This is a genomic window from Mesorhizobium sp. B2-5-11 (genome assembly GCF_006440835.1).
GTDB lineage: Bacteria > Pseudomonadota > Alphaproteobacteria > Rhizobiales > Rhizobiaceae > Mesorhizobium.
This window is the reverse complement of record NZ_VFUK01000005.1, coordinates 1-57293: the sequence shown is the minus strand read 5'-3', so window position 1 is coordinate 57293 and position 57293 is coordinate 1. Positions and strand designations below refer to the sequence as shown.

Here is a 57293-nt window from a genome sequence, read left to right as displayed (position 1 = left end):
ATTCCAGACCGACGTCCCGGCGGTGTCAAAGGCGCTTTTCCTGACCCTTGCGACGCGCTTCATTGGCGCGTTCTTCTTCGGCACGTTGGCAGACAAATTCGGGCGCAAGCCCATCCTGATGCTCAACATCGTCAGTTATTCCGTGATCGGCGCTTTGGCCGCCTTCTCGCCCAATCTCGGCATATTCCTGGCGCTGCGCGCACTGTTCGGCATCGCCATGGGCGGCGAATGGGGACTTGGCTCCTCGCTTGCCATGGAATCCATCCCGCCCAGCGCCCGCGGCATGGTCTCGGGCATCCTGCAATGCGGCTATCCGGCCGGCTACCTCCTAGCGGCGGTCGTCTATGGCCTGCTCTATCACCAGACGATCGGCGGCTACACGATCGGCTGGCGCGCCATGTTCCTGCTCAGTTTCATCCCGGCCCTGATCGTCCTTTTCATCCGCTCACATGTTCCGGAATCGCCGGCCTTCGTCGAGGCGCGGAAGACCGCAAGGCCCGGCATGCTGGAGACACTGCAAAAGCACTGGGGCGTCGCCCTCTATGCGGTCGTGCTGATGATGTTCTTCAACTTCTTCAGCCACGGCACGCAGGATCTCTACCCGACATTCCTGAAGAAGCAGCATGGTTTCGACCCGCACACGGTGAGCTGGATCACCATCGTCGCCAACATTGGCGCCATCGTCGGCGGTCTGGCGTTCGGCGCGCTGTCCGAGAAGATCGGCCGCGTCAATGCGATCACGCTCGCCTGCCTGATTGCCTTGCCGTCCATCCCGCTATGGGCCTACAGCTCGACGCCCTTCATGCTGGCCATCGGCGCCTTCGTCATGCAGGTCGCGGTCCAGGGCGCCTGGGGCGTCATTCCGGTGCACCTCAACGAGCTCTCGCCCGGCGCGGTGCGCGCGACCCTGCCCGGCTTCATCTACCAGGCCGGCAATCTCGCAGCCTCCTATGGCGGTCCCTATCAGGCGGGCATAGCCGAGGCTCCCGGAGGCAGCTATGGCTACGCGTTGGCGCTATTCGCCGGCGTGGTCGCCGTCTGCATCATCATCGTCATCCGCTTCAGTCCGGAACGGCGCGGCCAGGTGATGACCGTGCTGGACCACGACGTCAGCCGAGTCTGAGCGCCACGACGCCGGCGACGATGCTGAGCGCGGCGGCGCCGCGCCAGCCTGTCATCTTCTCGCCGAGCGCGAACACCGAGATCACCATGGCGAACAGGATGGAGGTCTCGCGCAGCGATGCCACCGAGGCGATCGGCGCCTTGGTCATCGCCCACATGACGATCCAGTAGGCAGCGCCGCTCAGCACGCCGGTGAACAGCCCCGCTTTCCAGTCCCGCGCCAGCACCGGCAAGGCCCGCGGTCCACGGAAGATCAGGCACAGCACCAGCGCTCCAAGCGCATCGCACACGAACAGCCAGGCGGCATAGCTCTGCGCCGTGGCCGCCAGCCGCGCCCCGCTGCCGTCGGACAGTGTGTAGCTGGCGATGAAGATCGAGGTCCCCAGCGCAAAGCCCACCGCGCGCAGGTTCAATCGTTCCAGATGCGCGCCGCCGCGAAACGACATCACCAGCGTGCCGGCCGACAGCAAAAGAATACCCAGAATGGCGAGCGGCGCCGGCACTTCGGCGACCACGAACATACCGCCAAGCGCCGCCAGCAAGGGCGCGGTGCCGCGCGCCAGAGGATAGGTCTGGGCGAAGTCGCCGGCCTGGTAAGCGCCGATCAGGAAGGTCCGGTAGCCCATGTGGAAGACGACGGAGGCAATGATATAGAGCCAGACTTCCGCCCTCGGCACCTCGACGAAGGGAAGTGCGAAAAGCGCGGCAAATCCCATGCCAAGCGTCATCAGGGTGATCGACAGGAAGCGGTCGAGATGGACCTTGACCAGCGCATTCCAGATCGCGTGCATGGCGGCCGCCGCAAGCACCGCGAAGAAGACGAAAAGCGTCATTTGGGCCTCATCCGCCTCCGGGGCCGGCGGGCGTTTCGAGATCGATGTCGATCCTGACCGGAAAATGATCGGAAGCCACTTCGCCAATGTCCGAGCTGACCGAGCGCACACGACCGGCAAACAGGCCGCCGACGAAGCAATGATCGAGCCGGCGCTTTGCCAGCCCGCCGTCGATGATCTTCTCATGCGTGTGGAAGTCATCCGCCGGTTCAATCGCCACGGCAGCGGCATCGACGAACCCATCCAGATAGGCGGCACCGCGATGATAGGGCGTGCCGCCGACGATGCGGCGGTATTCGGCGCTGCCCGGCTCCATGTTGAAATCGCCCATCCAGATCGCCGCCAGCGGGTTCTCCGGCTCTGGCTCGCCATTGCTCCAATTGCGCGCCGGCTCGTCGTCGGCGCCGCTCCACGGCCCCCCATCGGAGGGCGCCCGGCGATGCTCGGCAAGCAGATAGTCGATCTGCTCGAGCCGTTCTTCAGCCGCGACATGGGCGAGATGCAATGAAAGCACCCGCACCGGACCCGCCGGCGTGCGGATCATGCATTCGAGCGCCGCGTTGCGGGTGTTGAGCGGCCGCAGTGTGCGGCGCATCGGCAGCGCATGCAGCCGCGACCAGACGATCGGCAGCTTCGACAGCACCATGGTGCCGAACTGCCGGCGCCGGTTGACGATGCGGCCGTCGCGCTGTTCGCTGGCGTCCATGTCGAAGGCCGGGCCGTAGACCCAGTGATAGTCCGGCAGCAGCCGCGAAAGCAGCTCTGGCTGGTCGTCGAAATTGCTGCGCTGCCAGTGCCGCTCGACCTCCTGCAAGGCGATGACATCGGCGCCGGCAACAATGCGCGCGGCGCGCGCCGGATCGTAGAGGCCGTCGCTGCCGAACCCGTATTGGATATTGTAGCTGACCAGCTTCATTGCTCATCCGGCTCAGTTTGGTGACGGCAGTACCGTTTCGACGGCGACCTTGCAATGGACCGCCGCGGCGGCCCGGCTGGGCCACGACGCAAAAGCCCCTCGCCTCGCCTAGGTCGTCAGCGGCTGGAACCGTCCCGCCGGGGAAGCCGCCAGCTCCGACCAGTCGATTTCTTCCTCCAGCCGGTGATAGGCCTCGTCACCGATCGTCCCGTTGCGGCGAAGTTCTTCCAGCGCGTCGCGCTGGCGCTTGATGGCATAGAGCCGCAGCCGGTCGTACTCGGTTGCTGCCTGGGCGTCGTCGGGGTTCTTGGCGACCTTGCGCTGTGCGGCATACTGCTCGCGCACCGCCGCCGCCGCGGTCGAGGTCTTGCCGCTCAATATGTCGAGGGCCGCCTGCATGATGGCGACACGGGCCTGCGCGACCTCGCGGTCTATGGTCTCGTCCGGTTCGAGACGAAGCAGGCGCAGCAACGGCTTCAGGCTCATGCCTTGCAGGACAAGCGTGCCCAGCACCACGCAAAAGGCGGTGAGCACGATCGGATCGCGGCCGGGGAAGTTCGCCGGCAATGCGAAGGCAGCCGCCAGCGTCACCAGGCCGCGCATGCCGCACCAGCCGATCAGCACCCCGCCGCGAAACGACGGCACCTCTTGCCGCTGCTCCGCATTGCCGAAGCGGGCAAGCCCTCGGATCACGGCGCCGCAGCCCAGCACCCAGGCAAGGCGGGAAACGATGACGACGGCCAGGATCGTCCCTGCAAACAGGAACGCCTCGGACTGTCCCTGCTCGGCCAGGCGACCGACGATCAGCCGCGCCTGCAGGCCCATCAGCACGAAAGCCAGCACGTTGAGCACGAACACCGCCGTCTCCCAGACGGAATAGGAGCTGACGCGCTTTCTGGCCGACATGCGCCGCGGTGCGGTGCGCGCGATAGTCATGGCATAGACGACGATGGTGATGATGGCCGAGAGCCCCAGCCTGTCAGCCAGGATCCAGACGCCGAACGTCCCGGCGAACTGCACGACGGTGCCGCTCGCCGCATCTTCGATGCGTCCAAGCATCGCCTGGGACAGGCGGCCGAGCAGATAGCCCGCGGCCAGGCTGCCGATGGTCGACAGCAGGACCATCGGAACGGCACTGCCCAAAAGAACGGGACCGGCGGCGGCAGTGATCGCGATGCGATAGATCAAAAGCGCGGTGGCGTCATTGAGCAGGCTTTCGCCCTGAAGGATGGCCGTGATGCGGTGCGGCACTTTGAACTGCCCGAGCACGGCGCTCGCGGCAACCGCGTCCGGCGGCGCCACGATGGCGCCGAGGGCTATGGCGGCGGCGATCGGCAGGCCGGCCATTTTCCAGCCGACCAGGGCCACGACGGCGGTCGTGAAAACGACCGCGCCAAGCGCCAACAGCACAAGCGGCAGCCTGTAGCGGTTAAGATCGCGCAGCGATGTGTCGTAGGCCGCGTCGAGCAGCACCGGCGCAATGAACAGCGCAAGCGCCAGTTCCGGATCGATCTCGATCGTCGGCGCGCCGGGCAGGAAGCCAAGGCCGGCACCCGCCAGCGCCAGCAAGGCGGGGTAAGGAACCTGCAGGCGCCGCGACAGCGCCGTCAGCGCAACGGCGATCAGCAGGAGGACAAGGGTGAGCTCAAATAGCGCCATGGCTCATCGTAGCGGCGAAGCAGAGCTCTTGGCAGTGGCAAAGCGGCAAGATGCTGTTGATTGTCCAGCAGGGGAGGATCGTCCGGCAACTGGACCGGTGACCGGATCGGCAGGGCGCTCCGGCCGCGTCAGTGCAGCACCAGCAGGTCGCCCGACGAGAAGGAAATCTCCGCCTTCTCGCCGACGGCCGGCGGTGGCGTCGTCGAACTGTTGAACGTGTCGAGCGAGACGGTGTTGCCGCCGATGCCGACCCGGACCCGGATCACCGAGCCGAGAAAGTGCACTTCGGAAATCTCGCCGGACAGGCTTGAATCGCGACCGGGCTGGCGGCCGAGCGAAATGGCTTCCGGCCGCAGCGCCAATGACAGCGTATCGCCGGACTTCGAGCCGTTGAGCCTGCCCTTGAGCGAGACTTCCTCGGTGTTGACACGAACCTTGCCCGACGCCGCGTCGGTGACGGTGCCTTCCAGCACGTTCAGCGTGCCGACGAAATTGGCGACGAACTTGGTTGCCGGCCGGTTGTAGATCTCGAACGGCGTGCCGACCTGCTCGGCCTTGCCGCCATACATCACCGCGATGCGGTCGGAGATCGACAGCGCCTCTTCCTGGTCATGGGTGACGAAGATGGTGGTGATGCCGAGCTTCTTCTGGATCGAGCGGATTTCCTCGCGCAGCGAGACGCGCACCTTGGCATCAAGCGCCGACAGCGGCTCGTCGAGCAGCAAGAGCTTCGGCTTCGGTGCGATGGCGCGGGCCAGCGCGATGCGCTGCTGCTGGCCGCCCGAGAGCTGATAAGGATAGCGGTCGGCCATCTGCGGCAGCTTGATGATGCCCAGCATTTCGGCGACACGGGCATCGATATCCGCCCTGGACATGCCGGCGACTTTCAGTCCGAAGCCGATGTTCTGCGCCACGGTCAGGTTCGGGAACAGCGCATAGGCCTGGAACACCATGCCGACATTGCGCTGGTTCGGCTTCAACCTGGTGATGTCCTTGCTGCCGACGACGATCTTGCCGGCCGACGGCTCCTCGAAGCCGGCGACCATGCGCAGCACCGTCGTCTTGCCGCAGCCTGACGGGCCGAGGAATGAGACGAACTCGCCCGGTTCGACGTCGAGATTGAAATCCTCGACAACGGTGGTGGCGCCGAAGGATTTTCGCACATGCTGGATGGAGAGGAATGGCTCGGCCATGGCTTTTTCTTTCGGGTCAGTTCGGACGATTAGCCGATTTCGGCGCGAAGCGCGACAGGATCTGGATCAGCGACATGCAGCCCCAGGTGATGACGAAGGCGATGATGGCAAGGGCCGCCGGCTCATAGGCGCGGTTGGCCCCGACATTCTGCAGGTACGGGCCGAAAGCCGGCCGGTTCAGCAAGCTCGCCATCGTGAACTCGCCGATGACGATGGCGAATGTCAGGAAGGCGCCGGACAACACCGCAATCAGCACATTGGGAAGGATGACGCGGGTGATGATCGTGCCCCAGCCGGCCCCGAGGATCTGGGCCGCTTCCGTCAACGTCCGCACGTCGATGGTTCTGAGCCCCGTATCGACGGCACGATACATATAGGGCAGCGCCAAGGTCGCATAGCCGATGACCAGCAAGGCATTGGTTCCCATATCGGACCCGAGGAACGGCAAGGGTGAATTCGAGCCGTACATCCTGATATAGCCGAAGACGATGACGATGGCCGGAATGACCAACGGCAAAAGCGTGATGAACTCGACGATCGGCCTGAGCTGCGGCAGCCGCAATCGGATCCAGTAGGCTGCCGGCACCACGATCAGCACACCCAGAATGATGGTGAAGATGGCGGCGACCACCGAATACAGGAAGGTCGCCTGGAAACGCGCGTCGCCGAGCACGATCCGGTAGGCGTCGAAGGAATAGGCGCCGCGCCGCATGCGCATGGAAAATTCCACCGTCGCGATCAACGGGATGAAGAAATAGGCCGCGCCGAGGATGAAGACCACCCAGGCCCAGAATCTGCCCGACTTCATTTCAGCCACCTCTCGGAACGGGTCCGGAACCAGATGTAGAAGACATTGGCCAGGCCGGTGATGACGATCATGCCGAAGGCGATCGCGTAGCCGAGATGGGCATTGTGCAGCACGTCGCCGCGGATTTGCGCGTAGAGCAGGATCGGCACGATGTTGAGCGACGAGCCGGTCAGCGCATAGGCGGTGGCGATCGCCCCGAAGGCGTTGGCGAAAAGCAGGATCACGGTGCCGAGAAAACTCGGCCAGATCACAGGGATGACCACGATGCGCCAATATTGCGCGGTGGTCGCGCCAAGCGTGGCGGCAGCTTCACCCCATTCCTTCTTCAAGCCATCGATTGCCGGCGTGATGATGACCACCATCAGCGGTATCTGGAAATAGACATAGGTCAGCGTCAGGCCCCAGAAGGACAGGATGTTGAAGCCGTGGGCATAGATGTTGAGGCCGAACACGGTGTTCAGGATCACCGTGGCAAGACCGAGCCGGCCGAGCGTGGCGAGGAAGGCGAAGGCCAGCGGCACGCCGGCGAAATTGGAGGCGACGCCGGAAAAAGTCAGGGTGGCCGAGCGTATCCAGTCCGGCAGCCCGCCGCGCACGATGGCGATGGCGATGGCCAGGCCCGCGAAAGCGCCGATCAGCGCCGAGGCCAGGCTTACCTTGATCGATATCCAGTAAGCGGCAACGATCGACGGCTGCGCCAGAGCGACAATGTTCTCGAGCGTGAACTCGCCGGCATCATTCTGGAATGCGCCCAGCATCAGATAAAGCGTGGGCAAAATCAGGAACATGATGGCGAAGATGAAGAACGGAGCGACGCCTAGCCATTGCGTCGGCAATCGCAACGCGCGTGCCTCCGCGGGCGGCGCGGTCTTGCCTGCGGTATCGTGACTGGAAAGCGAGAGATCGGTCATGCGCCGGCTACCGTCTTCGAGGGGGAACCGGGCGGCCGCGAAGCCGCCCGGTGGATTCAACTGTTACTTGACGTTGGCACCGACAACGGAGTCCCAGTTCTTGGTGACGGCTTCCTTGGCCTTGCCCTGCTCGTCCAGCGTCGGGAACACCGCCGAAGCATAGGCTTCCGCCGGCGGCAGCTTGGCCAGGACGTCCGCCGGGATCTTGCCGTTCTTGGCGAGATCGTTGAAGCGGATCGGGTGGCAATAGCCCTTGAGCCAGCCGATCTGGCCTTCGTCTGAATAGAGGTATTCCATCCAGAGCTTGGCTGCGTTCGGATGCGGCGCATAGGCGCTGATCGCCTGCACGTAGACGCCGGCGACGACGCCGGTCTTCGGCACGACGACGTCGACCGGCGGGTTGCCCTTCAGCGTGTCGCGGCCGGCGAGCGCGTTGTAGTCCCAGTTGATCAGGATCGGGGTCTGGCCCTGGGCGAGTGTCGCCGGCTTGCCGATGACCGGTACGAAGTTGCCGGCGGCATTGAGCTTCTTGAAGAAGTCGAGGCCGGCGGTGCCCGCGGCTTCGCCAGCCGCGGCTCCACTCGAAAGGCCAGCGGCATAGACCGCCTGGATGGCCTGGTTCGAAGCGCGCGGATCACCGGCGAGAGCCACCGAATTGGCGAATTCCGGCTTCAGCAGATCGGCCCAGTCCTTCGGCGATTCCTTGACCAGATCCTTGTTCACCATCATCGCCAGAACGCCGTAGTAATCACCGTACCAGGCGCCGTCGGCATCCTTGGCGCTGTCGGGGATCGAGTCCCAGGTCGACACCTTGTAGGGCATCAGCAGGCCGTCGGCCTTGGCGGTCGGGCCGAAGGACAGGCCGACGTCGATGACGTCGGGCGCCTGCGGGCCCTTATTGTCCTTGTTGGCCTTGATCGCCTCGACCTCGTCGCCCGAGCCGGCGTCGGGGTTGAGCTCGTTGATGGTGATTTCCGGATATTTCGCCTTGAACCCGGCGATGACGTCGCCGTAACCGCACCAGTCATGCGGCAAAGCGATGGTGGTGAGCTGGCCTTCCGTCTTCGCGGCCTTGACCAGATCGTCCAGCGGAGCCGCGGACGAAATCACCGTCGACGCAAACAGCGCCGCGGCCGAAAGGGAAAGCACTTTCCCCGTGAATTTGAACATGTGTTCTCTCCGTTGAACTGACGCCGTTGGACGCCTGCGATGCGGTATCGTTTTCGTGTGACAGCCAGATGAAAGCTTTATGAAACCCCACCGCTGGCAGCACGAAAGTTAACTCCTTTTAATCGACTGTAGCAATTAGCCACCACTTAATTTTCCGGCTAATTACTTTTGCCTTGCACTTCACCCCTTTCCCCTTGGTTGCCCCTGATTTTCCAGATCAACTTTACCCTGAAAGCGGTATCACACCGTCCCAGCGATTGCATTTTCGAGCAGCGTCAGCGCTGCTTTCTTGGTCAGCTTGACCGGGTTGCCGCCGGCTGTCGGATCGACCACCGCCATATCGGCGATCAAGGCCTTGCGCTTCTTGTCCATGTCGAGCCCCTTGATCAGGCCTGGCAGCGCATGCGGCACCTTCAATTCCTTGCGAAGCTTGATGACAGCCTTGGCGAAGCCGTCGAAGCCGCCTCTTATGCCGCAATAGGCGGCGAGCCGCGCGATGCGGTCCTCGATCGCCTCGCGATTGAAGGCGAGCACATAGGGCATGAAAACCGCATTGGTCATGCCGTGATGGGTGTCGTAGAGCGCCCCGATGGGATGCGACAGCGAATGGATCGCCCCCAGCCCCTTCTGGAAGGCTGCCGCGCCCATCGCCGCGGCGCTCATCATGTTGGCGCGGGCGACCAGATCCCTGCCGTTGGCATAGGCCTTTGGCAGGTTCTCGAAAACAAGCCTGATGCCTTCCACGGCGATGCCGTCGGCCATCGGATGGTAGCCCGGCGCGCAATAAGCCTCGAGGCAATGGGCCAGCGCGTCCATGCCGGTGCCGGCGGTGATGAAGCCCGGCATGCCGACCGACAGCTCCGGATCGGCAATGACGATCGCCGGCAGCAGCTTCGGATGGAAGATGACCTTCTTGGTGTGGGTCGCCTCATTGGTGATGACGCCGGCGCGGCCGACTTCGGAGCCGGTGCCGGCGGTGGTCGGCACCGCTATGATCGGCGCGATCGCGTCCGAGTTGGCGCGTGTCCACCAGTCGCCGATGTCCTCGAAATCCCAGACCGGGCGCGTCTGTCCCGCCTGGAAGGCGATCAGCTTGCCGAGGTCGAGCGCCGAGCCGCCGCCAAAGGCGATGACGCCGTCATGCTTGCCCTTCTTGAACACCGCGATGCCGGCGGTGAGATTGGACTCGACCGGATTCGGCTTCACTTCGGAGAAAACGCCGTAGGGCACTTTTGCGTCATCGAGGATTTTCAGCGTCGAAGCGACGACCGGCAGTTTCGCCAGCCCCGGATCGGTGACGAAGAGCGGCCGCTTGATGCCGGTGGCGGCGAGCACCTCGGGCAATTCCTTGATGCGCCCGGCGCCGAAGCGAACGGTGGTGGGGTAGTTCCATTTGGAGATCAGCTTGGACATGTTTGTCTTTCAAAAAATCAGATGGCTTCGCGCAGGTGGAAGGATTTCGGCCGGGTCAGGTTGTCATAGCCGATGGCGGACAAGCCGGCCCCCTTGCCGGTGTCCTTGACGCCGGTCCAGACCAGCGCCGGGTCGAGGTAGTCGCAGCGGTTCATGAACACCGTGCCGGTCTCGACGCGGTCGCCGATCGCCACCGCATGCTCGGTGTCGCGCGTCCAGATCGAGGCGGTCAGGCCGTAGGGGCTGTCGTTCATCAGCGCGATCGCCTCCTCGTCGTTGCGCACCTTCATGATGCCGACGATCGGGCCAAAACTTTCCTCGCGCATGACGCTCATCTGGTGGTCGACGCCGGTCAGTACCTCCGGCGCCAGATAGGGCGAGCCGGCCTTGTCCTGAGCCACCTTCATGTTGATATGCGCCTTGGCGCCCTTGCGCAGCGCCTCGGCCTTCTGCTCGCGGATCAAGTCGGCGAAACGGGCCTGCGCCATCGGCCCCATCGTCGTCGCCTGTTCGAGCGGGTTGCCGACGACATAGTGTTTCGTCTCGGCGATGAAGCCTGCGACGAATTCGTCATAGACCTTCTCATGCACATAGACGCGCTCGATGCCGCAGCAGCACTGGCCGGAATTGTAGAAGGCGCCATCGACCAGATTGGCGACTGCATGGTCAATCTTGGCGTCGGGCAGCACATAGGCAGGATCCTTGCCGCCAAGCTCCAACCCGAGCGTCATGAAGGTGCCGGCCGCTGCCTTTTCGATGGCGCGGCCGCCGGCGACCGAGCCGGTGAAATTGACGTGGTCGATCTTGCCCGAGCCAAGCAATTTTTCTGTCTGCGCGTGGTTCAGCACGATGTTCTGGAACACGCCCTTGGGCAGGCCGGCTTTGTCGAAAGCCTGCTGGAAACGCTCGCCGACAAGCAGCGTCTGCGCGGCGTGTTTGAGGATGACGGTGTTGCCGGCCATCAGCGCCGGCACGATCGTGTTGACCGCGGTGAGGTAAGGATAGTTCCACGGCGCGATCACCATGACCACGCCGAGCGGATCCTTCTTCACATAGCGGCGGAACCCGTCCTTCGGATTGGAAGCCGGGACCGATTTCAGCGCCGCCTCGGCGATCTCGACCATATAGCTGGTGCGTTCCTTGACGCCGCCGAACTCGCCGCCATAGCGCACCGGACGCCCCATCTGCCAGGCAATCTCGGGCACGATCTCGTCGGTCATGGCGACCAGCGCGTCGAGCATCGCCAGCATGTACTTGCCGCGCTCGATGATCGAAGTCTGCGCCCACTTTTCCTGCGCTGCCTTGGCGCGCTCGATGGCGGCATTGACCGCCTGGTCAGAGGTGACAGGCCGCTCGGCATAGATCGAGCCGTCTATGGGGGATTTGAGTTTTACGACTTCCAAGAAGATGTCTCCATATCGAAAGGCAAAGCGTCAGCAGGCAAGGGCGCGAACATGCCCCGCTCTCGCATAATCCAGTATCGACTGATCGCGCGTCACGAGCGTCAGATCGAACGCCCGTGCCGTCGCGATCAATATTCTATCTGCCGGATCGCCGTGAAGCGATCCGGGCAAGAAGGACGATTCAATCAACAAGCCCGGCGAAAGAGCCTCCACCTTGATGCCTGGCGTGGCGATCACTTCCCCAAAAATGCTTGTTGGCGACTTTGCTGCCGCCAATCGGCCGTTGGCGCTCAGCAGGCCCAATTCCCAGGCCGATATGGGGGAAACCCGGATCTTCTCGTCAACAGCCGCGGCGGTATTGATCGCAGTCTTGGCTTCCGGCCTGATCGGCTCGTTCAGCGCTATCCATATGATCGCGCACGTGTCGAGCAGCAGCCTATGCGTCACGGCTGCACATCAGGCTCAAAAGCCGGCCTGGTGTAATCATGCCCTGGGCAAAGCGTAACCTTGCCTGTCCATATGCCGAAAAGCGGATGGTCGATATTTTCCCGTGGAAGTTCGTAGCTGGCCTGCGCTGGCTCCGCCATTTCCGGAGGAGTCTTGTCCATGGTAGCCATGTTCGGCTTTCGATAGCCCTCGGGCCATCCCTCCAGTTTAAAATCCACGCGTTCGTTCGCAAGGTCGACATGGGACGCCCGATAGTTTGCGCGCAACCAGGCGCGCGCCTGGCTGTGCCCGCTCGGGCTGTTCGCCCACCATTCCTGCCGCTGTCGCGCCGACGGTGGCAAGCGGCCGCCTATTACTTGCTCGATCTCCGCGAAGCTCATGGACATACGGCCTTGGCCCGAGAACAGAAGATGCTCGAAAAGCGGATGGTATTTGGTTCCGTCTGTCATTGTACAAATTTAGTCCAATCCGCGTTTCCGATCAAGGTAAGGATAGTAATATACTATCTTCTAGTATCGCTCGAACCCACGATGCAGTTCCCAATCCGTAATGCGGCGGTCGTATTCGAACTGCTCCCATTTAGCGGTGTGGACGTAGTGTTCGAGCACGTCCTCGCCGAGCGCCTGTTTCAGCATCTTGGACTTGGCCAGCGTGTCGGTGGCGTCGCGCAGCGTCTTCGGGATCTCCGGCAGGCGCGAGGCCTGATAGGCGTCGCCGACGAAGGGCTTTTGCAGCTCCAGCTTCTCGTCGATGCCGGCAAGGCCGGCGGCGATCAACGCCGCGAAGGCGAGATAGGGGTTCAAGTCGGCGCCGCCGATGCGGCATTCCATCCGGATGCCCTTGGTGCCTTCGCCGCACAGGCGGAAGCCGGCGGTGCGATTGTCTTCGCTCCACATGATCTTGGTCGGCGCGAACGTTCCGGCCTGGAAGCGCTTATAGGAATTGATGTAGGGCGCCAGGAACCAGGTGAACTCCTTGGCGTATTTAAGTTGGCCCGCCGCCCATTGCTGGCCGAGGCTCGACAGCGTCCAGTCGGCTTGTCTGTCGAAGAAAAGCGGCGTCTTGCCGTCGGCGCTCCAGAGCGAATTGTGGATGTGGCTGGAATTGCCGGCGAGCCCGTAATTGTACTTGGCCATGAAGGAAATCGCCTTGCCTTCGGATTCGGCGATCTCCTTGGCGCCATTCTTCAGGATGACGTGGCGATCGGCCATGTCGAGGGCCTCGGCATAGCGCACATTGATCTCTTCCTGACCCGGCCCCCACTCGCCCTTCGAGTTCTCGATCGGGATGCCTGCCGCTTCCATTTCGTTGCGAAGCCGTCGCATGACGCCTTCTTCCTTGGTGGTGATGCCGATCTGATAGTCGCCGATATAGGGCGAGGCGGTGTCGAGGCCCTGCCAGTGCTTCTTGCGGGCGGAATCGTAGGTCTCGCTGAAGAGGTAGAATTCGAGCTCGGAGGCGAAATAGCCGATATAACCGCGCTCCGTCAGCCGCTTGACCTGCTTCTTCAGGATGGCGCGCGGGGAATGCGGCAGGTCGTCATGGGTGTGGTGATCGAGCACGTCGCAGATCACGAGCGCTGTCTTTTCCAGCCACGGAATGCGCCGCAGCGTCGCGAGGTCGGGCTTCATGACGAAATCGCCATAGCCCTTCGACCAGCTTGCCGCCTTATAGCCGGGCACCGGCTCCATATCGATGTCGGCGGCCAGGAGATAGTTGCAGCCATGCGTCTCGTCATGCGCGGAATCGACGAAGTACTGGGCCAGGAACCGTTTTCCCGCCAGCCGTCCCTGCATATCGACGATGCAGGCCAGCACCGTGTCGATCTCCCCGCCGGAAACCGCTTTCTTCAACTGATCGAACGAGAAATTTCCGGCCATTCCTTTGGCGCTCCAGTGCTTGTCATTTTGGGCTTGTCGATTTCGAAGGGTCGAAGCCATGGCCGGCGATGCGCGGGCCATGGCTGTGAGATGCTGGCCTCAGTGGCCGGTTTCGCCGACGGCCTGCTCAGCCGCCTTGATCGCCGCTTGGCGCGCCGCGATGATGTCGCCGAGCGGCGGACCCTGGAAGCGGTTGCGCTCGAAGGCAAACCAGACGATCGCGGTCAGGATGAAGAAGCCGACGGTGATGTAGAGCGCCCAGTCGTTCGGCGGCTGGATGCCAATGACGAAGATCAGGATCATCGACACGATCGACAGGACCGCAAACAGCATGAACACGCCGCGCCCCATGTTCCACGGTCCCATCTTGTCCCATTTGGGCGTGCCCCAGGCCAGCATGCCGAGCACGATCGGCACGGTGAAGGACAGGAACAGGAAGATGACGGTGCAGGACACCACGATGGTGTAGGCCGAGGTGCCGGCGACCGAAACCAGCGTCGAACCCCAGACGAACAGCACCGACAGGATCGATGCCGTCCAGATCGCGGCCACCGGCGTGCGGTAGGTCGGGCTGACCTTGGCCAGTGCCGACGAACCCGGCAGGCCGCCGTCACGCGAGAAGGCGAAGATCATGCGCGAGGCTGAGGTGACGGTGGCGAGGCCGCACAGCAGCTGAGCGATGAACACGACGAGATAGACGAACTCCTTGAGGCCAGGGCTGACGCGCTGGTCGAAGGCCCAGAAGAACACGTTCCAACCTTGCTTGGCGGCATCGTCCATGTTCGGGATCATCAGCACGAAGGCGGCCAGGAACAGATAGCCGAAGACCGCCGACCAGATCACCGACATGACCATGGCGCGCGGCACCGAGCTGGCCGCCTTGATGGTCTCCTCGGAGGTATGCGCCGAGGCGTCGTAACCGGTGATGGTATAGATCGGCAGCAGGAGGCCGAGCGCGAACACCCAGGCATTCGAAACCGACGGCCAGACGCCGCCTCCGGCATCGCCGGAGTAGTTATGGAAGGTGAACAGCCGGCTGAAATCCCAGGTTTCGGCGGAAAGCAGGCAGACCACTGCGATCAGGATCGAGCCGAAGAAGATGAGGTAGCCCGAGAAGTCGGTGAGCTTGGCCGTCAGCTTGATGCCGAGATGGTTGATGAGCGCCTGGGCGCCGGTGATGATGACCAGAAAGATCATCTGGTTGGTCAGCGTGCCTTCGATGCCGAGCGCCGGTCCGAAGGCACCGATGAAGAATGTCCAGGTGCCGACATTGATGGCGCCGAGCACGGTGATCAGGCCGAGCAGGTTGAGCCAGGCCGTGACCCAGCCGGTGCCGCGGTTGCCCAGGATCGAGCCCCAATGATAGAGCCCGCCTGCCGTCGGATAGGCCGAGCTGATCTGCGACATGGCGACGGCGAACGTCAACGAGACGAAGCAGCCGACCAGCCAGCCGATGCCGATGCCGATGCCGCCGGCGCCCGACGTTGCCTGCGCCAGCGAATTGATGCCGCCCGACAGGATGCAGATGATGGAGAAGGAAACGGCGAAGTTCGAAAAGCGGCTGAGGCGCCGCTCCAGTTCCTGGGCGTAGCCCATGCTGTGGAGGACCTTGACGTCCTCCGCCTTGTCAACTTCGGTATATCCAGGTGCTGCCATTTTTAGTCCCCTTGCGTTCTCAGCTAGCCGATTGAACTGACTTTCCCGTTGCGTGTTCCCTGGCGCCTCTGGTCTCCTCGGGCTCCAGATCCGAAAAGATGCCTGTGAGCAAATCCGCCCATTTCCGCTGCCCGGTCTCGCCGGAGATTTCATCGTTGCGGATTTCGATCATCGCGCAGGGCAGCCCGCGCGGGCGCGCATGGCGTTCCAGCGTGAAATAGACGCGGTCGGCCGGCGAATAGGGTTCGTTGACGCCGACGGTGATGCCGGCAAGGTGCCGCAGCGCCGATATCAGCGGCGCTGCCAGCCGGCGGTCGTCATCGTGGATGATGCCGATATGCCAGGGCCGGTCTCGGCCTTTGTAGACCGGCGTGAAGGAATGCACCGATACCAGCCGCGTCTCCTGGCCGCGCGCCAGCCTGTCTTCGACAATATGCTCGATGGCGTTATGAAACGGCTGCCAGGACAGGGCGACCCGCGCCGCGCGCTGCTTTTCCGACAGGCCGGTGTTGCCCGGTATGGCTGTGGTTTCGCTGACCGGCGGCACCAGGTCCGGCGCGTCAAGCGGCCGGTTGCAGTCGATGACGAGACGCGAAATGCAGGTTTCGACCAGCGTCGCATCGAGCGACTGCGCCATGCGCAGCGCAACGGGCAGCGCGCCCGGGTCCCAGGCGATGTGACGCGACAGGTCCTCGGCGGTGAGGCCGAGCGTGCCGAATTCGGCGGGCAGGAAATTGGAGGCGTGGTCGCAGGTGAGCACGAAGGGACTCGATCCGCCCGGGTTGGTCACCCTTACGGCATCAGGCGATGCAAGGCTGGCGGGCCGTGCTTTCTCCATAGTCTGCGGTCCCCGGGGAGCGCTGTATCGTATGTTACGTATTTTGCCTCATTGCGTCCCTATGGATGATTTCATACAGTTTGCCCGGCTTTGTCAAATGCGATTTGGGGAAAACACCGTCGGCCGGGCCATGGATGGGAAAGATGATTTCCAGTATTGCCGAATTGATCGCCGACCGCATCGGCACAATGCCGGCCGGCGAGCGGCGCGCGGCCCAGACGCTGATAGCGAGCTATCCGATGATCGGTCTGAAGACTGTCGCCGAATTCTCGTCCGCGGCCGGCGTGTCCTCGCCGACGATCCTGCGTTTCGTCGCCAGGCTCGGCTTCCAGAACTATCCGGAGTTCCAGTCGAGCCTGCAGGACGAACTGGCGGCGCAATTGCAGTCCCCCGCGACCCGCACGCTCAATCCGCCCTTGCCCGGCGGCACGGCGTCGCCGATGCTGGAGGCAACGCTCGACAATATGCGCGAGACGTTCCGGCACCTGTCCGACAAGCAGCTTGCCGACATCGCGTCCCGCCTCGCAGAGCGTCGCGGCAAGACATTCCTGATCGGCGGCCGCTTCACCGATCCGCTGGCGCGCTACATGGCCGCCCACCTTGCCATCATCCAGCCTGACGTCATTCACCTCGCCGGTCAGGAAAGCATGTGGCGCGACAGGCTGATCGACATGGGCAAGCGCGACGTGCTGGTCATTTTCGACATCAGGCGCTACCAGGACAGCCTCATCCGCTTCGCCGAGAAGGCGCATCAGCGTGGCGTGCAGATCGTGTTGTTCACCGACCAGTGGCTGTCGCCGATCGCCCGCTTCGCCCGTCACGTCATCGCCGGGCGAACCGCCGTGCCTTCGGCGTGGGACTCCTCGGCGGCGCTCTTCGTCGTCGCCGAAACGCTGATCGGCGCCGTCACAAGGCAACTCGAGGCCGACGGCGCCCGGCGCATCCGCGAGATGGAAGGCCTGCGTTGATGCAGCCCGGGATAAGTCTGGAACGATTTCGGTCCGAAACTGGCGTCGGGGCGGCATAGCCAGCGTTGTAATCTCGAAAGCCCGGCTCGAAGTGAACTAAAAAATCAAAACGGCACGAACACCGGCAACGTTACGCATATTTAATGTGCGCGGACACTGAAGAATTGTCATAAAGGCACGATATCGGGGGCTTGCTTCTTGCCTTAGAATAGCCCCGCTGCGTCTGCTTATTTCGGGAAACCGGTGGACGGAAGGATTGTTTTGCCAACCGGAGTGCCGATGGCCGCCTGGAAACAGATACTTTTCGCCCTTGTGGTGCTGGTGGTGGCGGTTGCCGCCTGGCTGCGCTTTTTCCCCAGCGCGCCGGACGTGCTGGCGCGCTGGGGAATAGACTGGGCCTACGCGGCAACGCCTCCGGCTGAAACCGGCGCCGGCACGAAATCCGCTGGCGGCGAGCGAGCCCGTCAGGTCAACGTCGTCGTCGTGCCCGCTATTTCCGCGACCATAAACGATCGGCTCCAGGCCATCGGCACCGGCCGCGCCAATGCGTCGGTGACGGTCAACCCCTACTCCTCCGGCCGTCTCGCCGAATTGCTGGTTTCGTCCGGCACCCATGTCGACAAGGGACAGGTCATCGCGACCCTTGATTCCGAAACCGAAGTGATCGCCCAGGACCGTGCCCGGCTCGCGCTTCAGGACGCACAGGCCAAGCTCGACCGGGTCAGGTCGCTGCGCGCCTCCAATGCGGCGACACCGGTCGCCGTCGCCGATGCCGAAGTGGTGCTGGCCGGTGCCAAGCTGACGCTACAGGATGCGGAACTCGCCCTGCACCGCCGGTCTGTTCTCGCCCCGATCTCCGGCACGGTCGGGATCCTGCCGATCTCCGCCGGCAATTATGCGACCAACCAGTCGGCGATCGCGACGCTCGACGACCGTTCCTCGATCCTTGTCGATTTCCTGGTGCCGGAACGCTTCGCGGCCGCCGTCAAGATCGGCGCGCAATTGTCGGCGACGCCGATCGCCAATCCCGGCAACAGCTATACCGGCACGGTTTCGGCCATCGACAACCACATCGACGAGAACAGCCGTACGCTTCTGGTCAAGGCGACGATCGCCAACCCGGCCGATTCGCTGCGCGCCGGCATGTCGTTCGCCATCACCATGAAATTCCCCGGCGAGACCTATCCCGCCGTCAGCCCGCTGGCGATCCTGTGGGGCTCGGAGGGCGCTTACGTCTGGGCGGTCGAGAACGGCAAGGCCAAGCGGGTGCCGGTGCGCATCATCCAGCGCAACACCGAAACCGTGTTGATCGACGCGGAGCTGGACAGTGGCGACATGGTGGTGACCGAAGGCACCCAGAGCGTCAGCGAGGGAGGCGAAGTCCGCATCGCCCGCGGAGAGCAGCGCGCCGCGAACGCGGCCGAAGGCTCATGACCGGAGCCGTCAACCCCGCCAGCGAGACTGGCTTTACCGCCCTGTTCATCCGCAGGCCGGTCATGGCCTTGGTGCTGAATGTCCTCATCGCGGTCGCCGGCCTCGCCGCCTTCTATGGCGTCGAGATCCGCGAGCTGCCTGATGTCGACCGCGCCGTCGTCACCGTTTCCACGACTTTCGAAGGCGCGGCGGCCGAAACGGTCGATCGCGAACTGACCGACACGATCGAGGGAGCTGTTGCCCGCGTTTCCGGCGTCAAGTCGATCTCCTCGACCTCCTCCTTCGGCTCGAGCCGCGTCACCATCGAATTCAACGACGGCGTCGATCTCAATGTCGGGGCCTCGGATGTGCGGGATGCCGTCGGCCGCGTCGCCAACCAGATGCCGGAGACGGCCGATCCGCCGCGCATCGTCAAGGCCGACGCCAACTCCGACCCCGTGATGCGCCTGGCCGTCACCTCCGACACCATGTCGGTACAGGACATGACCGTTGTGGTCCAGGACCAGATCGAGGACGAACTGGCTGCCGTTCCAGGCGTCGCGGACGTCCAGGTCTATGGCGACCGCGACAAGATCTTCCGCATCGACGTCGACCAAAACAAGCTCGCCAGCCTGGGCTTCACCGTCGCCGACCTCAGGACCGCCCTTGCCTCGGTCGCCTTCGATTCACCCGCCGGCTCGATCACCACCACCAATCAGGACCTGATCGTTCGCACCACCGCCGATGTGACGACGCCGGAAGAATTCGAGAACATCATCATTGGCGGAACGACGCGCATCCGCGATGTCGCCACCGTCACGCTCGGCCCCGACATCGGCCAGACCACGTTGCGTTCGGACGGCAAGACCGGCATCGGCATCGGCATCATCCGCCAGGCGGAATCGAACACGCTGGACATCTCCACCGGCGTCAAGGCCGCCGTCGAGAAATTGCAGGCAAACCTGCCGCAAGGCATGTCGATCAAGGTCACCAGCGACGACGCGGTGTTCGTCAACGGCGCCGTGCACGAGGTGGAGATCGCGCTCGCGCTTTCCGTCTCCATCGTTCTGGTCGTCATCTATGCCTTTCTTCTCGACTGGCGCGCCACGCTCATTCCGGGCCTGTCGATGCCCGTCGCCATGATCGGCACCATTGCGGCGATCTACCTCGCTGGTTTCTCGATCAACATCCTGACGCTGCTGGCCCTGGTGCTGGCGACGGGGCTTGTCGTCGATGACGCGATCGTCGTTTTGGAAAACATCGTGCGGCGGCGCAATCAAGGCATGGGGCCGCGTGCCGCCGCCGTGCTCGGCGCACAGGAGGTGTTCTTCGCCGTCATCGCCACCACGCTCACCCTGGTTGCCGTCTTCGTGCCGATCTCCTTCCTGCCGGGCCAGACCGGCGGCCTGTTCCGCGAATTCGGATTCGTGCTCGCCATGTCGGTGCTGTTGTCCTGCGTGGTCGCGCTGACGCTTTGCCCCATGCTTGCCTCGCGCATGCTGTCCACTGCTGCCCTCCACCACGAGGGCGGCAACGGCGTCGGCGCACGCATCGGCGGCGCGCTGAACGCGGCCTACCGGCGCAGCCTGCATGTCTGCCTCGACGCGCCGTGGATCGTGGTGCTGGTGGCGCTGCTGTTCGCCGGCACCGCATTCGCGCTGTTCGGCACCATCCGCCAGGAATTGACGCCGACCGAGGATCGCGCGGTCGTGCTGCTTCGCATCAGCGCCCCGCAAGGCGTCAGCCTCGACTACACGACGCAGCAGATGCAGAAGATCGAAAAACTGATCCAGCCGCTGCGTGATTCCGGCGAAATCGTCAGCACTTTCGAGAGCGCCGGCCAGAACGGCGCCTATAATTCAGGCTTCATGGTGATGACGCTGGCGCCCTGGGACGAGCGCAGCCGCAGCCAGCAGGAGATCATGGCCGAGATCAGCCAACTCACCCGCCAGGTGCCCAGTGTGCGTATCTTCCCGGTGCAGCCCAACAGCCTCGGCATCCGTGGCGCCGGCAACGGCCTGCAGTTCGCGCTGGTCGGCAACGACCGCAAGGCGCTCGGCGACGCGGCCGTCAAGATCATCGCCGAGATGCAGAAGGATCCGCGTTTCCAGACACCCCGTCTTTCCATCGACCCGACGCAACCGCAGCTCTCCGTCGCCATCGACCGCGAGCGCGCCTCCGATCTCGGCATCGACATCACCGGGCTGGCCAACACCATGCAGGCCATGCTCGACGGCAACGACGTCGTCGATGTCTACATCGCCGACCGCAGCTACGGGGTGAAGCTGGTTTCGACCACCAACCCGATCAACGATCCGACCGACCTGGAGAACGTCTTCCTGAAGACGGCTGACGGCCGTTTCGTGCCGATGTCGACCATAGCCACGCTGACCGAGCGTGCCGTGCCGCCTTCGCTGTCGCGCGAGCAGCAGCAGCCGTCGGTGGCGATCACGTCCAACCTCGGCGGCGATTTCGCCCTCGGCTCGGCCCTTACGCGCGCCGAGGAGATCGCAACGCCGCTTCTGCCGCCGGGCAGCCGCATCGTGCCATTGGCCGAGGCGGCGACGCTGGGTGAGACAAACAGCGCCATGGTCACCATCTTCGGTTTTGCCCTGGTCATCATCCTGCTGGTGCTTGCCGCGCAATTCGAGAGCTTCGTCAGCGCCATCATCATCATGGCGACAGTGCCGCTCGGCCTCGCCTGCGCCATCTTCGCGCTTCTGCTCTCGGGCACCAGCCTCAACGCCTACAGCCAGATAGGCCTGGTGCTGCTGGTCGGCGTCATGGCCAAGAACGGCATCCTGATCGTCGAATTCGCAAACCAGCTGCGCGATCGCGGACTGGGGGTGCGCGAGTCGATCGAACAGGCCTCGACCATTCGCTTGCGCCCGGTGATGATGACAATGATCTGCACCGTGCTCGGCGGCGTGCCGCTGGTGCTGGCGGCGGGCGCCGGCGCCGAGGCCCGTATCGCGCTCGGCTGGGTGATCGTCGGCGGACTGGGGCTGGCCACCGTCTCGACGCTGTTCCTGACCCCCGTCGCCTATCTCTTGCTCGGCCGCTTCGTCACGCCGAAGACCCACGAGGAGGCGCGGCTGAAGCGCGAACTCGAGGAAGCCGCCTACACCGATGTGGAGCCGGCTGAATAGGGAAATTCCAGGAGACCGTGTGGCGGGTCCGGAATTTTCGTGGGGAAACAGCCTGCTATTTCAAGAGACGGCCCTCGATCGACCAGCGCGCGGCGAGGAAATTCAGCACCGCCGCCACAACCACCCCGCCGATCTTTGCCGGCCACACGCCGACGACGCCGGCGAACAGCGCGATCGCAAGGCTGGAGACACCAAGCGAAATCAGCGCGCCGAGCGAGGCGAAGCGAAGAAAGGCATGATGCAGCCGGATGGCCGGATCGCGCTCGAACGACCAGAAGCCGTTGGCCGCGAAGGAGAAGGTGACGGCAATGAACCAGGACGCAACGTTGGCGGGCAGCGGCGGCACGTGCAGCTTGAGCAGCAGAAAGAAACCGGCAAGGTCGATGGCCGTGTTCACCAGGCCGACAATGGCGAAGCGGATAATCTTGTTGCCGGTCGAACGCCGGGACTGATCGGCACTCATGCTGTGCCGTCCATGATGCCGACACGCGCGCGAGCCAGGTTTGCGCCGAAATGATCGGAGGCGAGAACCGCGAATTCGACTTCGCGCACATCTTGCATCGGGTCGCGTGCACGCAACGTCTCGTCGACATGCCCGGGATGGCACATGAACAGTCCCTCTTCCGGCAGGCTTTCAACGGCGGTTTGCAGGGCGGGCGCGAACTTTTCCGGCTGCCGCCAGTCATAGATGCCGGCGAGCGGCGCCCTCACGGTGAAGCCGGCGCGCCGCATGGATCGGTTGAAACGAGTTGCCAGGGCGGCGATCGCCGCAATTTTCGATGCCGCCGCTCCGCTGCCGGCCAGTGCCGGCGCGCCGCGCAGCCACGGTCTGCCGGCATCTCCGGCGAAACGCCCCCGCAGCCATTTGCGCACGACAGGCAGGAAATGCACATGCTGGTGGCCGTCGATGAAATCGGGCCGGTGTCCGAGCGCCTCGACGAAGCGGCCAAATTGGGCGTCGAGCTCGGTATGGACGTCGCAGGTCTCGATGCTGCCGCGCAGGATCGGCAATGCCAGCGAGCGGAGCGGCGGCAGCCGGCCTTCCGGCGCCAGGCTCGACGGGCCGGTCACGGCCGGCTGGTCCGTCAAGGTCAGATGCAGGCCGACGGCGACCCGGCCGCACAGCGGCTTGATGCGTTCCGCCTCCCCCGGCCATTCCGCGAAACCGGTCATGCAACCGGTGCCCGTTAGCCGCCCGCGATCGAGCAGCTCGAGGATCGCCGCCGAGACGCCGGGCGCCAGGCCGTAATCGTCGGCGATCAGGCGGATGCCGCGCATCATGCCCCGGAAACGCCCGGCGCCGACCTGGCGGGAACATCGCTGCGCACGATATCGCGCACGATGTAGACCGGGCGATCCTTGCTTTCGCTGAGCGTGACCCAGACATATTCACCGATCAGCCCGAGAAGTGTCAGGTTGAGGCCGCCGAGCAACACCACGGCGACCAGCAGGCTCGGATAGCCTGGAACGGCAATGCCGTAGAACAGCACCTCGAAGAGCACTTTCGCGCCGTAGACCGCGCCGGCAAACGCCGCAAGCAGTCCGCTGAGGCTGATCAGGCGCAGCGGAATCACCGAAAAGGACGTAAATCCCTCTAGCGAAAAGGCGATCAGGTTGAGCCGGCTCCATTTTGACTTGCCGCTGGCACGGTTTTCCGGCGAATAGGATATGGCCTTCTGGCGGAAGCCGGCCCAGGCGAACAGGCCCTTGTTGAAGCGCCTTTTGTCGCGCAGGCTGGTCAATGCGCGCGCCACGGTGCCGCGCATGACGCGAAAGTCGCCTGCATTCTCGGGAATATCGAACCGCTGGCTGCTGTTGATCAGGCTGTAGAACAGTTTCGCCAACTGGCTGCGCCGCCAGCTTGCCCCGCGCCGGTCGTTCTGCGCGTAGACGACGTCGACGTCCGGATTCTCAGCCAGCTCGACGATCATCTTCAGGCTGGTCTCCAGGGAGTGCTGCAGATCCGCGTCCATGACAAGCACCATGTCGCCCCGCGAGTGGTCGAGGCCGGCGAGCACGGCGACCTCCTTGCCGAAATTGCGGCTGAGGCGCACGATTTCCCAGGATCCCGAAAGTGCCTGCGAAAACTGCCCGGCGCTATCGTCCCGGCTGCCGTCGTCGACCAGGATCTTGTGGACCTGCATGCCGAAGCGGCTCGACACCGCCGCCTCGAGCGCGTCGAGCAATGCCGCGAAAGCCGTCGCCGATTGCGCCTCGTTGAAGAACGGCGCCACGATATCGAGTGTCGGGCGCATCTCAGCCATGGGCGACAGGCTCCGCATTCACCAATTTTTGCCGCGCCTTGGCCCAGAACCACCATATCAGGAAGCAGGCGATGAAAGTGACCGTGATCGGCCGAAACCAGGGATAGAGAAAGTCATGCATGTGGCGCTCGACACCGGTCAAACCTGTCAGGAATAAAGTCATGGACAGCACGCAGGCCAGGACGCCACCTTTTTCTTCGCGCCACAACAGGGCAATGGCAAGGCCGGCGGGAACCGCGATCATCGCATAGGTGTTGGGCTCGACGCGCGGGTTGAAGACGCACATGTAGAAGGCGGCCGCCAGGAAGATCGCGAGTCCGGCCGCTCCTTGTTCGAGCTTGCGGTCGAACCAGAGCACGATCGAGAGCGTCAGCAGGCCGATCACGACGCGCACCGCCGTGGCAGCCGAATCCGGAACGGGCAGCCCCATCTCGATAAAGGGCGCGGTGAAATCGGTAGGAACAAAATGGCTGGTCTTGTCGACGGCCATCGACGTCAGCATGCGGGCGAAATCGCCATACTGCTCGTTCAGGTAGCCGGCGGGAGCGAAAGCGTAGGGGATGGCGAGCACGAACAGCACCGCGAGCACCAGCACCGGTATCAGCCGCGGGCGCAACGCCCCCACCAACAGCAGCATGATGATCGCGGTCGGCTTGGCCGTTATAGCAAGCGAGGCCCAGAAAAAGGTCTCCGCACGCCGTCCTTCCAGTGCCGACAGGGTCAAGAGCCAGCAGGCGCCGGTCAGCAGGATTGTCGCCTGGCCGTTGCGAATGGCGCCCAGTGTCATCGGCAAAGCGAGAAAGAGGCCGAAGGAAAGCAGCCAGGTCTGCTCCTGTCCGCCCAGCTTGCGCACCTGCCGCGCCGCGGCAAGGGTGAGAACGGCGAAACCGAGGGCATGCCAGACCAGCCCGCCAAGATGCGGTCCCAGATTCAAGAACGGAATATAGAGCGCGGCGAAGGCGGGCGTGTAAAGGTATCCCATCTCGGACTCGAGGTCGTAGAGCGGCCGGCCGGCGAGAAACTCCACACTGCCATATCTGTAGGCGTGCAATACGGTGCGCGCATCGGGCGACCACAGGACCAGGCCAAGCACGACCGCGAATGCCCCGATCCACAGGCCAAGCCCCAGGCGGTCGAAAACCGGTTTGGAAATCCTCACCAAGCACCCCACACCAATCCGGAACAGGCCCGGTCCGGCACTGTCCCAGCGTTCATTGGCGGCGGCATATCACGGACAAAGCGGGGTGGCATAGGGGGATCGAACGGCGTGGCCGCCGATGACATTGAACGATCGCAGCCAACAAACCACCCTCTTTCCGGCCCTCGAAGGTTATAGCAGCTGTGCTCTCGATGAACCGGAATGCAGCTCAACCGCACACCCCCTGCCTTACGGCCGAATGAACACCTTGCCATTGGGCCTGGCCAGTTCCGCCGGCACGCGCGCCATCGCCTCGGCCAGCGGCACCACAGCCGTCACGTCGGTCGTCCAGCGCCCGTCGGAAAAGCGCTTCTGCGCCTCGAGGATCGCAGGACCGCGGCGATCCTTATGCTGCCGCATCCATTCGCTCAGCCAGAAGCCCTCTATGTGCTTGTGCTGGAAAATCAGCTGGCCGGGTTCGCGGATGATCGTGGCCTCGGGATCGAGCCGTCCATAGATGATCCAGCGCGAGCGCTTCGGCATGGCGTTGAAGATGGCCGAGGCCAGTGGCCCGGTCACCGCATCGAGAAAGATGCGCGGCTGTTCGGCCTTTATCACCTCGCTCAGCGAGGCTTCGAAATCGGGCGACTTCTCGTTGAGCACATGGGCGGCGCCGATTTCCTTCAGCAGCGCGATCTGCTCGTCGCGGCGCACGGTGACGATAGGCCGGAATCCTTCCTCACTGGCCAGCCCGATGATCAGCTTGCAGAGCTGGCTGGCGCCGGCGGTCATGATGAAGGCCCTTTCGCCTTCTCGGCTGACGATGTCGAACATGGCGAGCGCGGTAAGCGGATTGACGATCATGGCAGCCCCATCCTCGTCGCGCACGGTGTCGAGGAGCGGAATGCAGGCGGCGGCTTCGGCAACGGCATAGTCGGCCCATGAGCCCCAATTGGAGAGCCCGGTGGCGAAGGCAACGCGCTTGCCGACGAGGCTCTTGGGATAGGGCTCGTCGCCGCCGGCAACGACCACGCCGACGCCTTCGAAGCCGGCCGGCCGGCCCTTGAGCCGCGGCTGGCCGTACTGGCCCTTGATGAAGGCGACATCGGACGGATTGATCGACGCAAGGCTGACCTTGATCAGCACTTGCGTCGGCCCAGGTGCCGGCACTGCGATACTGCCTGGCTTGAGATAGGGCTCCATCGCCTCCAGCACGCTGCCGCTCGGCGCCCTGGTGTAGCCGTCGCCGACCAGGAGCAGGGCCTTCATTTCGGAGGGTATGGCCATTGGTGGCTGCTCCTTGGTTGTCGACGCAAGACGATGAGATGCCGGCCGGCTCAAACCTTTTCCTGCGTGTATTTCCTCAATTCAGCCCGCGCCACCTGGCGGCGATGCACGGCATCCGGCCCGTCGGCGAGGCGCAGCGTTCTGAGATGCGTCCACGAGCGCGCCAGCGGCGTGTCCTGGCTGATGCCTTGCGCGCCGAACATCTGCACCGCCTCGTCGGTGACCTTCAGAGCCATGCGTGGCGCGACCACCTTGATCTGACTGATCCAGGGCGCGGCGGCGCGCGCGTCGCCCTGGTCGATCATCCACGCCGCCTTGAGGCAGAGCAGGCGGGCCATCTCGATCTCCATCCGGCACTCGGCGATGATATCGAAATTGGCGCCGAGTTTCGCCAGTGGCTGGCCGAACGCTTCGCGGCGGACCGAACGCTGGCACAGCAGCTCCAGCGCCATCTCGGCCTGGCCGATGGCCCGCATGCAGTGATGGATGCGGCCGGGGCCGAGGCGGCCTTGCGCGATCTCGAAACCCCTGCCCTCGCCGAGGATCAGGTTCGACGCCGGCACCAGCACATTGTCGAAGCGAAGATGCATGTGGCCGTGCGGCGCGTCGTCGTCGCCATAGACCTGCATCGGGCGCAGCTTGTTGACACCCTTGGTGTCCGCCGGCACGAGGATCATCGAATGCCGCCTGTGCTTCGGCTCTCCATCGGAGGTCTTCACCATGACGATATAGATGGCGCAGCGGGGATCGCCGGCACCAGAGGCCCACCATTTCTCGCCGTTCAGCACATAGCCGTCGCCGCGCCGTTCGCAGCGCATCGAAATGTTGGTGGCATCCGACGAGGCTACGTCCGGCTCGGTCATCAGATAGGCCGAGCGGATCTTTCCGTCGAGAAGCGGCTCCAGCCAAGCCTTCTTGTGCTCCGCCGAGCCGTAGCGCTCCAGCACCTCCATGTTGCCGGTGTCGGGCGCCGAGCAGTTGAAGGTCTCGGCACCGAGATGCGCCTTGCCCATCTCCTCGGCCAGATAGGCGTATTCGACGGTGGAAAGACCGTAGCCGCGTTCCGAGCCGGTCAGCCAGAAATTCCAAAGGCCGCGCTCTCTTGCGGTCGTCTTCAGCCCTTCGAGGATCTCGGTCTGGCGCCGCGTGTATGTCCAGCGGTCGCCCGCCTTGCCGACTTCACCGAGGAATTCCTTGTCGAGCGGCATGATCTCGTCGCGCACCATGGCCGCGACGCGCGCGTGGATCGGCCTCAGCCGCTCCGTCATGCCGAGATTCATCTCCGTCATCGGTCGCTAACCCTTCATTCAGGCCGGGCATTTTGTCAGTGGCAAGGATGACCGTACTTCGGATAGCCTTGTCAACGCGAACGCTTTCCCCGATCCGCCGATGAAAGGCGCAGGAGTTCGATGAGCTATCTCGACGATCTTTTTTCGGTGGCCGGCAAGACCGCGCTGGTCACGGGCGCGGCGACCGGCATCGGCCGCATGGCGGCGACGGGCCTCGTCAAGGCCGGCGCAACGGTGATGATCGCCTCGCGCAAGGGCGAGGACTGCATCAAGGTCGCCGAGGAATTGAACGGGTTTGGCGCGCCGGGCCGGGCGGAAGGCTTTGCCGGAGACGTTTCCAGCGAGGCCGGCATTGCCGCCTTGGTCGGCGAGGTCAAGACGCGGGCCGGACGGCTGCATATCCTGGTCAACAATGCCGGCGTGTCCTGGGGAGCGCCGCTGGAGAGCTTCCCCTATCATGCCTGGGCCAAGGTGTTCGGCGTCAACGTCACCGCCGTCTTCCACCTGACCCGCGAACTGCTGCCGCTGCTCGAAGCCGCCGCCAGCGACGAGGATCCGGCCCGGGTGATCAATCTGGGCTCCGTGATGGGCACGCAGCCGCTGGCCGACGACGCCTACTCCTACACCGCCTCCAAAGCGGCCGTTCATCACCTGACGCGCACCCTGGCGCTGGAATTCGCCGGCCGCCGCATCACCGTCAACGCCTTTGCCCCTGGGCCCTTCCAGAGCCGGATGACGGCGTTTGCCACCGCCACTGAGGAACAGGCCAGGCATGTCGGCAGCCACGTTCCGATCGGCCGTATCGGCGCCCCGGATGACATTGCCGGCGCAACGCTCTATTTGTGCAGCCGTGCAGGCAGCTATGTCACCGGCGCCATCCTGCCGATTGACGGTGGACAGTCGGTGCAGCATGGGCTGACCCTGTTCAAGGAATGACATGTCCGGCCGGGGAAGCCGGGGATGAAACTGGAGGACATCCGCGTGGAACCGATCAGTCTCGATGTGCTTCTGGCCAGCGTCGGCAAGGAGGTGGGCGTCTCGCCATGGCGGGTGGTCACGCAGCGCATGATCGACCAGTTCGCAGACGCCACCGACGACCACCAGTTCATTCATTGCGATCCGGAGCGGGCCAAGCGCGAGACGCCATTCGGCGGCACCATCGCGCATGGCTTCCTGTCGCTGTCGCTGTTGTCGGCAATGACGTTCGAGACCATGCCGCCGCTGGAAAACGGCAAGATGGGCGTCAACCACGGCTTCGATTCGCTGCGCTTCCTGGCGCCGGTGAAGACCGGCGCGCGCATCCGCACCCGTTTCGTGCTGGCCGACGTCAAGGTCAGACCCTCGGGCTGGGTGCAGACGGCCCATGACGTGACAATCGAGATCGAGGGCTCGAAGAAACCGGCGCTCACCGCCCGCTGGCTGACGCTGACCCTGATCGAACGCCAGCCAGAGACCGCATGAGCGACCCGAACGCGCTCGACCAGGCAGCGCTTTCGCCCTATCTCGAGGCGCGGATCCCCGGTTTTGCCGGACTTTCCTCCGTCGAAAAATTCAAATCCGGCCAATCCAACCCGACCTATCTGCTGACGGCGGCCAGCGGCCGCTACGTGCTGCGCGCCAAGCCGCCGGGGCAGTTGCTGAAATCCGCACATCAGGTCGACCGTGAATTCAGGGTAATGAGCGCCCTTTCGGGCACCGCCGTGCCGGTGCCGCGGATGCTGCATCTCTCGGCCGAGAACTCGCCGATCGGCCGCATGTTCTACATCATGGATTTCATCGACGGCCGCATCTTCTGGAATCCGGCACTGCCGGAAGCGCGCGACAATGGCGAGCGCGCGGCCATTTACGATGCCATGAACGCCACGCTTGCCGCCCTGCACGACGTCGATATCGAGGCCGTGGGTCTCGGCGACTTCGGCCGGCCGGGCAATTATTTCGAGCGCCAGCTGGCGCGCTGGACCAGCCAGTACCGCGCCTCGGAGACCGGTGCCATTGCCGACATGGACCGGCTGATCGACTGGCTGGAGACGCACATGCCCGCCGACGATGGCCGTGTCTCGCTGGTGCATGGCGACTATCGGCTGGACAACCTGATATTCGCGCCGGACCGGCCGAAGGTGATGGCGGTGCTCGACTGGGAACTGTCCACATCAGGCCATCCATTTGCCGATATCGCCTACCAGTGCATGCAATGGCGCCTGCCGCATAGCTCGGGCTTTCGCGGCCTGGGCGGTATCGACCGCGCCGCGCTCGGACTGCCTTCGGAAGAGGACTATGTCGCCACCTATTGCCGGCGGCGCGGGCTCACCGGCATCGGCCACTGGACGTTCTTCCTCGCCTTCTCCTTCTTCCGGCTGGCCGCGATCTGCCAGGGCGTCTACAAGCGCGCGCTGGACGGCAATGCCTCGAACCCGGAAAAGGCCAGGACCTATGGCGAGGCGGTGAAACTGCTTTCGCATCTCGCCGCGAAACTGATCGACTGAAACTGATCGACGAGGAGTGATCGATGGGCCGCTTCGACGGAAAGACGGTGTTGATCACGGGTGCCGCGGGCGGGCTTGGCCGCGGCGCCGCCAAAGCTTTTGCCGCCGAGAGCGCGCGGCTGGTCCTCTCCGACCTCGATGAACCAATCTTGAGGAGCTTTGCCGAAACGCTCGATGCCGAGACGGCGGTCCTGGCCGGCAACATCGCCGACGAGGCGCTATCGCGGGCGCTGGTGGCTCTGGCGGTCGAAAGATTCGGCCGGCTGGATGTCGCGGTCAACAATGCCGGCATCCTGCAGAGTTTCGTGCGTTTGCCGCAGGTCGCCTCGGAGGAGGCGCGCCGGGTGATCGAAATCGATCTGCTCGGCGTCTTCTATGCCATGAAGCACCAGATCCCGCAGATGGAGCGGCAGTTCAAGGCGGACGGCAAGGGCGGCGCCATCGTCAACATCGCCTCCGCCGCCGGACTGGGTGGCGCGCCGAAGCTTTCGATCTATGCCGCCGCCAAGCACGGCGTGGTTGGGCTGACCCGGTCGGCGGCAATTGAATACGCCAGCAAGGGCCTGCGCATCAACGCGGTCTGTCCGGCGCACACGAGAACGGCGATGGTCGACAGTTTCGTGCGCGTCTCCGGCGCTCCGGAAGCTGACGCCTTGGCCGAACTGACGCGCGGCGTGCCGATGAGGAGGGTGGCCGAAGTGGATGAGATCACCCCGGTGATCCTGTTCGCCGCCGACCCCGCCAACTCCTTCATGACCGGCCACACATTGGCTGTCGACGGCGGCGTCGGCGCCATCTGACGCCTGCCGCTTGGGAACCAGCGACGCCCTTGTCCGTTTCCGTACAGCGTATATAATTCAGTTGGCCCCCAACCAGCAGAGGCAGACGATATTGCCGGTGAGCGCCCAGACACGCCGCGAGAAACAAAAGGCCGAACAGCGTTCCGAACTTGTCGAGGCCGCGCACAAGCTTGTGCAGGAGGAAGGCTATGAGGGCCTGACCATCCGCAAGCTGGCCAAGCGTGTCGGCTACGCGCCGATGTCGGTCTATTCCTATTTCGCCGACAAGCAGGACATATTGTTCGCGCTGGCCGAGGATGCGTTCGAGACGCTTGCCCGACGCATCGAGGAGCATCCTGCCGACGATCCGATCGAGGCGCTGCAAGCGGTGATGACGGAATACGCCGCATTCGGGCTTGGCAATCCCAATGAATACCGCACCGTCTTCATGACCGAAAAGACCAAGCTGCCGGCAGGCCGGAGCTACGAGGACATGGAAGAAAGCAACCCGGCGATGAAGGTGCTGATCAGCAGGGTCGAGGCCTGCGTCGCCGCGGGGAAGTTGCAGGGCGATCCGCGCGCCATCGCCACCATGCTGTGGGCGGTCGGCCACGGCACCATTTCGCTGCTGATCACTTTTCCCTTCTATCCTTTCGGCGATCCGCAGGCTTTCGTGAAACGGATGTGCGATTTCACCCTTGCCACGCTCAGCACACAGAACGTGCCCCCGCTGACCGAGACACAGGTCAACTGCTGAACGATATCTCCTTGCGTTTCCACGCTTCGTCGCCGCTCCGCGTTTAACGTGCCAAGCGGGACGGATTTTCTTGGTTAACAAAAATTTCCGTACGCGTACGATTCTGGCTTGAACTCCGCGATCGGTGGGCGTATTTGTACGGAATACCGTACATGTACGAGAACAAATTCACCCATCGAACCCGGAGACGGACAATGAAAAAGACCCTCCTTACCCTCGCTGCCGTGCTGGCACTTTCGGGCTCGGCCCTTGCCGCCAACACGACACCCCCGGTCAAGCACGTGCCCGCCGCGACCTGCGTCGACACCAAGGCCAATGTGAAGCTCGATTGCGCATCGACCGGCTCGCTCGAGAAAAAGGGCGCCACGGAAAATACCGCTGAAGGCAAGGGGCCGCGTCTCGGCATCAGCATCAATCCCTGGATCGTACCGAGCGCGTTCTGATAACGGCAACACACGTTTGGCCGGTGCAGTCGACCAGATGTGATTCAGGCGATCGTGACCGGCAGTCTGGCCGACGAACTCTCGAAGGCCGCGTCGATCAGCCTCTGCATGTCGGCGGCGCGACGGAAGGATGGATCGCCGTTCCTTCCCGTATCGAGCGCTTCGGCGAAACGCAGCGCGTTGCGCTTCACATCCGGCAGCGCCAGTGTCCGCCAACGTTGCTGGTCGATGTCCTCGCCCAGGCAGGCCGACAGGCGCGAAATCTTGGCGTCTGTGTTGACCTTGATGGCGCCCTTGGTGCCATGCATGGCCAGCGACAGGTCGTTGGCGTGGCCGGTCATGTAGCGGCTGGCGACGATCGTCGCGAGCGCCCCGGATTTGAACCGCGCCGTCATTGCGACACTGTCGTTGGCATCAAGCACATAATCGCCGATCCGATCGCCTTCGGCCTTGGGAAACGTCACCAGGTCGGCGTGCAGGGTGGCGATGTCCTGGTCGGCACCATAGCTTGCGAAATCCAGAATGTGGATACCGACATCGCCGAGCACGCCCGTCGAGCCGTGCCGGTTGGACAGGCGCCACAGCCATTTGTCCTCGATGCGCCAGTCGCCCCATGACTTGCTGACCAGCCAGCTCTGTTTGTAGCTCGCCTCGACATGGCGCAATGCGCCGATCTCGCCGGCCTGCACCATGCGTCGCGCTTCCTCGATCGCCGGCGAGTTGCGGTAAGTCAGGTTGACCATGTTGACGACCCCGGCCGCCTCGGCCGCTTCCGTCATTGCAAGCGCGTCGGCATGGTTCGGCGCCAGCGGCTTTTCGCAAAAGACGTGTTTCCCATGGGCAAGCAGCGCCAGCGTCGTGGCCTTGTGCACGCCATCCGGCGTCGCATTGATGGCCGCATCGAACGCACCCCAGCCGATCGCCGCTTCCAGGCTCTCGAAAGACTGGCTGATCTGGTTGGCGGCGGCGAACCTCGCCGCCCGGCCCGGCACCTGGTCGACGCAGGCGACGATTGTGCAGCCTGGAATCCTGGCGAACTCCTCGACGTGATGTCCGGCAATGCCACCGGTGCCGAGCAGAAGGAGGCGGTGCATCTTCAACTCACGCCTAACTCAGGCCCTTGTCGCCGTCGGCATGCAGGCGCAGGCCCTTCTGGACGATCTTCTCCTTGGCCTGGTCTGTCGGCACGTTCGGCGCATTGATGATGCCGGACCATGCGGGTGCGGGATTGTGCGCCCAATGCACGGCGTTGCGCAGCACCTGCTGCACGCCTTCATTGTGGTAGATCGGGTAGGTCTCGTGGCCGGGCGAGAAATAGAAGATCCGTCCGGCGCCGCGCTGATAGGTCAGCCCCGACCGGAAGACTTCGCCGCCTTCGTACCAGGAGACGAACACCGTCTCCAGCGGCTCCGGCACCGCGAAGGGCTCGCCATACATCTCCGTCTCGCCGATCTCCAGGCACTCGCCGATGCCTTGCGCGATCGGATGGCCGCGGTTGATGGCCCAGACGCGCTCGCGCTCGCCCGCTTCGCGCCATTTCAGCGAACAAGGCGTGCCCATCAGCCGCTTGAAGATCTTCGAATAGTGTCCGGAATGGAGCACGATCAGACCCATGCCTTCCCAGACCCGTTTCTGCACGCGCTCGACGATCTCGTCCTTGACCTCGCCATGGGCGGCATGGCCCCACCAGAGCAGGACATCGGTGGCAGCCAGCCGGCTTTCGCTCAAGCCGTGCTCCGGCTCCTGCAAGGTGGCGGTGGTCGCCTCGATGCCCTTATCCTGGTTGAGCGCGGCTGCGATGGTCCCATGCATGCCCAATGGATAAAGGCCGCGCACGGCGGCATTGGTCTGCTCATGGACATTCTCGCCCCAGACGACGGCTTTTACCGGCATTTTACGATCTCCCAAAGCGCTTTGAATATCCCACTTGGCGCCGTCTTGGGAAGATGGCTCCTCAACTGAAACTGGGGAAATCAGCGCGGTTTGCGTCCGGGAACGGTCTTGGCCTTGCCCGGCCTTGCGGGGGCGCCGGGGATAGCCGTCCCCGTGATCGACACAGGATCGCTGGCCGGGAACGTATCCTCGAGGCCTTCCTCGAGTTCCTCTTCGGCGTCGGCGCCGTGATGCCGCTCATGCTCCAGGGAGCGCACGGCCGAGCTTTTCCCGGGCGACTTCGGCGTGGACTTCGATGGCATCGGCATTCTCCCTCGACCTGTTGCCGCAAATGGGCGCGGGCGGCAAACGTTCCGGGATCAGGCCGCCGCGTCGCGTGCTCCCTCGGAGAGGAAAGTAAAGACATAATCCGAGAAGGAACGCCAGCACTCGACCCGGAAAGCGTCTTGCGCCGTGCGCAGCAGAACGATCTCGGCCTTGCCGAGAATGGTACGCGAGGCGGCACCCACCGGGAAGGCTTGGAGCGACAGATCCTGCGGGCAGCCCGAATTGATTGCCGCGGCCGCGGCCGGACCGGCGACCGATATCGCAACGTTGCGATGCGAGATGCCGACAGCGGAATGCAAGGCGGAAATCTTTGCACAATCGGCGAGCGGGTCTTTGCCGGCCTCGTCGATGATCATCCATTCATCCGGCCCAAGCCACAGCGCGGTGCGCCCGCCTTTCGACACGGACGTCTTCGGCTTTTTCGGCATGGTCACGCCGAGCGCCTTCGACAAGGCGGCAAGCGACGCCTCCGGAGCGCGCAGCGAGATCCGTTCGGCCGGCGCCAGCAGTTCGACCTTGGCGCCTGCCGCGGAGATGGTGCGTCCAGCAAGCGCCGGACGGCGCTCGGCCGCCGGCGATGCGGCCGGAGCGGCTTTCTTTGCGGCAGTCTTAGCCATTGAGGCGGTCTCCGGTTTCGTCGAAGAACACCATGCCGGAAACCTCCACTTCGATCGTCCCGCCAGGCATCGGCACGTAGAGCGTGTCGCCCGTGCGTGCGCGACCGCCGGCGACCAGCGCCAGAGCGATCGAGCGGCCGCAATTCTGCGACCAATAGCTCGACGTGACATGGCCGATCATCTTCATCGGGATCGCCTGCCTGGGATCCTCCACGATCTGCGCGCCTTCCTCCAGCACCACCTTGGGATCCTTGGTCTTGAGGCCGACCAGTTGCTTGCGGCCCTTGGCGACCAGGTCCCGCCGCGTCAGGCCGCGAATGCCGACGAAATCGGCCTTCTTCTTGCCGACGGCCCAGTCGAGGCCGGCATCATTGGGCGTCACCGTGCCGTCGGTGTCCTGGCCGACGATGATGTAGCCCTTCTCGGCGCGCAGCACGTGCATCGCCTCGGTGCCGTAGGCGGTGGCGCCATGCTTCTGGCCCTCGGCCCACAGCGCTTCCCAGACGGCCTGGCCGTAATCGGCCGGCACATTGACCTCGAAGCCGCGCTCGCCGGTGAACGACATGCGGAACAGCCTTGTCGGCACGCCGCAGATCTTGCCCTCGCGTACCGACATGTGCGGCAGCGCCTCGTCCGACATGTCGATGCCTTCGACCAGCGGCGCGATGATGTCGCGAGACTTCGGCCCCTGCACGGCGATGACGGCCCACTGCTCGGTGATCGAGGTCAGCCAGACATTGAGATGCGGGAACTCGGTCTGGAGATAATCCTCCATATGGTTCATGACGCGCGGCGCGCCGCCGGTCGTCGTCGTCACATGGAACCGGTCGGGCGCCAGCCTGCCGACGACGCCGTCATCATAGATGAAGCCATCCTCGCGCAGCATGATGCCGTAGCGGCAGCGGCCGGGCTCCAGCTTTTCCCATGGATTGGTGTAGAGCAGCTCCATGAACTTGGCCGCATCGGGACCGACCACCTCGATCTTGCCGAGCGTCGAGGCGTCGAACAGGCCGGCCGTGTTTCGAACCGCGACGCACTCGCGGTCGACCGCCGCATGCATGTCCTCGCCACCCCTGGGGAAATACCAGGCGCGCTTCCACTGCCCGACATCCTCGAACACGGCGCCTTGGGCTTCAGCCCAGGGATGGATCGCCGTCTTGCGCGTCGGATCGAACAGCGGACCGCGCGCATGGCTGACGATGGCGCCGAAGGTCACCGGCGTATAAGGGGCGCGGAACGTAGTGAGGCCCACCTCGGGGATTGGCTTGCCAAGCGTCTCGGCGGCAATCGCCAGGCCGTGCATGTTCGAGGTCTTGCCCTGGTCGGTCGCCATGCCGTTGGTGGTGAAGCGCTTGACGTGCTCGATCGAGCGCATGCCCTCATGCACCGCCTGGCGGATGTCCTTGGCGGTGACGTCGTTCTGGAAATCGACGAAGGCCTTCACCGTCGTATCCGGACCGGCGCCGGGGGCGGCGCCCAGCATGCCACGCGACCAGCTTTCCGAGGCGTCGACTTTTGGCTTTGTACCCTTGGCAGTCTTTGCGCCGGCGTCCCTTGCCGCCTTGGCCCCTGCCGCATAGGCCTCGTCGAGGGTCGCTGACAGGCCGTCCGTGCCGTTGCAGGCGCCGACAGAGACGCAGTCCTGCGCATAGGTGCCGGGCACGAAGCGCTTGGTTTCGTCGTTGAAGGCGACCTTGCCGCGCGACTGCGAGAACAGGTGCACCGACGGCGTCCAGCCGGCCGACATCAGGATCGCATCGACCGCAATGGTGCGCTCGCCGCCACCATTCTTCGGCTGCACCGTCATCGACGAGACGCGCAGCTTGCCTCCGGCGCGGATCACCGCGCGACCGAAATTGATCTCGATGCCGAGCATCCTTGCTTCATCGATCACCGGCCCGGTCGGATTGTCGCGCAGATCGACGATAGCCGCGATGTTGACGCCGGCCTTCTTCAGGTCGATCGCCGCCGCGTAAGCGGAATCATTGGCGGTGTAGACGCCGACGTTTTTTCCGACCGCGACGCCATGGTGATTGAGATAGGTGCGCGCGGCCGAGGCCAGCATGATGCCCGGCCGGTCGTTGTTGGCGAACACCATGTGGCGCTCGATGGCCCCGGACGCCAGCACCACGCGCCAGGCGCGCACCTGCCACAGCCGCTCGCGCGGCAGGTCGTGGCCGGGATTTTGCAAATGATCGCTGACCCGTTCGACCAGGCCGACGAAGTTCTGTGCGTAGTAGCCGAAGGCAGTCGTGCGCGACAGCACGCGGACATTGTCCATGCCTTTCAGCCTGGCGATCGCCGCCTGCGCCCAGGCAAAGCCGCCCTGGCCGTCGATTTTCGCGCCGCTCTCGAAGCGCAGGCTGCCGCCGAATTCGGCCTGCTCATCGGCCAGAATGACCCGCACGCCGGTTTCAGCCGCTGCCAATGCAGCCGCGATGCCGGCCGCACCGCCGCCCAGCACCAGCACGTCGCAATGAGCGTAACGCGACGAATAATGGTCGGGGTCCGGCCTGTCGGGGGACACGCCAAGCCCGGCGGCTTCCCGGATCTTGGGTTCGTAGAGGCTCTTCCAGGCCGCCTTCGGCCACATGAAGGTCTTGTAGTAAAAGCCGGCCGAAAACAGCGGCGACGCCAGATCGTTGACCGCGCTGACGTCGAAGGACAGCGACGGCCAGCGGTTCTGCGAGTTGGCGGCGAGTCCGTCATAGAGTTCCTGCACGGTCGCGCGAACATTCGGCGTTTTGCGCGCGTCGTCGCGCACGATCTGCACCAGCGCGTTGGGCTCCTCCGCGCCGGCCGACAGCACGCCCCGCGGCCGGTGATATTTGAACGAGCGGCCGACCAGGTGCACGCCGTTGGCCAGCAGCGCCGAAGCCAGCGTATCGCCTTCGATGCCGATGAAGGACTGACCGTCGAAGCTGAAGCGGGCGGTCTTGGCCTGGCTCAGGCGGCCGGCGCTCGGTATGCGGAACGCGCCGCTCATTTGGCAACCACTTCGCTGGAGTTCTTGGGCAGCTTGGAAGGCTTCGGCTCGCCGGCCTTGTAGGTCATGACGAACTTGTCGGTGACGGTGTCGCGCACGGCGTTGAAGAAGCGCGCACAGCCATGCATGTGTCGCCAGCGCTCATAGATGATGCCTTTGGGATTCGAGCGGATGAAGAAGAATTTTTCGAAATCCTCGTCGCTCTCGCCTGACATGTTGGCCGAGCGCGCGATATGCGCCTCGCCGGCGTTGCGGAACTCAAGTTCCGGACGCTCTTCCTCGCAATAGGGGCAGCGGATGAGAAGCATGTTTTCGTTCCTACAGCTCAGTCATCGTCAATGCGCCACCGCCGCCGCCGCCGCCTCGTCGATCAACCGGCCGGTGCGGAAACGCTCGATGGTGAAGGGCGCGTTGATCGGATGCGGATCGTCCCTGGCGATGGTGTGGGCAAAGACATGGCCGGAGCCGGGTGTCGCCTTGAAGCCGCCCGTGCCCCAGCCGCAATTGACGTAGAGGCCGGGCACCGGCGTCTTGGCCAGGATCGGCGAGCGGTCGGGCGTGACGTCGACGATGCCGCCCCAGGAGCGCAGCATCTTCATGCGCGTGAAGATCGGGAACATCTCGCAGATTGCGTCCAGCGTATGCTGTAATATGTGCAGGCCGCCGGTCTGCGAGTAGGAGACGTACTGGTCGGTGCCGGCGCCGATCACCAGTTCGCCCTTGTCGGACTGCGAGATATAGGCATGCACCGTGTTCGACATCACCACGCAGGGAACGACAGGCTTGACCGGCTCCGACACCAGCGCCTGCAGCGGATAGCTTTCCAGCGGCATTCGCACGCCGGCCATGTTCATGATGACCGAGGAATGGCCGGCCGCGACCACGCCGACCTTCTTGGCGCCGATGAAGCCGCGCGTCGTCTCGACACCGGTCACCGCGCCATTGGCCGCCCGCTTGACGCCGGTGACCTCGCAATTCTGGATGATGTGCACGCCCCGCGCCGAGGCGCCGCGCGCATACCCCCAGGCGACCGCGTCATGGCGCGCCGTGCCGCCGCGCCGCTGCAAGGCGGCACCGACGACCGGGTAGCGCGCATCCCTGGAAATATTGAGCGGCGGGCAGAATTCCTTCGCCTGCTCGGGTGTGAGCCATTCATTGTCGATGCCGTTCAGCCGGTTGGCGTGGACATGGCGCTTCAGCACCTGGATGTCGTGCACATTGTGCGCCAGCATCATGACGCCGCGCGCAGAATACATGACGTTGTAATTGAGCTCCTGGCTGAGCCCGTCCCACAATTTCAGCGCATGGTCATAGATACCGGCGCTCTCGTCATAGAGATAGTTGGAGCGGATGATGGTGGTGTTGCGGCCGGTATTGCCGCCACCGAGCCAGCCCTTCTCCAGCACCGCGACATTGGTGATGCCGTGCACGGCGGCGAGATAGTAGGCGGTAGCCAAGCCATGGCCGCCGGCGCCCACGATGACGACGTCGTATTCCTTCCTCGGCTCCGGCGAGGACCATTGCTCCTCCCAGCCCTTGTGGCCGCGCATGGCCTCACGCGCGATGGCGAATACAGAGTATTTCTTCACGTTCCAGCCTCGCGCCAAAGTCTCGCGGATTTGCGGCCGGGCTAGCAATTTCCCCCGGCGCGCGAGGTGTATCACTAGCGAAACAGCGCTGCCACCCTTGCGCTGTTTGCGACGGCTCTTGCCGTTTTGCGCCGCAACCGGCCGCGGCGTGCGAGGCCAGGGAAAATCGGCGGGTTCGCAGCTTTCGGGTGGCTGCGGCCGTGCTCATTTGCGACGACGCATCCGACCGCCGGCAAGGCCGGCTTAGCGGAAGGATGACAGAAACATGCTCGCACTCGCCAACAAGATCGCCATCGTCACTGGCGCCAGTTCCGGCATCGGCCGCGCCACTGCAAAGCTCTTTGCCGAGGAAGGAGCCAAGGTCGTCGCCGCCGCGCGCCGTCAGGCCGAGCTCGATAGGCTTGTCGAGTAGATCGTGGAAACCGGCGGCACTGCGATCGCTCTTGCCGGCGACGTCAGGGACGAAGCCTATGCGAAGGCGCTGGTCGATCTCGCGACCGGTAGCTTCGGTGGTCTCGACATTGCATTCAACAATGCCGGCGCTGTCGGCATGATGGCGCCGCTGCCGGACCTGCCGCCGGCGTCGTGGCATGACACGATGGATACCAATCTGACCAGCGCCTATCTGGCCGCCAGGCATCAGATACCGGCGATGCTGGAGCGTGGCGGCGGATCGCTGGTCTTCACCTCCAGCTTCGTCGGCTATACCGTCGGCATGCCAGGCATGGCGGCCTACGCCGCGGCCAAGGCCGGCCTGATCGGCCTGACGCAAGTGCTGGCCGCCGAGTACGGGCCGAAGGGGTTGCGCGTCAACGCACTGCTGCCAGGCGGCACAGACACGCCCGGCGCGACCACAACCACGCCCGAGGCCCGCACGTTCGTCGAAGGCATCCATGCCCTGAAGCGGATGGCCCGGCCGGAAGAGATCGCCCGCTCGGCGCTTTATCTTGCCTCCGACGCATCAAGCTTCACCACCGGAACGGCGCTGTTCGCCGACGGCGGCGTGTCGATCAACCGGACGTGAACGGTTTCGGCGCCGGCATGCGGATCAACGCGGGCCGCGATGTCGCAATCCGGGCTTGCATTTGGGCTCGAATTGACGATTCCGTTCTCTCCTTGGAAACGGGCCGGAACCATGCTGCTGATCAAAACCTATGTCGCCCAAAGCGCAATCGAGGGCGTCGGCGTGTTCGCCGCCGAGCCAATCAGGAAAGGCGCCTCGATCTGGCAGCTCGACCCGGATTTCGACCGGCTGATCCCGCTGGAAAAATACCAGGCGGCACCCTCGCATCTCAGGGAACTGCTCGACCGCTACGCCTATCCCAGTCCCGACCGGCCCGGCTTCGTGGTCTATGAGGTCGACAATGGCCGCTTCATGAACCATTCGGCGACGCCGAACACGGACTTTTCGCAATATGGCGGGGCAACCGCGACCCGCGACATAGCGGCGGGCGAAGAGATAACCTGCGACTATGGCGAATTCTTCGAGGATTTTGAGCGGTTGCATCTGGCCACCGCGTAGTTGGCTGCCTATCTTGCGAGCGCCCGCTGGGCGAATTGGCCGCCTCCGTTCATTTCGGCTGTGGACAGCGCGGCGTGATTCTGCTATCAGCCGCCACAATTCGTGGTGTAAATCGCCGCGGAGGCTAGTGGCTATGGCCGCTTGCCTGTTGATATCAAACCCGAAAGACAGGATTGCCCGTGCAGGTACTCGTCCGCGACAACAATGTTGATCAGGCGCTTCGCGCTCTCAAGAAGAAGATGCAGCGCGAAGGCATCTTCCGCGAAATGAAGATGCGCGGTCACTACGAGAAGCCTTCCGAGAAGCGCGCCCGTGAAAAGGCCGAAGCCGTTCGCCGCGCCCGCAAGTTGGCCCGCAAGCGCGCACAGCGCGAAGGCCTGCTGCCGATGACGCCGCGTCCGGTGGCTGCCGGCGGTGCGGCCGGTGCAGCGCGTCCGCCGCGCTGATTAACGCCTATATTTCGTCCTTTTCGAAGGATACCAAGGGTGGCGCGATGCGGAATCGCCGCCACCTTTTTATTTTGATGTGACCCGGCCCGGAGGGGGGATCCGGACCTGAATGACGCGGCAAGTGAGGACAGGGCAGACATGAACGCAATCAGCGTGGAGAGCAAAACCACATTTCGTGGCTTTGCCCTGGCGACAGCCCTGCTTTCCGGATTGATGCTTGCCGGCTGCCAGACCTCGGGCCCGACCGGCGAGTTCAACAACATCGACAAGGCGCAAGGGTCGAGCGAGAACATCTCATCGCTGTCGGCGGTGATTCAGCGCAATCCGCAGGATCCTGAAGGCTACAATGTGCGCGGCTCGGCCTATGGCCGGGGCGGCCAGTACCAGGCGGCGCTCAAGGATTTCAACCAGGCCATCCAGCTTAACCCGAATTTCTACCAGGCCTATTCGAACCGTGCGCTCATCCAGCGCTTCCTCGGCAATCAGGAAGCAGCGCTGGCGGACTACAACCGCTCGATCCAGATCAACGGCAACTACGATGCCGCCTATATCGGCCGCGGCAATCTCTACCGGAAGGCCGGCCGCACCCAGGAAGCCTTCAACGATTTCCAGAAGGCGATCCAGCTCGACACGACCGATGCCCGCGCCTATCACAATCGGGGCCTGATCTATCAGAGCCAGGGCCAGCACAAATTCGCTATCGAGGATTTCTCGACCGCCATCTCGCTGGCCCCGGACGCCGCCGAGCCGTATAATGGCCGCGGCCTTTCCTACCTCGCCACCAATGACGAGGACAATGCCTTCTCCGATTTCAACATGGCCATCAAGCTCGACGGCAAGAACGCCGAGGCCTGGTCCAACCAGGCGCTGATCTACGAGCGGCGCGGCGACAAGGCCAAGGCGGCCAAGTCCTACCGCGAAGCCGTTCGGCTCGATCCCACCTACCAGCCTGCCAAGGATGGCCTCGCCCGCGTCAGCTGAGATCAGGCAAGGCCGGCCAAGCCCACACGCGTCGGATGCGTGTCCGAAAGGACACGTATCGCCGCAGATCGCCATCAATCCGGCAACCGCGCGCTGACCCCGCTGCAAGCCGTGATCGCCTGCCTTGTTCGCGCCAAGGTTTCAGCGGAACGGTCTGGCCACCCAGCCGTTACTTTGAAGCGTTTTGCGAAAGGACCTCCCATGACCAAGAAACTCGTCTGCGCCGCTGCGCTCGCCACGACCATGTTCGCTGTTGCACCGGCAAGCGCCGGCAGATTGCAGCTCGGCACGCTCGACTGCACCATCGACGGCGGCACCGGCTACATCGTGACATCCAACAAGGGCGTGTCCTGTGTCTTCCGCCCCTATCATCACGGTCCGGCCGAGATTTACACCGGCGTCATCTCCAAGCTCGGCGTCGATGTTGGCAAGACGCACCAGGGCCAACTCGCCTGGGCCGTGTTTGCCGCGACCCGTGACCGCGACGCGGGCGACCTTGCCGGCAGCTATTACGGCGTCAATGCCGAGGCGAGCGTCGTGACCGGCGGCGGCGCCAATCTGCTGGTCGGCGGCTTCGACAGCGCCTTCATGCTGGAGCCGCTCAGCGTCCAGGCGCAGACCGGCGTCAACCTGGCCGTTGCCGTGACCTCGCTTGAGCTGATCCACTCTCTCAAGTAACGGCACGTTGATCTTCTCGGCACGGACGGCAACCGCGCGATGATCAAAATAGCGCGCGGTGGACTTGGTTCCGCCGCGCGCTTTGCATTTGCGAACTGCTGTGACCAGGCCAAGCTAGCAGATCGAAATTATTGCCGATGGAAGACTTGCTCGTTCTGTGCTACCAACCGGAAATGTTGCTGGCTCTGCGCGAAAATGCGCGCGAGCTCCGGCAGATGTAAAGACATCGTCGAATGCAATTTTGTTGCAGCTGCCGGAGGCCGTGATGGATTTCATCGAGCAGTTATTCGGATTTTCGCCCGATGGCGGGTCGGGATCCTTCGAACTTCTTCTGATACTCGCACCATTCTTGATTGCCGCTGTCTGGTTTTTCATGCGTCGACAGCGACGTTGACGAAATGGCCGCGGACTGGCCATGAACCCGCTCCCCAAAGTACTGGATTTCCTGAACGCGCTCGCCGACGCGTTCACCGAGTGGCCATCGAACCTGCGCCAGATCGCTGCCCGGATCTGCGCCCTCGCCAGATTGCTCTGCGAAAGAATGAAGCTCCCCGATCGGTTGGACCGAAGCGGGCCGCAACGTTGCGTCAAGATCAGCGACCCCGCCTATAAACGCCCGGATCCCCTGATCTACGCGCAGTATTATTTGATGGGCCAGGGCCTCGCCGTCACATGGGACAACCCCGACATCGAGATCCGAAGCGGCGGCAATCCTGTCGCACCACATATGCTGGCGCCCGACACCGAATATGAAATCGTCGCCCGTATCTGGAACAACTCGACCGAGGCCCCGGTCGTCGATCTGCCGGTGAAATTCTCCTATCTGAGTTTCGGCATCGGCACGGTGTCGCATTGGATCGATGAGACCAGGACCGATCTCGGCGTCAAGGGCGGGGCCAACCATCCGGCTTTCGCGTCGGTCAAATGGCGAACTCCGGCAGCGCCTGGTCACTATTGCATCCAGGTCCTGCTCGACTGGCTCGACGATGCGAACCCGAACAACAACCTAGGCCAGGACAACACCACCGTCGGTGTCGCCCATTCGCCCGCAAGATTTGAATTTCGCCTGCGCAATGGCGAGCGGGAGAGGATGGGATTTCGTCTCGAGGCCGATGCCTATTCCCTTCCTGAATTGCCGGTCTGTGAGCCGCGCCCTCGCCCGAGGCCGCGTCGCCGGCCCTTGCGCACCTTCCCCGGCACCATCGCGGCAGTGCCTGTCGGCCACACCCGTCAATCGCATCCTTTGCCCGCCGGCTGGCTTGTCACGTTCGAGCCCGCACGAGCGGACCTTGCCCCGGGTGAGGAAATCCCCGTCACTGTCAATATTGAACCGCCAGCCGGTTTCACCGGCCGTAAGGCAATCAACGTTCATGCTTTCTCGGCCCGCGGCCTCGCCGGCGGCGTGACGCTCTATGTCGAGCGATAGGGGGTCGCCATGGCTTATCGGCACTACACCAAATGCGTATCGGTCGGAAATCACCACGGCAAACAATACGGGCAGATGATCATTGCGGCGGCCGTGGTCGCTTTGCCGCTCATCCTTGTGGGCGCCCTTCCCGGACCGGCCGCCATGCTGGTGGCGCTTGCGGCCATATTGGCCTATTGCCGCTGGTGGCTGTACGACCGGCTGATCTGTCTCGGTGGCGACGAATGCGCGGTGGGCTGGCTGCTCAAGGTCGATCCGCCGGAGGAGAAGTCGGGACTGGACCGGTTCGACACCGACTACAGTCTCAATCTGGTGCCGGCCAATGTCGTCGAATTCACCAACCAGGCAACGGCCGAAAAGATAGCGCCGTTTGGACGCCTGATCGCCAACACGCCTGCGATCCAGGGCGCGGGCCTCGACTGGAAAGGTCAGGAAGCGCGCCAATGGGCCAATGACGACCCGACCGCGGTGCTGCATTGCGAGTTCGAAGGCGCCGGCGTCTACGACCTCATGATAGCCTGCCTTGCCGCAATTCCAGTCGCCACGGCCGCCGCGGTTGCTTGCGCCATTCCCTTCTTCGGCTGGATCGCCTGCGCGGTCCTGTCGCTCATCGCGGCGGTCATCGTCATCATAGGCGGCATAGTCGGCCTGCTCGACACAGCCAATCCGACGGATCTCGACGAGAATCTCGGCGATCTTCACGTCAACGATCCGACGCGCCGCGGCGCGGACATCCTGTTCGTCAAGGGAACGTGGGTCTACGATTCGGCACATGACGGCTGGAACGAAATCCATCCCATCAAGCACTGTCAGAAGATCGGCACCTGGAACGGCAGCTGGAACGAATCCCCGGTTCCCGACGGCAGCCCCGCGCGCTGGTGTGAAGCCGTTGAGACGGCAGGATCGCCATTGACCGTCGCATCCCAGCAGGAGCCTCAGAACCAGTGGACGATACATCCCGCCATAGACGGTTGCCGGCCAAAGCCCGACGATCATCGACCGGACCCCGTGCACTGACCTGGCATCCTTCGCTCGCGAAGCAGTGTCATCTGCTCCTCAAAGATGGCTGCAGCGAATGCACGAGGGGCCCATGACACGCAAAATGATCCTTGCTGCCATCGTTGCCATTGCCAGCCCCGCCTTGGCCCAGGCACAGGACCAGGGCATCGAGCTCGGCACACTTGAATGCGCCATATCGGGCGGCACCGGCTTCATCTTCGGCTCGAGCAAGGATCTGAGCTGCACCTTCACCCCTGCCGACAAGACTTTCGCGCCGGAAGCCTATTTCGGCGCGGTCAACAAATACGGCCTCGACATCGGCACGACCAAGCAGGCGGTGATGCGATGGCTGGTGCTGACGCCGCTGAAGAACATCTACGCGCCGGGCGCATTGGCCGGCGACTATGTCGGCGCCAGCGCCGAGGTGACGGCAACCGTCGGCGCCGGGGCCAATCTGCTGGTTGGCGGCTCCTCGCAGTCCTTCACCTTGCAGCCGCTCAGCCTGCAGACCCAGACCGGCATCAATTTCGCCATCGGTGTCAGCCAGTTCCAGCTGCGCAGCACGGAGAACTGATTGGCCGGCGATGCCGGCCGGCCAGGGATGCGGGCATCCACGAACATGTCCAAAAAATCGCTTGAGCTCAAGCTTGGTTGAGGTTCTACAAACCCATCCGACCATGGTCCTGCCGGACCCCCGAGCCGGCTCCTGGCGCCATGCGTTTGCATCGGGATATGAAATTCGAGGGACCGAAGTGACCGACATCAGCACAAACAGGGTCGACTGGCGCGCATTGTGGGCGAGCGGCGACCTCGCGCGCTTCTGCTTCATCAGCCTCGGCATCCTGCTGCACGCCACCAACGAGACGATGGTGGCGACCGTCATGCCCGCCATGATCGGCGAACTGGCGGGCGTGCAGCTCGTCGGCTGGTCGCTGGCGATCTATGAACTGGGCGCCATCGTCGCCGGTGCCGCGGCCGGACGGCTGGTCAGCTATGTGGCGCTGCGCACCAACATGGTGGTCGCGGCGCTGCTTTACGCGGCCGGCGCGCTGATCTGCGCCACCGCGCCCTCGATGCAATTGTTCCTGGCCGGGCGCCTGATCGAGGGCCTGGGCGGCGGCGCGCTGGTGTCGCTGGCTTTTGTCTCGGTGGAGCGCCTGTTTCCGCGGGCCATCTGGCCGCAGCTTTTCGGTATCATGTCGGCGATCTGGGGCGTCGCCGCCTTCAGCGGGCCGATGCTTGGCGCGATCATGACAGAGCTTCTGTCATGGCGCTGGGCGTTCGGCATCTTCGTGTTCGGCGGTGCGGCGATGGCGCTGGCGAGCTTCGTCGTGCTCGACACGCCGGAAGCGACGAGGCCTAGTGCCGGCGCGGGCAAGGCACCACCCTTCCCGCTCATAGCGCTTGGCTGCCTTGCCGTCGCCGTCGTGCTGATCGCCTCGGCGGGCGTCGACATCGCCCTTCTGCGCTCATCGCTGCTGATGGTGCTCGGCCTGGTCGGCCTTGTGTTGTTTTTCCGTATCGATGCGCTGAAGCCGAAATCTCGGCTTTTCCCCTCGCAGCTGTTCTCGTGGCGCACGCCGGTCGGCAGCGGCATGACCATGGTCGCCGCCTTCTCGGTGGCGACCTGTTCCTTTGCCATTTACGGCCCGCTGCTTCTGACCACGCTGCACCACGTTCCGCTCCTGACCACCGGCTACATCATCGCCGCCGAATCGATCGCCTGGTCGATCCTGTCGATCCTTGTCGCCAACGCGCCACAGGAGCGTGAGAGATTGATCATCGTCATCGGCGCCCTGATGATCGCCACCGGCCTCGCTGGTTTCGCCTACACCATCCCGGCAGGCTCGATCCCGCTGATCCTGGTATGCGCCCTTTTGCAGGGTGGCGGCTTCGGCGTTGCCTGGCCGTTCCTGACGCGCGTCATCGTGGCCTCCGCGCCGGAAGATGAGCAGACCATCGCCTCGGCCGCGGTGCCGACCATGCAGCGCATCGGCTATGCGGTGGGTGCCGCCCTTGCCGGCATCGTCGCCAATGCCAGCGGCTTCTCGCAAGGCCTGAACCGGGACGCGGCGGCTGATGTGGCAACCTGGCTGTTCCTCGCCTTCGTGCCGCTCGGCATCATTGGCTGCGTCGCCGCCCTGCGCACATCGACGACCGCGAACCGGCTGCCGGAAGCTGTCGGCTAATCAGGCCAGGCAACGCTCATTCGACCTCGCGCAGGCGGTAGCCGACGCCGGTCTCGGTGGTGATGTAGCGCGGCTGGTCCGGCGTCTTCTCGATCTTCTGCCGCAACTGCCGGACATAGACCCGCAGATACTGCACGTCGGTCGAATCGTTCCACACCTGCTTCAGCAGGAACTGGTGCGTGAGAACCTTGCCCGCATACTGCACGAGAATGCGCAGAATGTCGTATTCCTTGGGCGACAGCTTCACCTCCTTGCCCCCGACCTTGACGATGCGCTTGACCAGATCGACGGAAAGATCTCCGGTTTGGAATACAGGCCTCTCGCCCTGCTGCTGGAACTTGTGCCGCAGTGCCACACGGATGCGCGCCACCAGCTCGTTCATTCCGAACGGCTTGGTGATGTAGTCGTCGGCGCCGAGTTCGAGCGCGTCGACGATGCCGGCCTCGTCGGCGCGGCTGGAGAGAATGACCACCGGGATATCGAGGCCGTCGTCGCGCCATTTGCGCAGCAGTTCATGGCCGCTCATGCCGGGCAGGCCAAGGTCGAGCAGCACGAGATCCGGTTTTTCCTGCACCATCAGCTCGATAGCCGCCTTGGCGTTCGGCGCCTCGCTGACCGCGTAGCCCTGGCTGGCGAGGCCGACCCGGAGCAACTTGCGGATCGGCGGCTCGTCATCGACGACCAATATCCTGACGTTCGAATTGGTCATCGAGGCTGATCCGCGCTGGAGCCGATGCGATTGCCGATGTTGGGCAACTCCGCCGGCACCGGCATCCTGATGGTGAAGGCAGCACCCGAACGGTCGGTCCGGTTGGCGGCCGAGATCGTGCCGCCCATCGCCTCGATGAAGCCGCGGCAGATCGACAGGCCGAGCCCGGTGCCGGCGCGCACCTGGTCGCCCTTGCGCACCCGGTAGAAAGTATCGAACACGCGCTCAAGATCCTGCGGAGGGATGCCCAATCCCTCATCCATGATCTGAAGCACGACGGAGCCGATGTCGGTCCAGCCCTGCAGGCGGATCGTCGAGCCGGGCGGCGAATATTTCGACGCATTGTCGAGCAGATTGAACAGGACCTGCTCGAACAGCACAGGGTCGAGCTTCAGCATCGGCAGGTCGGGCGGAATATCGACCTCGATCTTGTGCTCGCTGGTGATCTTGCGGGCGCGATCGAGCGCGGTGCCGACGGCGTCGCCGACATAATGCAGCGCATAATTGGGCTCCATCGCACCGGATTCGATCTTGGTCATGTCGAGCAGATTGGCGATGAAGCGGTTCAGCCGCTCCGCTTCGTCGACCACCGTCGACAACAGCTCCGTCCGGTCCTGCTCGGGCAGATCAGGCGCGAACTCCCTGAGAGTGCCGGCCGCGCCCATGATGGCGGCGAGCGGCGTCTTCAGATCATGGGAGATGGAGGTCAGCAACGCCGAGCGCAGCCTGTCGGCTTCGGCCGCGAGCTTGGCACGGTCGACATCGGCGACGAGCTGGATGCGCTCGATGGCGACCGCCGCCTGGTCGGCCAGCGCGTCGAGCAGCCGCTGCTGCTCGGGCGTCAGCAGCGGACCCTGCTTGTCGTTGTCGAGGCCGACCACGCCGACCGCCGTGCGTCCTGTGCGTAGCGGCAGATAGAGCCGCTTCGCACCGGGCAGCGTATCGGCGCCGCGGCCGGCGGCGCGGTCGTGCTCCCAGGCCCAGCGGGCCGCGGCGATATCGGCCTCGGCCAGCGTATCGTCGGGCGGATAGCCCGCCTTGACGGTGATGGCGCCGTTTTCGGGCAAAAGCAGCACGACCCGCAGTTTCAGCATGGAGGCGATCTGGAAGGCCGTGACCCACAGGACGTCGTCGAGCGTACCGGCGCCAGCCAGTTTCTTGGAAAACAGGTAGATGTCCTCCGTGGCCCGCGCGCGTGAGCGGGCGGCGACGGCCTGGCGCTGCACGCGCGCCGTCAGGTTGCTGGCGATGACGGCAACGACGAGGAAGACGGCAAACGCAACGATGCTCTCGGGATCCCTGATCGTCAGCGTGTAGCGCGGCTCGAGGAAGAAGTAGTTGAAGGCAAGGGCGCTCAGGAAACAGGCGTACAAGGCCGGCCACAGTCCGAACGTCACCGCCGATGTCAGCACCGCCAGCAGCAGCACGATCGCCAGATTGCGCACGTCGAGGAACTGATCGAGAACCGTGCCGACGGCCAGCGAGCCCGCGACATAGGCCGTGGCGAACAGATACGGCCATATCTGGAACGGCCGCTGCTCGGCCGCCGTCCTGACCTTTCTCGATGCTGCGTCGGTATCGCGCTCGGTTCCCGAGATGACATGGACGCTGATGTCGCCGGCATTGCGGATCAGATCATAGGTGAGCGAGCCCTCGATCAATTCCCGCCAGCGCGACCGGGTCGGCCTGCCGACCACGATATGGGTGAAATTGTTCGCCGTCGCATGGCGCACGATGTCCTGCGCGACGTTCTGGCCCGGAATGGTCGTCACCTCGGCGCCGAGTTGCTCGGCGAGGCGCAGATGGTTCGCCAGCCTGTCCTTCTCTTCTTCCGACATGGCGGCCGAACGAGGCGTGTCGACATGAAGCGCCGTCCATGGCGCGCGGAGCCGGTCGGCCAGCCTGCGCGCATAGCGCACGCGCGCCGCCCCGCCCGGACGCGCGTCGAGGCAAACGAGCACCCTTTCCCCCGCCGCCCATGGGCCCTGGATGGCATGGGACTGCATGTGGTTGAGCAGTTGTTCGTCGACACGCTGGGCGGTGCGGCGCAGCGCCAGTTCGCGCAGCGCCGTCAGATTGCCCGGCGAGAAATAGTTCTCGATGGCGCGCTGGGCGGTGTTGGGGAAATAGACCTTGCCTTCCTCCAGCCGTTTGATCAGGTCGTCGGGCGTCAGATCGATGATTTCGACATCGTCGGCCTGGTCGATGATGGAATCGGGAACCGTCTCGCGCACCCTGACCCGCGTGATCTGGGCGACGACGTCGTTCAGGCTTTCGACATGCTGAATGTTGAGCGTCGTGTAGACGTCGATACCGCGCGCCAGGATTTCCTGCACGTCGAGATAGCGCTTGGGGTGACGGCTGCCGGGCGCGTTTGTGTGGGCGAGTTCGTCGACCAGGACCAGTGCCGGGCGGCGTGCCAGGATGGCGTCTATGTCCATCTCGTCGAGGGTGCGTCCCTTGTATTCGACCGGGCGGCGCGGAATGACCTCGTAGCCCTCGACGAGGGCCAGGGTTTCCTTGCGGCCGTGCGTCTCGACCACGCCGATCACCACGTCGATGCCGTCGGCCAGCCTGGCGCGTCCCGACATCAGCATTTCATAGGTTTTGCCGACGCCCGGTGCCGCGCCCAGAAAGATGCGCAGACGCCCGCGGCCCTCGCGCTCGGCATGCTCGAGCAGCGCGTCGGGGGAAGGTCTGTTTTCGACGTTGCTTCTCTCGTCCGGCATCGGCATCCAGTTTGAACGGCGCCGGGGACGGTGTCGATCCCCGGCGCTGTCCTTCATTGCTTGGCTGTGTCGTCCAATGCGAGGTTGAGGGCCAGCACATTGACCACCGGCTCGCCCAGGACGCTGAGCTCCCGGTCGTCGACATGGCTGTTGACGAGCGCCTTGACCTTGGCTTCATCGATACCCCTGGCCTTGGCGACACGCGGAACCTGGAAAGAAGCGTCCTCGGGGCTGATGTCGGGATCGAGCCCGCTGCCCGATGTCGTGACGAGGCCCATCGGAACCGGCGCATTGGGGTTTTCGGCCTTCAACTTCGCCGCGTCGCCCTTGATGCGCTCGATCAGCTTGAGGTTGGTCGGACCCAGATTCGAGCCGCTGGAGGCGCCGGCGTCGTAGCCATTGCCGGCCGCCGAGGGCCGGCCGTGGAAATAGCGGTCGCTGGCGAAGGCCTGGCCGATCAGTTCCGAACCCACCACCTTGCCGTCCTTCTCGATCAGGCTGCCATTGGCCTGTTTCGGGAACAGCGCCTGGGCGATGCCGGTCATGCCGATGGGATAGATGAGCCCGGTCAGCACGGTGAAGAAGACGATCATGACGATCGCGGGTCTGATTTGCTTGAGCATCGGAATGATCCCTTATGCAAGGCCGAGGCCCGTGACGGCCATGTCGATAATCTTGATGCCGGCGAACGGCACGATGATGCCGCCGAGGCCGTAGACGAGCAGGTTGCGGCTGAGCAGGGCCCCGGCGCCGATCGCCCGGTATTTGACGCCGCGCAGCGACAGCGGGATCAGCGCGATGATGATCAGCGCATTGAAGATGATGGCCGACAGGATGGCGCTCTGCGGCGTCCCCAGATGCATGATGTTGAGCGCCTGCAGCGGACCTGTGGTCTGGCCGGGCGCGACGTAGAACACGGCGAACATGGCCGGGATGATGGCGAAGTACTTGGCGACATCGTTGGCGATGGAGAAGGTGGTCAGCGAACCGCGCGTCATCAGCAGCGCCTTGCCGATCTCGACGATCTCGATCAGCTTGGTCGGATCGCTGTCGAGGTCGACCATGTTGCCGGCCTCCCGCGCCGCCACCGTGCCGGTGTTCATGGCGACGCCGACGTCGGCCTGGGCAAGAGCCGGTGCATCGTTGGTGCCGTCGCCGCACATGGCGACCAGCTTGCCCTTGGCCTGCTCGTCGCGGATCAGTTTCAGCTTGTCCTCCGGCGTCGCCTGGGCAAGGAAGTCGTCGACGCCGGCTTCGGCCGCGATGGCCGCCGCCGTCATCGGATTGTCCCCTGTGATCATCACCGTGCGTATGCCCATGCTGCGCAGCTCGGCGAAGCGCTCGCGGATGCCGCCCTTGACGATGTCCTTGAGGTGCACGATGCCGAGCAGGCGTCCGTCGCGCTCGACCGCAAGCGGGGTGCCGCCCGATTTGGCGACCTCGTCGGCGATCGCCTGGAGATCCCTGATCGTATCGCTGTTCGGGCGCGTTGCGTGGCTGGCTGATGTCGTCTGGTTGACATGGGCGAGCACGGAATCGACCGCGCCCTTGCGCACGGAGGAGCCGTCTATGTCGACGCCGCTCATCCGGGTCTGCGCGGTGAAGGACACGAAGGTGGCGTGCAGTGTCGCCATGTCGCGGGCGCGGATGGCGTATTTCTCCTTGGCCAGCACGACGATCGAGCGGCCTTCCGGCGTTTCGTCGGCGAGCGAGGCAAGCTGTGCCGCATCGGCCAGTTCCTGCTCGGTGACGCCCTTCACCGGGCGGAATTCGGTCGCCTGGCGGTTGCCGAGCGTGATCGTGCCGGTCTTGTCGAGCAAAAGCGTGTCGACGTCGCCGGCCGCCTCCACGGCGCGGCCGGACATGGCGAGCACATTGAAGCGCACCAGACGGTCCATGCCGGCGATGCCGATGGCCGACAAAAGCGCGCCGATAGTGGTCGGGATCAAGGTCACGAACAAAGCGACGAGCACCGTGACCGGGATATAGCCCCCCGAATAGGAAGCGAAGCTCGGGATGGTAGCGGTGGCCAGCACGAAGATCAGCGTCATGCCGACCAGCAGGATGTTGAGCGCGATCTCATTCGGGGTCTTCTGGCGCTCGGCGCCCTCGACCAGCGAGATCATGCGGTCGAGAAAGGTGTGGCCGGCGGCGGCGGTGATGCGCACGCGGATCCAGTCGGAGAGCACCTGCGTGCCGCCGGTGACCGCGGAGCGGTCGCCGCCGGATTCGCGAATGACAGGCGCCGATTCGCCCGTGATCGCCGCCTCGTTGACCGAAGCCACGCCTTCGATCACCTCACCGTCGGAGGGGATGATGTCGCCGGCCTCGACCAGCACGGCGTCGCCCACCTTCAGGCTGGTGCCGGGCACCAGCTTGAATTTCGTCCGGTCCTCGCCGGTCAGGAGCTTGGCCTGGGTCTCGGTGCGCGCCTTGCGCAGCGAATCGGCCTGCGCCTTGCCGCGGCCTTCGGCGACGGCTTCGGCGAAGTTGGCAAACAGCACGGTGAACCACAGCCAGATGATGATCTGGATGGTGAAGCCGAGGTTGCCGCGCCCGCTGGCGAGGTCCTTGACGAAAAGCACTGATGTCAGCGCCGAGACGACGGCAACGACGAACATCACCGGGTTCCTGGCCAATGTGCGTGGGTTCAGCTTTTTGAAGGCGCCGCCGATGGCGGGCCACAGGATGCCGGCATCCATGATGCTGGCTGATTTCGACTGGCTCATTTTGAAGCTCCAGCTTCGGTGTTGTTGGACGGCACCGAGCGGTCGGATGCCGAAAGAAGATGCGGAAGCCCGTAGGCCAGCAACCACAGAACGATCATGACGGCGGCGATGCCGAGGAATGTCGACATGGTGGGGAAAGGAGGAGGCCGTTCCTCCTTTCCGTTGTCGGCGGGATGGCGATCGTTGCGATGCCTGTTGTTGAACCAGGACATTTCCGTTTCAGCCAAGACACTTCCGTCTCAGAATGTCTGCCCGTGGATGGCGGCCAGATGCTCGACGATCGGCCCGACGGCGAGCGCCGGGAAGAAGGTCAGGCCGCCGACGATGACGATGACGCCGACCAGCAGCCCGACGAACAGCGGGCCGTCGGTCGGGAACGTGCCGGCCGAGGCGGACACGGTCTTCTTCGCCGCCAGCGAGCCGGCGATGGCGAGCGCCGGGATGATGACCAGGAAACGGCCCATGAGCATGCCGAGACCCAGCGTGATGTTGTACCAGGGCGTGTTGCCGGTGAGGCCGCCGAAGGCCGAGCCGTTGTTCGCCGCCGCCGACGTATAGGCGTAGAGGATCTCGGAGAAGCCGTGCGGACCGCCATTGGCGATCGATGCCACGGCGCTCGGCAGGACCACCGCGATGGCCGTGAAGGTCAGCATCGCCAGCGGCAGGCACAGGATCGCCAGCATCGCCATCTTGACCTCCTTGGCCTCGATCTTCTTGCCGAGATATTCGGGCGTGCGCCCGACCATCAGGCCGGCGACGAAGACGGCGATCAGGATGAACATCAGGATGCCGTAGAAGCCGGCGCCGACGCCGCCGACGATGACTTCGCCGAGCTGCATGTTGATGAGCGGGATCATGCCGCCGAGCGCGGTGAAACTGTCATGCATGGCGTTGACCGCGCCGCAGGAAGCCGCCGTGGTGATGACCGCGAACAGCGCCGAAAGCGCGATGCCGAAGCGGGTTTCCTTGCCTTCCATGTTGCCGCCGTCGATGCCCAGCGCATGGACCAGCGGATTGCCCGCGGCTTCCGCCCAATAGCAGACCGCGACCCCGGCGATCAACAGCGCGCCCATAGCGGCCAGGATCGCCCAGCCCTGGCGCTGGTTGCCGACCATGCGGCCGAAGACGTTGGTGAGCGCCGCGCCGATGGCGAAGATCGACAGCATCTGGATCAGGTTGGAGATGGCGTCCGGATTCTCGAAGGGATGCGCGGCATTGGCGTTGAAGAAGCCGCCGCCATTGGTGCCGAGCATCTTGATGGCGATCTGCGAGGCGACCGGCCCGACGGCGATGGTCTGCTGCACGCCTTCGAGCGTGGTGGCGTCGACATAGGCTCCCAGCGTCTGCGGCATGCCGAGCCAAACATAGACCAGGGTGAGCACGACGCAGAGCGGCAAAAGCACGTAGAGCGTGGCACGGGTCATATCGACCCAGAAATTCCCAATCGACTTGCCGGAAGCGCGGGCAAAGCCGCGGATCAGCGCCATGGCGATGGCGATGCCGGTGGCCGCCGACAGGAAGTTCTGCACGGTGAGGCCGGCCATCTGCACGAGATAGGACATCGTGCTCTCGCCGCCGTAGTTCTGCCAGTTGGTATTGGTCATGAAACTGGCGGCGGTGTTGAAGGCGAGCCCCGGCTCGACCGCGCTCATGCCGGCCGGGTTGTAGGGCAGGCCGCCTTGCAGGCGCTGCAGGAAATAGAGCGCCAGGAAACCGGCAAGGTTGAACAACAGCATGGCGGCGGCATAACCCGTCCAGTGCTGCTCCTGGTCGCCGGTTCCAGCCAGGCGGTAAAGGGCCCGCTCGACGGGGCCGAGCACCGGCGACAGCAAGGTGCGGTCGCCGGTGAAGACGCGATGCATGTAGCCGCCCAGCGGCTTCACGAGCAAAACCAGGATCCCGCAATAGAGAAGGATCTGTATCCATCCGTTGATAGTCATGATGTGGCTTTCCGTGCGCCGGTCAGAAGCGTTCCGGGCGGATCAGGGCGTATGTCAGATAGGCGAGCAGGAACAACGTCACGCCGCCACCGAGGATGTAATCGACAAGCATGGCCCGATCGCTCAAATTCTGTCGCAGGCTTTGACGTAGGCAAAGGAGAGGGCGAAAAACAAAACCCCGATCCCGAGAACAATGATGTCCATTGTGCTTGTCCTTGCTTTGATTTTTCCACTTTGCGCCCGCTCGAAGCAGCTTGGCGATTACGTGAGAACGCCCCGTCCACTTGGGTGACGGCGTCCGACGTTTTTCTCAAAGCGGAATATGGACCCGATCGCCATAAAGGTTCGAGACGGGGCAAAGCGGAAAGAAATAGGAATTTTATAAAGATTTTCGGCGGATGAATTGGAAGTGGTGAACGCGTCCTGGCGCTCCAGCGATATCGTCAGTCGTAAGGGGTAACAGGTTGGCCGACGAAACGGCTCGCCGCCGGTAAACGCATTCTACCCCTGCGGCTCGACCGCCTTGAGGGTCACGCCTTCTTTACGAACTCGGTTTTGAGCACCAGGCCCTTCACTTGCCTGGTACTGCATTCGATCTCACCGGGATTACCGTTAAGGCGAATGTTCTTCACCAACGTGCCGCGCTTGATCGTCTCCGAAGTGCCCTTGACCTTGAGGTCCTTGATCAGCGTAACGGAATCGCCGTCACTCAACTGAGCGCCGTTGCTGTCGCGCACCATTACATCGTCCGGCATGCCATCTCCTGTGATCGGGATTACCACTACCAGATCACCAGGAATTCCAAAACCGGGTCGTGTGCGGACAGCTGCTTTTTTAATCGTGCAAGCCGGTCGGCAAGGTTGATGACCCTGCCCTCCTACGCTGAAGCTTCGGAGGGCATCCTGCTTCGCGTCGTCGATTGAGCCAATCCTGCGAAGCTCGAAGAGCGAAGCAGGATGGCGGAGAGAGCGGGATTCGAACCCGCGTTACGGTTTCCCGTAAACACACTTTCCAGGCGTGCGCCTTCAACCACTCGGCCACCTCTCCGTCCTTGCCTTTCGCGCCGGCCGGTTTCGCCGCGCGGGTTGGGGAGATGCTCTCCCTTTGGGCTGCGGAACTTCCGCACCGGGCGCCGCCAACCAGCGGACTCCCTGCCCGCACCTGAGCCGTCAAAGCAACAGGCGCGGGGCTCATCTAGTCGATCCGGCGCCGAATGCCAAGCCATAACGGCGGTCAATGTCGTAAGCAGATGAGTTGTCCGGATTAGGTAGCACGTGAGTTGTCCGGTTTTATCGCCAGCGGATGGAGGCT

General features: G+C 63.9%; 53 protein-coding genes, 1 tRNA gene and 1 pseudogene (1 of these 55 running past the window's edge). 19 read left to right on the top strand and 36 right to left on the bottom strand.

What is annotated here, in order from left to right:
- Positions 1 to 1123 carry the 3' portion of an MFS transporter gene (locus FJ490_RS16900; RefSeq protein WP_140513694.1) on the top strand. It extends 113 nt beyond the left edge of the window, so only the last 1123 of its 1236 coding nucleotides appear in the window; its start codon lies off the left edge, out of view; the stop codon is at positions 1121 to 1123.
- Here FJ490_RS16900 and FJ490_RS16895 read toward each other — a convergent pair.
- The 14 genes from FJ490_RS16895 to FJ490_RS16830 all read right to left on the bottom strand — a co-directional run bounded on the left by FJ490_RS16895 (position 1110) and on the right by FJ490_RS16830 (position 16249).
- Positions 1110 to 1955 carry an EamA family transporter gene (locus FJ490_RS16895; protein WP_140496297.1) on the bottom strand — a complete coding sequence of 282 codons (846 nt, stop codon included), beginning with the start codon at positions 1953 to 1955 and terminating at the stop codon, positions 1110 to 1112. The two genes, FJ490_RS16900 and FJ490_RS16895, sit on opposite strands and share 14 nt — an antisense overlap.
- Positions 1956 to 1962: 7 nt before the next feature.
- Positions 1963 to 2871, bottom strand: coding sequence for an endonuclease/exonuclease/phosphatase family protein (locus FJ490_RS16890; protein ID WP_140729018.1), 909 nt, complete (start codon positions 2869 to 2871; stop codon positions 1963 to 1965).
- Between the two features lie 108 nt (positions 2872 to 2979).
- Positions 2980 to 4530: a sodium:proton antiporter gene (locus tag FJ490_RS16885; RefSeq protein WP_140496299.1), complete on the bottom strand. Its 1551-nt coding sequence runs from the start codon at positions 4528 to 4530 to the stop codon at positions 2980 to 2982.
- Between the two features lie 128 nt (positions 4531 to 4658).
- Positions 4659 to 5723, bottom strand: coding sequence for an ABC transporter ATP-binding protein (locus tag FJ490_RS16880; protein ID WP_140496300.1), 1065 nt, complete (start codon positions 5721 to 5723; stop codon positions 4659 to 4661).
- A gap of 16 nt (positions 5724 to 5739) precedes the next feature.
- The gene (locus FJ490_RS16875; protein WP_140513696.1) at positions 5740 to 6531 is read right to left on the bottom strand and encodes an ABC transporter permease; all 792 of its coding nucleotides are present in this window, start codon (positions 6529 to 6531) and stop codon (positions 5740 to 5742) included.
- Complete coding sequence (locus tag FJ490_RS16870) at positions 6528 to 7442, bottom strand: ABC transporter permease subunit (protein ID WP_140513697.1); 915 nt, start codon at positions 7440 to 7442, stop codon at positions 6528 to 6530. The genes FJ490_RS16875 and FJ490_RS16870 overlap by 4 nt, the downstream gene beginning before the upstream one ends.
- A gap of 63 nt (positions 7443 to 7505) precedes the next feature.
- Entirely contained in the window at positions 7506 to 8612 is a 1107-nt protein-coding gene (locus FJ490_RS16865; RefSeq protein WP_140556535.1) for an ABC transporter substrate-binding protein, read from the bottom strand.
- Between the two features lie 240 nt (positions 8613 to 8852).
- A complete protein-coding gene (locus FJ490_RS16860) occupies positions 8853 to 10025 on the bottom strand; it encodes an iron-containing alcohol dehydrogenase (protein WP_140560295.1) in 1173 nt (390 codons plus the stop codon).
- Between the two features lie 17 nt (positions 10026 to 10042).
- Complete coding sequence (locus FJ490_RS16855; RefSeq protein WP_140729017.1) at positions 10043 to 11428, bottom strand: aldehyde dehydrogenase family protein; 1386 nt, start codon at positions 11426 to 11428, stop codon at positions 10043 to 10045.
- Positions 11429 to 11458: 30 nt separating this feature from the next.
- Positions 11459 to 11875, bottom strand: coding sequence for a type II toxin-antitoxin system VapC family toxin (locus FJ490_RS16850; protein WP_140522425.1), 417 nt, complete (start codon positions 11873 to 11875; stop codon positions 11459 to 11461).
- Positions 11872 to 12324, bottom strand: coding sequence for a hypothetical protein (locus tag FJ490_RS16845; RefSeq protein ID WP_140729016.1), 453 nt, complete (start codon positions 12322 to 12324; stop codon positions 11872 to 11874). The genes FJ490_RS16850 and FJ490_RS16845 overlap by 4 nt, the downstream gene beginning before the upstream one ends.
- A gap of 60 nt (positions 12325 to 12384) precedes the next feature.
- The gene (locus FJ490_RS16840) at positions 12385 to 13755 is read right to left on the bottom strand and encodes a glutamine synthetase family protein (RefSeq protein WP_140496308.1); all 1371 of its coding nucleotides are present in this window, start codon (positions 13753 to 13755) and stop codon (positions 12385 to 12387) included.
- A 99-nt stretch (positions 13756 to 13854) separates the two neighbouring features.
- Entirely contained in the window at positions 13855 to 15411 is a 1557-nt protein-coding gene (locus FJ490_RS16835; RefSeq protein ID WP_140496309.1) for an amino acid permease, read from the bottom strand.
- 19 nt (positions 15412 to 15430) lie between these two features.
- Positions 15431 to 16249, bottom strand: coding sequence for an N-formylglutamate amidohydrolase (locus tag FJ490_RS16830; RefSeq protein WP_140556530.1), 819 nt, complete (start codon positions 16247 to 16249; stop codon positions 15431 to 15433).
- 143 nt (positions 16250 to 16392) lie between these two features.
- On the opposite strand from FJ490_RS16830, the gene FJ490_RS16825 reads away from it, so the two are divergent.
- The 3 genes from FJ490_RS16825 (at position 16393) to FJ490_RS16815 (ending at position 21779) form a co-directional block, all read left to right on the top strand.
- Positions 16393 to 17217: a MurR/RpiR family transcriptional regulator gene (locus FJ490_RS16825; protein WP_140496311.1), complete on the top strand. Its 825-nt coding sequence runs from the start codon at positions 16393 to 16395 to the stop codon at positions 17215 to 17217.
- A gap of 279 nt (positions 17218 to 17496) precedes the next feature.
- Entirely contained in the window at positions 17497 to 18651 is a 1155-nt protein-coding gene (locus FJ490_RS16820; RefSeq protein WP_140729015.1) for an efflux RND transporter periplasmic adaptor subunit, read from the top strand.
- Complete coding sequence (locus tag FJ490_RS16815) at positions 18648 to 21779, top strand: efflux RND transporter permease subunit (protein WP_140729014.1); 3132 nt, start codon at positions 18648 to 18650, stop codon at positions 21777 to 21779. The genes FJ490_RS16820 and FJ490_RS16815 overlap by 4 nt, the downstream gene beginning before the upstream one ends.
- Positions 21780 to 21834: 55 nt before the next feature.
- Here FJ490_RS16815 and FJ490_RS16810 read toward each other — a convergent pair whose 3' ends face one another.
- The 6 genes from FJ490_RS16810 to FJ490_RS16785 all read right to left on the bottom strand — a co-directional run bounded on the left by FJ490_RS16810 (position 21835) and on the right by FJ490_RS16785 (position 27757).
- The gene (locus tag FJ490_RS16810; RefSeq protein ID WP_140496314.1) at positions 21835 to 22242 is read right to left on the bottom strand and encodes a GtrA family protein; all 408 of its coding nucleotides are present in this window, start codon (positions 22240 to 22242) and stop codon (positions 21835 to 21837) included.
- The gene (locus FJ490_RS16805; protein WP_140729013.1) at positions 22239 to 23060 is read right to left on the bottom strand and encodes a ChbG/HpnK family deacetylase; all 822 of its coding nucleotides are present in this window, start codon (positions 23058 to 23060) and stop codon (positions 22239 to 22241) included. Before FJ490_RS16805 ends, FJ490_RS16810 begins: the two co-directional genes overlap by 4 nt.
- Positions 23057 to 24043 carry a glycosyltransferase family 2 protein gene (locus FJ490_RS16800; RefSeq protein ID WP_140729012.1) on the bottom strand — a complete coding sequence of 329 codons (987 nt, stop codon included), beginning with the start codon at positions 24041 to 24043 and terminating at the stop codon, positions 23057 to 23059. The genes FJ490_RS16805 and FJ490_RS16800 overlap by 4 nt, the downstream gene beginning before the upstream one ends.
- Positions 24036 to 25202 (bottom strand): glycosyltransferase family 87 protein, encoded by a 1167-nt coding sequence (locus tag FJ490_RS16795; RefSeq protein WP_140556521.1) that lies wholly within the window; start codon positions 25200 to 25202, stop codon positions 24036 to 24038. Before FJ490_RS16795 ends, FJ490_RS16800 begins: the two co-directional genes overlap by 8 nt.
- Before the next feature lie 228 nt (positions 25203 to 25430).
- Positions 25431 to 26468, bottom strand: a complete 1038-nt coding sequence (locus FJ490_RS16790) for a zinc-binding dehydrogenase (RefSeq protein WP_140729011.1) — start codon at positions 26466 to 26468, stop codon at positions 25431 to 25433.
- A 50-nt stretch (positions 26469 to 26518) separates the two neighbouring features.
- The gene (locus FJ490_RS16785; protein WP_140556518.1) at positions 26519 to 27757 is read right to left on the bottom strand and encodes an acyl-CoA dehydrogenase family protein; all 1239 of its coding nucleotides are present in this window, start codon (positions 27755 to 27757) and stop codon (positions 26519 to 26521) included.
- A gap of 120 nt (positions 27758 to 27877) precedes the next feature.
- On the opposite strand from FJ490_RS16785, the gene FJ490_RS16780 reads away from it, so the two are divergent.
- The 6 genes from FJ490_RS16780 to FJ490_RS16755 all read left to right on the top strand — a co-directional run bounded on the left by FJ490_RS16780 (position 27878) and on the right by FJ490_RS16755 (position 32219).
- Complete coding sequence (locus FJ490_RS16780) at positions 27878 to 28693, top strand: SDR family oxidoreductase (protein ID WP_140729010.1); 816 nt, start codon at positions 27878 to 27880, stop codon at positions 28691 to 28693.
- Between the two features lie 24 nt (positions 28694 to 28717).
- The gene (locus FJ490_RS16775) at positions 28718 to 29218 is read left to right on the top strand and encodes a MaoC family dehydratase (RefSeq protein WP_263483366.1); all 501 of its coding nucleotides are present in this window, start codon (positions 28718 to 28720) and stop codon (positions 29216 to 29218) included.
- Positions 29215 to 30240, top strand: coding sequence for a phosphotransferase family protein (locus tag FJ490_RS16770; protein ID WP_140665950.1), 1026 nt, complete (start codon positions 29215 to 29217; stop codon positions 30238 to 30240). Before FJ490_RS16775 ends, FJ490_RS16770 begins: the two co-directional genes overlap by 4 nt.
- 23 nt (positions 30241 to 30263) lie before the next feature.
- The gene (locus FJ490_RS16765; protein ID WP_140522440.1) at positions 30264 to 31040 is read left to right on the top strand and encodes an SDR family oxidoreductase; all 777 of its coding nucleotides are present in this window, start codon (positions 30264 to 30266) and stop codon (positions 31038 to 31040) included.
- Between the two features lie 91 nt (positions 31041 to 31131).
- Positions 31132 to 31776 (top strand): TetR/AcrR family transcriptional regulator, encoded by a 645-nt coding sequence (locus FJ490_RS16760; RefSeq protein WP_140632439.1) that lies wholly within the window; start codon positions 31132 to 31134, stop codon positions 31774 to 31776.
- 194 nt (positions 31777 to 31970) lie between these two features.
- Entirely contained in the window at positions 31971 to 32219 is a 249-nt protein-coding gene (locus FJ490_RS16755; protein WP_140671418.1) for a DUF680 domain-containing protein, read from the top strand.
- 44 nt (positions 32220 to 32263) lie between these two features.
- Here FJ490_RS16755 and FJ490_RS16750 read toward each other — a convergent pair whose 3' ends face one another.
- From FJ490_RS16750 to FJ490_RS16720, 7 genes are all read right to left on the bottom strand, one after another.
- On the bottom strand, positions 32264 to 33313 hold the full coding sequence (locus tag FJ490_RS16750) for a Gfo/Idh/MocA family oxidoreductase (RefSeq protein WP_140729009.1): 1050 nt from the start codon (positions 33311 to 33313) through the stop codon (positions 32264 to 32266).
- A gap of 13 nt (positions 33314 to 33326) precedes the next feature.
- The gene (locus FJ490_RS16745; RefSeq protein WP_140547154.1) at positions 33327 to 34112 is read right to left on the bottom strand and encodes a ThuA domain-containing protein; all 786 of its coding nucleotides are present in this window, start codon (positions 34110 to 34112) and stop codon (positions 33327 to 33329) included.
- Positions 34113 to 34192: 80 nt separating this feature from the next.
- Positions 34193 to 34414, bottom strand: a complete 222-nt coding sequence (locus FJ490_RS16740; protein WP_140496327.1) for a hypothetical protein — start codon at positions 34412 to 34414, stop codon at positions 34193 to 34195.
- 57 nt (positions 34415 to 34471) lie between these two features.
- Positions 34472 to 35056, bottom strand: a complete 585-nt coding sequence (locus FJ490_RS16735; RefSeq protein ID WP_140729008.1) for a sarcosine oxidase subunit gamma — start codon at positions 35054 to 35056, stop codon at positions 34472 to 34474.
- Positions 35049 to 38042, bottom strand: a complete 2994-nt coding sequence (locus FJ490_RS16730; RefSeq protein ID WP_140729007.1) for a sarcosine oxidase subunit alpha — start codon at positions 38040 to 38042, stop codon at positions 35049 to 35051. Before FJ490_RS16730 ends, FJ490_RS16735 begins: the two co-directional genes overlap by 8 nt.
- Positions 38039 to 38350, bottom strand: a complete 312-nt coding sequence (locus tag FJ490_RS16725) for a sarcosine oxidase subunit delta (RefSeq protein WP_140496330.1) — start codon at positions 38348 to 38350, stop codon at positions 38039 to 38041. Before FJ490_RS16725 ends, FJ490_RS16730 begins: the two co-directional genes overlap by 4 nt.
- Before the next feature lie 27 nt (positions 38351 to 38377).
- A complete protein-coding gene (locus FJ490_RS16720) occupies positions 38378 to 39631 on the bottom strand; it encodes a sarcosine oxidase subunit beta (protein ID WP_140729006.1) in 1254 nt (417 codons plus the stop codon).
- A 265-nt stretch (positions 39632 to 39896) separates the two neighbouring features.
- Between FJ490_RS16720 and FJ490_RS16715 the strand changes: the two are divergent.
- The 9 genes and pseudogenes from FJ490_RS16715 (at position 39897) to FJ490_RS16675 (ending at position 47875) form a co-directional block, all read left to right on the top strand.
- Positions 39897 to 40655, top strand: a pseudogene (locus tag FJ490_RS16715) (SDR family oxidoreductase).
- Between the two features lie 111 nt (positions 40656 to 40766).
- Complete coding sequence (locus tag FJ490_RS16710; RefSeq protein WP_140729005.1) at positions 40767 to 41153, top strand: SET domain-containing protein-lysine N-methyltransferase; 387 nt, start codon at positions 40767 to 40769, stop codon at positions 41151 to 41153.
- 179 nt (positions 41154 to 41332) lie between these two features.
- Entirely contained in the window at positions 41333 to 41599 is a 267-nt protein-coding gene (gene rpsU, locus FJ490_RS16705) for a 30S ribosomal protein S21 (RefSeq protein ID WP_010911429.1), read from the top strand.
- Positions 41600 to 41740: 141 nt separating this feature from the next.
- Positions 41741 to 42583, top strand: coding sequence for a tetratricopeptide repeat protein (locus FJ490_RS16700; RefSeq protein WP_140496334.1), 843 nt, complete (start codon positions 41741 to 41743; stop codon positions 42581 to 42583).
- 201 nt (positions 42584 to 42784) lie between these two features.
- A complete protein-coding gene (locus FJ490_RS16695; protein ID WP_140522452.1) occupies positions 42785 to 43261 on the top strand; it encodes a DUF992 domain-containing protein in 477 nt (158 codons plus the stop codon).
- A 415-nt stretch (positions 43262 to 43676) separates the two neighbouring features.
- Positions 43677 to 44687: a hypothetical protein gene (locus tag FJ490_RS16690; protein ID WP_140729004.1), complete on the top strand. Its 1011-nt coding sequence runs from the start codon at positions 43677 to 43679 to the stop codon at positions 44685 to 44687.
- A gap of 9 nt (positions 44688 to 44696) precedes the next feature.
- Positions 44697 to 45704: a hypothetical protein gene (locus FJ490_RS16685; RefSeq protein WP_140584305.1), complete on the top strand. Its 1008-nt coding sequence runs from the start codon at positions 44697 to 44699 to the stop codon at positions 45702 to 45704.
- A gap of 73 nt (positions 45705 to 45777) precedes the next feature.
- A complete protein-coding gene (locus FJ490_RS16680) occupies positions 45778 to 46260 on the top strand; it encodes a DUF992 domain-containing protein (protein ID WP_140513722.1) in 483 nt (160 codons plus the stop codon).
- Between the two features lie 178 nt (positions 46261 to 46438).
- Positions 46439 to 47875, top strand: a complete 1437-nt coding sequence (locus FJ490_RS16675; protein ID WP_140522458.1) for an MFS transporter — start codon at positions 46439 to 46441, stop codon at positions 47873 to 47875.
- A 16-nt stretch (positions 47876 to 47891) separates the two neighbouring features.
- Here the strand turns inward: FJ490_RS16675 and FJ490_RS16670 are convergent, their stop codons facing one another.
- From FJ490_RS16670 to FJ490_RS16630, 9 genes are all read right to left on the bottom strand, one after another.
- On the bottom strand, positions 47892 to 48584 hold the full coding sequence (locus tag FJ490_RS16670; protein ID WP_140560272.1) for a response regulator transcription factor: 693 nt from the start codon (positions 48582 to 48584) through the stop codon (positions 47892 to 47894).
- Positions 48581 to 51313 carry a sensor histidine kinase KdpD gene (locus tag FJ490_RS16665; RefSeq protein WP_140584303.1) on the bottom strand — a complete coding sequence of 911 codons (2733 nt, stop codon included), beginning with the start codon at positions 51311 to 51313 and terminating at the stop codon, positions 48581 to 48583. The genes FJ490_RS16670 and FJ490_RS16665 overlap by 4 nt, the downstream gene beginning before the upstream one ends.
- A gap of 53 nt (positions 51314 to 51366) precedes the next feature.
- Complete coding sequence (gene kdpC, locus FJ490_RS16660; protein WP_140584302.1) at positions 51367 to 51936, bottom strand: potassium-transporting ATPase subunit KdpC; 570 nt, start codon at positions 51934 to 51936, stop codon at positions 51367 to 51369.
- A gap of 12 nt (positions 51937 to 51948) precedes the next feature.
- Complete coding sequence (kdpB, locus tag FJ490_RS16655) at positions 51949 to 54042, bottom strand: potassium-transporting ATPase subunit KdpB (protein ID WP_140729003.1); 2094 nt, start codon at positions 54040 to 54042, stop codon at positions 51949 to 51951.
- Positions 54039 to 54269, bottom strand: coding sequence for a hypothetical protein (locus tag FJ490_RS16650; protein ID WP_224518924.1), 231 nt, complete (start codon positions 54267 to 54269; stop codon positions 54039 to 54041). Before FJ490_RS16650 ends, kdpB begins: the two co-directional genes overlap by 4 nt.
- A 12-nt stretch (positions 54270 to 54281) precedes the next feature.
- Complete coding sequence (gene kdpA / locus FJ490_RS16645; protein WP_140729002.1) at positions 54282 to 55982, bottom strand: potassium-transporting ATPase subunit KdpA; 1701 nt, start codon at positions 55980 to 55982, stop codon at positions 54282 to 54284.
- Positions 55983 to 56004: 22 nt separating this feature from the next.
- On the bottom strand, positions 56005 to 56094 hold the full coding sequence (kdpF, locus tag FJ490_RS16640) for a K(+)-transporting ATPase subunit F (protein ID WP_015315765.1): 90 nt from the start codon (positions 56092 to 56094) through the stop codon (positions 56005 to 56007).
- Between the two features lie 418 nt (positions 56095 to 56512).
- Positions 56513 to 56737 (bottom strand): alkylphosphonate utilization protein, encoded by a 225-nt coding sequence (locus FJ490_RS16635; RefSeq protein WP_140513729.1) that lies wholly within the window; start codon positions 56735 to 56737, stop codon positions 56513 to 56515.
- A 202-nt stretch (positions 56738 to 56939) separates the two neighbouring features.
- A tRNA-Ser gene (locus FJ490_RS16630) sits at positions 56940 to 57029 on the bottom strand.
- Between the last annotated feature and the right edge of the window lie 264 nt (positions 57030 to 57293).

Bases quoted from the DNA above. Each gene is read 5' to 3' on its own strand.
- FJ490_RS16820 (WP_140729015.1), top strand. From the start codon at position 17,497: ATGGCCGCCTGGAAACAGATACTTTTCGCCCTTGTGGTGCTGGTGGTG.
- kdpF (WP_015315765.1), bottom strand. From the start codon at position 56,094: ATGCTTGTCGATTACATCCTCGGTGGCGGCGTGACGTTGTTCCTGCTC.
- FJ490_RS16810 (WP_140496314.1), bottom strand. From the start codon at position 22,242: ATGAGTGCCGATCAGTCCCGGCGTTCGACCGGCAACAAGATTATCCGC.
- FJ490_RS16700 (WP_140496334.1), top strand. From the start codon at position 41,741: ATGAACGCAATCAGCGTGGAGAGCAAAACCACATTTCGTGGCTTTGCC.
- FJ490_RS16895 (WP_140496297.1), bottom strand. From the start codon at position 1,955: ATGACGCTTTTCGTCTTCTTCGCGGTGCTTGCGGCGGCCGCCATGCAC.
- FJ490_RS16785 (WP_140556518.1), bottom strand. From the start codon at position 27,757: ATGACGGAGATGAATCTCGGCATGACGGAGCGGCTGAGGCCGATCCAC.
- FJ490_RS16775 (WP_263483366.1), top strand. From the start codon at position 28,718: ATGAAACTGGAGGACATCCGCGTGGAACCGATCAGTCTCGATGTGCTT.
- FJ490_RS16815 (WP_140729014.1), top strand. From the start codon at position 18,648: ATGACCGGAGCCGTCAACCCCGCCAGCGAGACTGGCTTTACCGCCCTG.
- FJ490_RS16835 (WP_140496309.1), bottom strand. From the start codon at position 15,411: ATGGCAGCACCTGGATATACCGAAGTTGACAAGGCGGAGGACGTCAAG.
- FJ490_RS16680 (WP_140513722.1), top strand. From the start codon at position 45,778: ATGACACGCAAAATGATCCTTGCTGCCATCGTTGCCATTGCCAGCCCC.
- FJ490_RS16840 (WP_140496308.1), bottom strand. From the start codon at position 13,755: ATGGCCGGAAATTTCTCGTTCGATCAGTTGAAGAAAGCGGTTTCCGGC.
- kdpB (WP_140729003.1), bottom strand. From the start codon at position 54,042: ATGAGCCAGTCGAAATCAGCCAGCATCATGGATGCCGGCATCCTGTGG.
- kdpC (WP_140584302.1), bottom strand. From the start codon at position 51,936: ATGCTCAAGCAAATCAGACCCGCGATCGTCATGATCGTCTTCTTCACC.
- FJ490_RS16865 (WP_140556535.1), bottom strand. From the start codon at position 8,612: ATGTTCAAATTCACGGGGAAAGTGCTTTCCCTTTCGGCCGCGGCGCTG.
- FJ490_RS16875 (WP_140513696.1), bottom strand. From the start codon at position 6,531: ATGAAGTCGGGCAGATTCTGGGCCTGGGTGGTCTTCATCCTCGGCGCG.
- FJ490_RS16830 (WP_140556530.1), bottom strand. From the start codon at position 16,249: ATGGAGAAAGCACGGCCCGCCAGCCTTGCATCGCCTGATGCCGTAAGG.
- FJ490_RS16750 (WP_140729009.1), bottom strand. From the start codon at position 33,313: ATGCACCGCCTCCTTCTGCTCGGCACCGGTGGCATTGCCGGACATCAC.
- kdpA (WP_140729002.1), bottom strand. From the start codon at position 55,982: ATGACTATCAACGGATGGATACAGATCCTTCTCTATTGCGGGATCCTG.
- FJ490_RS16880 (WP_140496300.1), bottom strand. From the start codon at position 5,723: ATGGCCGAGCCATTCCTCTCCATCCAGCATGTGCGAAAATCCTTCGGC.
- FJ490_RS16710 (WP_140729005.1), top strand. From the start codon at position 40,767: ATGCTGCTGATCAAAACCTATGTCGCCCAAAGCGCAATCGAGGGCGTC.
- FJ490_RS16845 (WP_140729016.1), bottom strand. From the start codon at position 12,324: ATGACAGACGGAACCAAATACCATCCGCTTTTCGAGCATCTTCTGTTC.
- FJ490_RS16780 (WP_140729010.1), top strand. From the start codon at position 27,878: ATGAGCTATCTCGACGATCTTTTTTCGGTGGCCGGCAAGACCGCGCTG.
- FJ490_RS16735 (WP_140729008.1), bottom strand. From the start codon at position 35,056: ATGGCTAAGACTGCCGCAAAGAAAGCCGCTCCGGCCGCATCGCCGGCG.
- FJ490_RS16805 (WP_140729013.1), bottom strand. From the start codon at position 23,060: ATGATGCGCGGCATCCGCCTGATCGCCGACGATTACGGCCTGGCGCCC.
- FJ490_RS16685 (WP_140584305.1), top strand. From the start codon at position 44,697: ATGGCTTATCGGCACTACACCAAATGCGTATCGGTCGGAAATCACCAC.
- FJ490_RS16890 (WP_140729018.1), bottom strand. From the start codon at position 2,871: ATGAAGCTGGTCAGCTACAATATCCAATACGGGTTCGGCAGCGACGGC.
- FJ490_RS16665 (WP_140584303.1), bottom strand. From the start codon at position 51,313: ATGCCGGACGAGAGAAGCAACGTCGAAAACAGACCTTCCCCCGACGCG.
- FJ490_RS16755 (WP_140671418.1), top strand. From the start codon at position 31,971: ATGAAAAAGACCCTCCTTACCCTCGCTGCCGTGCTGGCACTTTCGGGC.
- FJ490_RS16730 (WP_140729007.1), bottom strand. From the start codon at position 38,042: ATGAGCGGCGCGTTCCGCATACCGAGCGCCGGCCGCCTGAGCCAGGCC.
- FJ490_RS16740 (WP_140496327.1), bottom strand. From the start codon at position 34,414: ATGCCATCGAAGTCCACGCCGAAGTCGCCCGGGAAAAGCTCGGCCGTG.
- FJ490_RS16870 (WP_140513697.1), bottom strand. From the start codon at position 7,442: ATGACCGATCTCTCGCTTTCCAGTCACGATACCGCAGGCAAGACCGCG.
- FJ490_RS16695 (WP_140522452.1), top strand. From the start codon at position 42,785: ATGACCAAGAAACTCGTCTGCGCCGCTGCGCTCGCCACGACCATGTTC.
- FJ490_RS16725 (WP_140496330.1), bottom strand. From the start codon at position 38,350: ATGCTTCTCATCCGCTGCCCCTATTGCGAGGAAGAGCGTCCGGAACTT.
- FJ490_RS16770 (WP_140665950.1), top strand. From the start codon at position 29,215: ATGAGCGACCCGAACGCGCTCGACCAGGCAGCGCTTTCGCCCTATCTC.
- FJ490_RS16765 (WP_140522440.1), top strand. From the start codon at position 30,264: ATGGGCCGCTTCGACGGAAAGACGGTGTTGATCACGGGTGCCGCGGGC.
- FJ490_RS16800 (WP_140729012.1), bottom strand. From the start codon at position 24,043: ATGGCTGAGATGCGCCCGACACTCGATATCGTGGCGCCGTTCTTCAAC.
- FJ490_RS16860 (WP_140560295.1), bottom strand. From the start codon at position 10,025: ATGTCCAAGCTGATCTCCAAATGGAACTACCCCACCACCGTTCGCTTC.
- FJ490_RS16635 (WP_140513729.1), bottom strand. From the start codon at position 56,737: ATGCCGGACGATGTAATGGTGCGCGACAGCAACGGCGCTCAGTTGAGT.
- FJ490_RS16825 (WP_140496311.1), top strand. From the start codon at position 16,393: ATGATTTCCAGTATTGCCGAATTGATCGCCGACCGCATCGGCACAATG.
- FJ490_RS16790 (WP_140729011.1), bottom strand. From the start codon at position 26,468: ATGGCCATACCCTCCGAAATGAAGGCCCTGCTCCTGGTCGGCGACGGC.
- FJ490_RS16745 (WP_140547154.1), bottom strand. From the start codon at position 34,112: ATGCCGGTAAAAGCCGTCGTCTGGGGCGAGAATGTCCATGAGCAGACC.
- FJ490_RS16670 (WP_140560272.1), bottom strand. From the start codon at position 48,584: ATGACCAATTCGAACGTCAGGATATTGGTCGTCGATGACGAGCCGCCG.
- FJ490_RS16885 (WP_140496299.1), bottom strand. From the start codon at position 4,530: ATGGCGCTATTTGAGCTCACCCTTGTCCTCCTGCTGATCGCCGTTGCG.
- FJ490_RS16690 (WP_140729004.1), top strand. From the start codon at position 43,677: ATGAACCCGCTCCCCAAAGTACTGGATTTCCTGAACGCGCTCGCCGAC.